Source organism: Patulibacter americanus DSM 16676, assembly GCF_000420025.1.
Classification (GTDB): domain Bacteria; phylum Actinomycetota; class Thermoleophilia; order Solirubrobacterales; family Solirubrobacteraceae; genus Patulibacter; species Patulibacter americanus.
In genome coordinates this window covers 283,818-341,488 of record NZ_ATUD01000002.1, presented here as the reverse complement: position 1 = coordinate 341,488, position 57,671 = coordinate 283,818, and the positions used below count along the sequence as shown (strand labels likewise).

At 74.2% G+C, this 57,671-nt stretch carries 37 protein-coding genes and 1 tRNA gene (2 of these 38 cut by a window edge); 19 read left to right on the top strand and 19 right to left on the bottom strand.

The annotated features are described in order from the left end of the window. The 3 genes in view from F593_RS22770 to F593_RS0105760 are tightly spaced (at most 54 nt apart) and all read right to left on the bottom strand, a layout consistent with a single transcriptional unit that may run on beyond the window. Nucleotides 1-672, bottom strand: partial view of a PstA family ABC transporter permease gene (locus F593_RS22770; RefSeq protein ID WP_022927807.1) — the 5' portion only. Its footprint begins 318 nt before the window's first position; the window shows 672 of its 990 coding nt (coding positions 1-672); the start codon lies at nucleotides 670-672; its stop codon lies off the left edge, out of view. Then, nucleotides 669-1,625 carry a phosphate ABC transporter permease subunit PstC gene (pstC, locus tag F593_RS0105765; RefSeq protein ID WP_245540780.1) on the bottom strand — a complete coding sequence of 319 codons (957 nt, stop codon included), beginning with the start codon at nucleotides 1,623-1,625 and terminating at the stop codon, nucleotides 669-671. The genes F593_RS22770 and pstC overlap by 4 nt, the downstream gene beginning before the upstream one ends. 54 nt (nucleotides 1,626-1,679) lie before the next feature. Further along, the gene (locus tag F593_RS0105760; RefSeq protein ID WP_022927805.1) at nucleotides 1,680-2,516 is read right to left on the bottom strand and encodes a phosphate ABC transporter substrate-binding protein; all 837 of its coding nucleotides are present in this window, start codon (nucleotides 2,514-2,516) and stop codon (nucleotides 1,680-1,682) included. Nucleotides 2,517-2,791: 275 nt separating this feature from the next. Between F593_RS0105760 and F593_RS0105755 the strand changes: the two genes are divergently transcribed. Together F593_RS0105755 and F593_RS0105750 are read left to right on the top strand one after the other, a co-directional pair. Then, complete coding sequence (locus F593_RS0105755; protein WP_022927804.1) at nucleotides 2,792-4,192, top strand: hypothetical protein; 1,401 nt, start codon at nucleotides 2,792-2,794, stop codon at nucleotides 4,190-4,192. Between the two features lie 72 nt (nucleotides 4,193-4,264). Then, nucleotides 4,265-4,732 carry a hypothetical protein gene (locus F593_RS0105750; RefSeq protein WP_157251606.1) on the top strand — a complete coding sequence of 156 codons (468 nt, stop codon included), beginning with the start codon at nucleotides 4,265-4,267 and terminating at the stop codon, nucleotides 4,730-4,732. 56 nt (nucleotides 4,733-4,788) lie between these two features. On the opposite strand, the gene F593_RS27875 is transcribed toward F593_RS0105750, so the two are convergent. The 9 genes from F593_RS27875 to F593_RS0105705 all read right to left on the bottom strand — a co-directional run bounded on the left by F593_RS27875 (nucleotide 4,789) and on the right by F593_RS0105705 (nucleotide 25,852). After that, a complete protein-coding gene (locus F593_RS27875; RefSeq protein WP_022927802.1) occupies nucleotides 4,789-8,016 on the bottom strand; it encodes a lytic murein transglycosylase in 3,228 nt (1,075 codons plus the stop codon). 2 nt (nucleotides 8,017-8,018) lie between these two features. Further along, entirely contained in the window at nucleotides 8,019-8,816 is a 798-nt protein-coding gene (locus tag F593_RS0105740; protein WP_022927801.1) for a hypothetical protein, read from the bottom strand. After that, nucleotides 8,813-13,321 (bottom strand): hypothetical protein, encoded by a 4,509-nt coding sequence (locus F593_RS27870; RefSeq protein ID WP_157251604.1) that lies wholly within the window; start codon nucleotides 13,319-13,321, stop codon nucleotides 8,813-8,815. Before F593_RS27870 ends, F593_RS0105740 begins: the two co-directional genes overlap by 4 nt. Next, nucleotides 13,318-15,036, bottom strand: coding sequence for a hypothetical protein (locus F593_RS0105730; RefSeq protein ID WP_157251602.1), 1,719 nt, complete (start codon nucleotides 15,034-15,036; stop codon nucleotides 13,318-13,320). Before F593_RS0105730 ends, F593_RS27870 begins: the two co-directional genes overlap by 4 nt. Further along, nucleotides 15,033-17,192, bottom strand: coding sequence for a hypothetical protein (locus tag F593_RS0105725; protein WP_022927798.1), 2,160 nt, complete (start codon nucleotides 17,190-17,192; stop codon nucleotides 15,033-15,035). The genes F593_RS0105730 and F593_RS0105725 overlap by 4 nt, the downstream gene beginning before the upstream one ends. 224 nt (nucleotides 17,193-17,416) lie before the next feature. Beyond that, on the bottom strand, nucleotides 17,417-19,390 hold the full coding sequence (locus F593_RS30550) for a substrate-binding domain-containing protein (RefSeq protein ID WP_022927797.1): 1,974 nt from the start codon (nucleotides 19,388-19,390) through the stop codon (nucleotides 17,417-17,419). Between the two features lie 322 nt (nucleotides 19,391-19,712). Then, on the bottom strand, nucleotides 19,713-23,111 hold the full coding sequence (locus F593_RS0105715) for a hypothetical protein (RefSeq protein WP_022927796.1): 3,399 nt from the start codon (nucleotides 23,109-23,111) through the stop codon (nucleotides 19,713-19,715). 381 nt (nucleotides 23,112-23,492) lie between these two features. Beyond that, nucleotides 23,493-24,881, bottom strand: coding sequence for a substrate-binding domain-containing protein (locus F593_RS0105710; RefSeq protein WP_022927795.1), 1,389 nt, complete (start codon nucleotides 24,879-24,881; stop codon nucleotides 23,493-23,495). Between the two features lie 311 nt (nucleotides 24,882-25,192). After that, nucleotides 25,193-25,852 carry a hypothetical protein gene (locus F593_RS0105705; RefSeq protein ID WP_022927794.1) on the bottom strand — a complete coding sequence of 220 codons (660 nt, stop codon included), beginning with the start codon at nucleotides 25,850-25,852 and terminating at the stop codon, nucleotides 25,193-25,195. Nucleotides 25,853-26,173: 321 nt separating this feature from the next. Here F593_RS0105705 and F593_RS0105700 point away from each other — a divergent pair, with 321 nt between their 5' ends. The 7 genes from F593_RS0105700 to F593_RS27860 all read left to right on the top strand — a co-directional run bounded on the left by F593_RS0105700 (nucleotide 26,174) and on the right by F593_RS27860 (nucleotide 34,286). Then, nucleotides 26,174-28,174: a hypothetical protein gene (locus F593_RS0105700; protein ID WP_022927793.1), complete on the top strand. Its 2,001-nt coding sequence runs from the start codon at nucleotides 26,174-26,176 to the stop codon at nucleotides 28,172-28,174. A gap of 7 nt (nucleotides 28,175-28,181) precedes the next feature. Continuing rightward, on the top strand, nucleotides 28,182-28,856 hold the full coding sequence (locus F593_RS0105695; RefSeq protein WP_022927792.1) for a hypothetical protein: 675 nt from the start codon (nucleotides 28,182-28,184) through the stop codon (nucleotides 28,854-28,856). A 212-nt stretch (nucleotides 28,857-29,068) separates the two neighbouring features. Continuing rightward, entirely contained in the window at nucleotides 29,069-31,096 is a 2,028-nt protein-coding gene (gene ftsH / locus F593_RS22755; protein ID WP_022927791.1) for an ATP-dependent zinc metalloprotease FtsH, read from the top strand. Between the two features lie 49 nt (nucleotides 31,097-31,145). Further along, nucleotides 31,146-32,273 (top strand): type 2 periplasmic-binding domain-containing protein, encoded by a 1,128-nt coding sequence (locus F593_RS0105685; RefSeq protein ID WP_022927790.1) that lies wholly within the window; start codon nucleotides 31,146-31,148, stop codon nucleotides 32,271-32,273. Nucleotides 32,274-32,275: 2 nt separating this feature from the next. Then, nucleotides 32,276-32,836 (top strand): RNA polymerase sigma factor, encoded by a 561-nt coding sequence (locus tag F593_RS27865; protein WP_022927789.1) that lies wholly within the window; start codon nucleotides 32,276-32,278, stop codon nucleotides 32,834-32,836. 23 nt (nucleotides 32,837-32,859) lie between these two features. Continuing rightward, complete coding sequence (locus tag F593_RS22745) at nucleotides 32,860-33,669, top strand: hypothetical protein (RefSeq protein ID WP_022927788.1); 810 nt, start codon at nucleotides 32,860-32,862, stop codon at nucleotides 33,667-33,669. 233 nt (nucleotides 33,670-33,902) lie between these two features. Continuing rightward, on the top strand, nucleotides 33,903-34,286 hold the full coding sequence (locus F593_RS27860) for a MarR family transcriptional regulator (protein ID WP_022927787.1): 384 nt from the start codon (nucleotides 33,903-33,905) through the stop codon (nucleotides 34,284-34,286). 43 nt (nucleotides 34,287-34,329) lie between these two features. On the opposite strand, the gene F593_RS27855 is transcribed toward F593_RS27860, so the two are convergent. Together F593_RS27855 and F593_RS27850 are read right to left on the bottom strand one after the other, a co-directional pair. Beyond that, nucleotides 34,330-36,804 carry a ComEC/Rec2 family competence protein gene (locus tag F593_RS27855; RefSeq protein ID WP_022927786.1) on the bottom strand — a complete coding sequence of 825 codons (2,475 nt, stop codon included), beginning with the start codon at nucleotides 36,802-36,804 and terminating at the stop codon, nucleotides 34,330-34,332. Next, nucleotides 36,801-37,550 carry a ComEA family DNA-binding protein gene (locus tag F593_RS27850; RefSeq protein WP_022927785.1) on the bottom strand — a complete coding sequence of 250 codons (750 nt, stop codon included), beginning with the start codon at nucleotides 37,548-37,550 and terminating at the stop codon, nucleotides 36,801-36,803. Before F593_RS27850 ends, F593_RS27855 begins: the two co-directional genes overlap by 4 nt. Before the next feature lie 123 nt (nucleotides 37,551-37,673). On the opposite strand from F593_RS27850, the gene ilvD reads away from it, so the two are divergent. Continuing rightward, the gene (gene ilvD, locus F593_RS22730) at nucleotides 37,674-39,578 is read left to right on the top strand and encodes a dihydroxy-acid dehydratase (protein WP_051160440.1); all 1,905 of its coding nucleotides are present in this window, start codon (nucleotides 37,674-37,676) and stop codon (nucleotides 39,576-39,578) included. Between the two features lie 105 nt (nucleotides 39,579-39,683). Here the strand turns inward: ilvD and F593_RS31055 are convergent, their stop codons facing one another. The 3 genes from F593_RS31055 to F593_RS30270 all read right to left on the bottom strand — a co-directional run bounded on the left by F593_RS31055 (nucleotide 39,684) and on the right by F593_RS30270 (nucleotide 45,394). Continuing rightward, entirely contained in the window at nucleotides 39,684-41,552 is a 1,869-nt protein-coding gene (locus tag F593_RS31055; protein WP_022927783.1) for a purple acid phosphatase family protein, read from the bottom strand. A gap of 273 nt (nucleotides 41,553-41,825) precedes the next feature. Continuing rightward, nucleotides 41,826-44,396, bottom strand: coding sequence for a leucine--tRNA ligase (gene leuS, locus F593_RS0105645; RefSeq protein WP_022927782.1), 2,571 nt, complete (start codon nucleotides 44,394-44,396; stop codon nucleotides 41,826-41,828). A gap of 53 nt (nucleotides 44,397-44,449) precedes the next feature. Continuing rightward, nucleotides 44,450-45,394 carry a hypothetical protein gene (locus F593_RS30270; protein ID WP_022927781.1) on the bottom strand — a complete coding sequence of 315 codons (945 nt, stop codon included), beginning with the start codon at nucleotides 45,392-45,394 and terminating at the stop codon, nucleotides 44,450-44,452. Nucleotides 45,395-45,452: 58 nt separating this feature from the next. Here F593_RS30270 and F593_RS0105635 point away from each other — a divergent pair, with 58 nt between their 5' ends. The 7 genes from F593_RS0105635 (at nucleotide 45,453) to F593_RS0105605 (ending at nucleotide 52,910) form a co-directional block, all read left to right on the top strand. Continuing rightward, nucleotides 45,453-46,655 (top strand): AI-2E family transporter, encoded by a 1,203-nt coding sequence (locus tag F593_RS0105635; RefSeq protein ID WP_022927780.1) that lies wholly within the window; start codon nucleotides 45,453-45,455, stop codon nucleotides 46,653-46,655. 95 nt (nucleotides 46,656-46,750) lie between these two features. Then, entirely contained in the window at nucleotides 46,751-47,983 is a 1,233-nt protein-coding gene (locus F593_RS0105630) for an MFS transporter (RefSeq protein ID WP_022927779.1), read from the top strand. A gap of 50 nt (nucleotides 47,984-48,033) precedes the next feature. Then, entirely contained in the window at nucleotides 48,034-49,008 is a 975-nt protein-coding gene (gene pip / locus F593_RS0105625; protein ID WP_022927778.1) for a prolyl aminopeptidase, read from the top strand. 112 nt (nucleotides 49,009-49,120) lie between these two features. Then, entirely contained in the window at nucleotides 49,121-49,951 is an 831-nt protein-coding gene (locus F593_RS0105620; protein WP_022927777.1) for a hypothetical protein, read from the top strand. Nucleotides 49,952-49,962: 11 nt separating this feature from the next. After that, on the top strand, nucleotides 49,963-51,243 hold the full coding sequence (locus F593_RS27395; protein ID WP_022927776.1) for an MFS transporter: 1,281 nt from the start codon (nucleotides 49,963-49,965) through the stop codon (nucleotides 51,241-51,243). Between the two features lie 113 nt (nucleotides 51,244-51,356). Next, the gene (locus F593_RS27845) at nucleotides 51,357-52,784 is read left to right on the top strand and encodes a coiled-coil domain-containing protein (RefSeq protein ID WP_022927775.1); all 1,428 of its coding nucleotides are present in this window, start codon (nucleotides 51,357-51,359) and stop codon (nucleotides 52,782-52,784) included. Nucleotides 52,785-52,837: 53 nt separating this feature from the next. Beyond that, nucleotides 52,838-52,910: transfer RNA gene (locus tag F593_RS0105605), tRNA-Ala, on the top strand. A 322-nt stretch (nucleotides 52,911-53,232) separates the two neighbouring features. On the opposite strand, the gene F593_RS0105600 is transcribed toward F593_RS0105605, so the two are convergent. Further along, a complete protein-coding gene (locus tag F593_RS0105600) occupies nucleotides 53,233-54,147 on the bottom strand; it encodes a hypothetical protein (protein WP_157251598.1) in 915 nt (304 codons plus the stop codon). A 4-nt stretch (nucleotides 54,148-54,151) separates the two neighbouring features. After that, on the bottom strand, nucleotides 54,152-55,225 hold the full coding sequence (locus tag F593_RS0105595) for a DUF262 domain-containing protein (RefSeq protein WP_022927773.1): 1,074 nt from the start codon (nucleotides 55,223-55,225) through the stop codon (nucleotides 54,152-54,154). An 895-nt stretch (nucleotides 55,226-56,120) separates the two neighbouring features. Here F593_RS0105595 and F593_RS0105590 point away from each other — a divergent pair. Both F593_RS0105590 and F593_RS27840 read left to right on the top strand, forming a co-directional pair. Further along, nucleotides 56,121-56,708 carry a class I SAM-dependent methyltransferase gene (locus F593_RS0105590; RefSeq protein WP_022927772.1) on the top strand — a complete coding sequence of 196 codons (588 nt, stop codon included), beginning with the start codon at nucleotides 56,121-56,123 and terminating at the stop codon, nucleotides 56,706-56,708. A gap of 15 nt (nucleotides 56,709-56,723) precedes the next feature. Beyond that, nucleotides 56,724-57,671 carry the 5' portion of a ParB/RepB/Spo0J family partition protein gene (locus tag F593_RS27840; protein WP_022927771.1) on the top strand. Its footprint extends 243 nt past the window's final position, so 948 of the gene's 1,191 nt are visible here — the first part of the coding sequence; its start codon is at nucleotides 56,724-56,726; its stop codon lies beyond the right edge, outside the window.

Here is a 57,671-nt window from a genome sequence, read left to right as displayed (position 1 = left end):
CAGCAGGACGCGGCGGATCGTGGCCCATTTCGTCTTGCCCAGGCCGTAGCTCGCCTCGCGCACGTGGCGGGGCACGGACTGCAGCGCCTCGCGGGTCGTCGCGAAGATCGACGGCAGGGCGATGAGCGACATGACCGAGCCGGCCGCGATGAAGCTGCGGCCGAACACCCCGCCGCCGTCGGCGGCGGAGAAGGACGCCCAGGAGAAGATCGGGAGCTGGAAGATCGCCAGGCCGAAGATCGCGATGGCGATGGACGGGGCGCCGGCGATGACCTCGATGCCCGACTCGACCACGCGGGCGAGCCAGCGCGGCCGGGAGTACTCCACGATCCACAGCGCCGCGCCGACCGCGAGGGGCAGCGCGATGGCGGTGGCGATCGCGATGATCATCAGCGTGCCGAGGATCGGGTCGAGGATCCCGCCCGTCTCGGACTGGTCCGCGCCCGGCTGCGGGCGCGTGATCAGCAGATCGAGGCTGACGTACTGGAGGCCCTTGATCCCCATGTAGAGCAGCAGCGAGGCGGCGACGAGCAGCAGGAGCGCGCCGACCGTCCACGCCGCCACGACGCCGAGCAGGTCGAGCGGCCGCCAGAGGCGCAGCTCGCCGAGCAGGCGTTGACGACGGCCCGGGGGCGTCGCCCGGGGGCCGCCGGTGGTCGGGGCGGTGCTCATCGCGCCGTCCCCAGGCGCAGCGAGCGCTTGATGAGGGAGCCGCCGACGGAGAGCATCAGCGAGGAGACCAGGAGCACGAGCGCCATGGCGTAGATGCTCGCCTTGAGCGCCGGGGCCTGGATGCCCTCGGCCTGCTCGGCGATCGTCGCGGCGAGCGGGCGCAGCGGCTCGAAGAGGAACAGCACCCCGTCCCACGGCTGGGGCGCGAAGCCCTTCGAGCCGGAGACCATCGAGAGCATGATCGCCTCGCCCAGCGCGCGGGCGCTGGCGAGCACCGCGGCGGCGACGATCGCGGGCCGGATGGCGCGGATCGACACGGACATGACCGCACGCCAGCGCGTCACACCGAGGGCGAGCGCGCCCTCGCGCCAGCCGCGCGGCACGGCGCTGAGGGCGTCGACGGTGAGGGCGATCATGATCGGGGTGATCATCAGCGTGAGGATCAGGACCGAGACGAGCACGCCCGGGCCGTTCAGGGTGATCACGTAGGCGACGGACTCCCGCTGGTTCTCCGAGATCAGGTGGTCGTTGACGAAGGGGACGAGCACGAGGATCCCCACGAGGCCGTACACGACGGAGGGGACGGCGGCCAGCAGCCGGACGACCGGGACGATGATCGCCCGTACGCGCGGAGGGGCGAGCTCGACGATGAAGATGGCGGCCAGGACCGCGACGACGACGCCGATGAGCACGGCGAGGACCGTCGTCAGCGCGGTCGCGTAGATCAGGGGCCAGGCGCGGACGCGGTAGTCCGCCGCCGTCGGGTCGCCGCCGGCGTTGACCATGTCGCCGAGCTCCGCGTCGATGTCGCCACCGGAGCCGAACCACTTGAGGCCGTTGTACTGGAACGACGGCCAGGCCGAGATCGCGATGAACACGACCATGGCCACGATGATGAGCACCACGGCGACGGCCGCCGCGCCGAGCATGAGCTCGGCGCGGCGGTCCGTCATCGGGCGGCGGATTCGACTCAGCACGGTGGCCGGCGGTCGCGCGGGAACCGGGACCTAGGAGAGCGGGACGGCCTTCTCGTTGACGATGATCTTGCGGGCGGCGGAGCTCCTGACGATCCAGCTGATGAAGCGCGCGGTCTCGCCCTTCGCGTCGTCCTTCGTGACCATCCAGAAGTTACGCGTGCCCTTGTAGGAGCCGGACTTCGCGTTGGCGGTGGTGCACGCGACGCCCTGGTAGCTGGCGGCGCTGACGCCGGCCGTGAACTCGATCGACACGAAGCCGATGGCGTTCGGGTCGCGCTTGACGGCGGCCTGGATCAGGCCGTTGGAGGCCTGGCGGGCGGCCGTCGAGGACAGCGAGGCGCCGCCCATGAACAGGTTCTCGAACGCGTCGAGCGTACCCGAGGCCTCGTTACGGGCCTGGAGGCTGATCGTGCCGGTCTGCTGCGCGCCGGGGACGTCGGACCAGGAGCGGATCTTGCCGGAGAAGATGTCGGCGACCTGCTTCTGCGTCAGGCCGTTGGCGAGCTTGTTGCCCGGGTTCGTGATCAGGCAGACCGCGTCCTTGGCGACCTTGTAGAACTTCAGGCCCTTCGGGTCGCTGCCGTTGCGCGGGTCCCGCGAGGAGTTGCCGATCGTGACGCGGCCCTTGGCGACGTCGGTGATGCCCTTGTCCGAGCCGCCCTGGGCGACGCGGAAGCTGACGTTGGAGTTCAGCGTGGAGTACTTCTTCGTCAGGGCCTGAGCGAGCGGGGCCACGGACGTCGAGCCGCTCATCGTGATGGTGGTCTTCTTCGCGGCCGACGCCGGGGCGGCGGCGACGAACGGGGCGGTGCAGGCGAGCGCGAGGGCGGTCGCCGTGGCCGCGCGGGCGGGAACGGGAAGGCGCATGGTGAGGATCTCCAGGGTTGGGGTCAGACGCCGAAGCGTCGAGCGAGCGCACGCCGAAAGGCGGGAGCGCAGCGGCACGGGATCATGCGGGCTCGTGGGCCCTCGACTGTGAACATCTGGTGGCATCCGTGTAAACGGGTTCGTTCACACGGCGGTCACGGAGCAAACCGCCCCTCGGGGCTATCGCGGTGAGACCCTGCCGTCAACGGATGGTCGACACCGCGATGACCCCCCGTTCACAAGTGGCCGTTGACGGCCTGCCATCCTGCGCGCTCGTGTCCGACGTGCGCCCAGGCGACCCCGCCCCCGAAGATCCCGCCGGCGACTGCCGCTCCTGCGGAGCGCTCGTCGTCGTCGGGCAGCGGTACTGCCTGGACTGCGGCGGCCTGATCGGCGCCCGCCGGCTCGATCCCCTCGAGACCTTCCGGGCCCGGGCCGCCGCCGCGCAGCCCGCGCCCGTCCCGGTCGCCGCCAGCCCACCGCGCGCCGTGCCGTTCGCCGCCGCCGCGACGGCCGTGCTCGTCGCGGGCGTGAGCGGGATGCTCGTCGCCGGCGGCGACGGTGGTGCCCGCGCCGCCGTGATCGCCCGCGCCCCGGCCGCCGCGCCCGCGGCACCCGTGGTCGTCAAGGCCCCGAAGAAGCCCACCGCCGACGCGGACGCCGGCGACGACGCGGACGCCCCCGCGGCCGAGCCGGAGGCCGAGACCGCCGCGGTCGAGGAGACGCCGCTCGAGGAGACGCCCGTCGAGGACGTACCGGTGGAGGACACGCCGGTCGACGACGCCCCCGCGGAGGAGGAGCCGGAGGAGGAGCTCCCCGAGGACGAGCCGATCACCCCGCACGTCTGGATGCTCGCGCTCGACGGGCCCCAGGCCCAGGAGGCGGTGAAGCGCATCGCCGACCAGGGCGTGACGCTCACCGGGGTCAAGCCGCTGGGCCCGGAGACCGGACAGAACGTGACGGGTTTGATGACCGGCGTGCGCCCGGTGCCGGCCGGCGCCACGCCGCCCGAGGTCACCCCGTCCCTGCCCGAGATCCTCACGACCGCCGGGGCGTCCTGGCGCGCCTACGTCGACGTCCAGCCCAGCAAGGGTGCGGCGCTCCCCGGCGCCTGCAGCGTCCCGCCCGTCGGCGACGCCGCCGCGGCGGCGCTCGCGGGCCGGCTCCCGTTCGGCCGCATCGCCGGCCTGGCCGAGGGCGACGCGTGCGGCGACGGCATCAAGAGCCTCGAGACGCTGGGCAACGACGTCTCCGCCGGCGACTCCATCCCGGAGCTCTCCTACGCCGCGCTCGGCGGCTGCGCCCCGCCCGAGCGCACGGCCGTCGCGCTGCCCGACCAGGTCTCGGACGCCGTCACGGCGATCACGTCCAGCACGGAGTACCAGGAGAACGGCCTCATCGTGGTCACGGCTGTCGGCGCCGCCGACCCGTGCCCCGCCACGCCGCCGGACCCCGCGGTCCCCGCGCCCGTCCCGCCCCTGGCGGCCGACGGTACGCTGGCCCCGACGCCGACCGTCGTGCTGCGGTCGGACACGAAGCCCGGCTCCGAGCTGGACACCCCGGCCGACCTGCTGGCCCTCACCCGCCTGGCCGCGTCGACCCTGAGCGTCGACCCGCCCGGCGCCGCCGGCGCCGACGACGTGCCGGCCCTCGAGCTCCCGGCCGCGGACGGCTGAGCCATTCCCCGGCCGGCCGCCTCGCTCGCCCCGCGCCTGCGGCGCGTGTTGCGCGGCGGCCCGCGGGGCGTGATGAGCAACCGTTCCCCGCGCATCGTGCGCGGCGGCCGGCGGCAGGCCGCGGCGCGGCTGCGCGCCGCCCGCGCGCTCGCCGACCAGGTCCACGCGGAGCAGCTCACGCGCCACGGCACGGCGATGCTCAGCCACGTCGAGCGCGTGGCCGCCGCCGTACCGGCGTGGGCCCGCGTGCTGGCCTGGGTGCACGACGTGCCGGAGCACTCCGCCCTCGATGTGGAGACCGTGGCCACGCGGGTGGCGTTGACCCCGGACGAGCGGGCGGCGCTCGAGCTCCTGACGCGTCCGCGCGAGGAGTCCCTCGAGGCCCATGTCGGGCGCCTGCTCGCGGCACCCGGCCCCGCCCGCACGCTGGCGATCGCCGTCCACCGCGCCGACCTGCGCGACCACCTCGCCGCGGTCCCGCGGCACCGCGAGCCGGTCTACCGCGCGGCGCTCGCGCGGCTGGACGCGGCCGCGGCCTGAGGCACTGGGCGGGCGGGGCGTGCGACCGCGGACAGCGGTCGGGCGCCCCGCCCGCTCTACCGCTCGCCGCGCTTCGCCTTGCGGGCGGCCTTCGACGGCGTCGTCGGCACCTTCGGGTTGTCGATCTCGGCCAGGCGGCCGACGAGCTGCTCCCACTGGGCGGGCTTGAGGATCGCGCTGACCTGACGGCCGAGCTTCGCGTCGCCCGACGAGGCGTCCCGGGGGAACCCGACGTGGATGTGGTCGGCGTGGTCGCCCATGGCCATCGTGTTGTCCGCGCCGGGGAAGGTCATCAGCGAGATGATCTGGTTCGGGCGGGCGGTGCCCTGCAGGCGCAGCAGCATGCGGATGGTCGTGGCGGTGATCGACCCGGCGCCCTGCGTGCCGGCCGTGATCGTGACGCCGTTGACGGCCGCGATGTCCATCGCCGCGCCGTAGGAGTGCGCGGAGACGTTGCCCGAGGCACTCAGGATGCTGTGTCCCGTCTTCAGCGACGTGATCGTGAGCCGCAGGCCGTTGGCGGTCAGGAACTCCATCGCCGCCAGCACGCGGCGGTCGATCTGACCGGCGCGGATGTCACCCCGGCCGGCCTCGTAGATCTGCAGCTTCGGATCCGCGAGCACCCGGGCCTGCAGGCGCTCCTTGCTCAGGAGCAGCAGGCGGCCGACGTCGGGCTCGTCCGCCCGCTCGGCGACGAGCTCGCTGCGGTCGTCGTGCCCGAAGACGGACGCGTCGTCGAGCAGGCGCCAGCCCGCGACGATCGGCCGCGGGTCGATGCGCGGGGCACCCTCCCCCGCCGGCCGGATCGCGAACCGCATGTCGTCGCCACCCATCCGCCCGAGGACGGTGCCCGCCATGACACGGCTGCCGACCTTCAGCGTCCGCAGGCGGACGTCGGAGCGGCGCAGGTCGCCGGCGCGCACGAGGTACGTGCTGATCCGGTCGACCCGCTCCTCCGGCTCGGCCTCGGGCTCCGACGGCGACGCCGGGGCGGCGGGCTCCGGGACCGGGACGGGCGGCATCTCCGGCGCGAGGATCTGCCACAACGGGACGGTCGAGAAGCGCGTGGCGGCGCCCAGCAGCCCGGTCGGCGGCGCGAGCGTCGTGGGCTCGGCGGGCGGGGCCGTCGGGAGGCCCCCGGGGAGCCCCGGGGACAGCGCCGGGAACGGCGGGAGCGCGTCGGTCACGGTCGGCGGCACGGCGCCGGCGCCCGTGGCGGGCACGCCGTCCGTCGTCGTCGGAGGAACCGCAGCGACCGGGTCGCCCGGGGCCGGGACGGCCTCGGTGGCCGTCGTGCCCGGGGTAGGCCCGCCGGGGGCCGGGGCGGCGTCGGGCGCGGGAGTCGTGCCCGGGACCGGGGCCGCGCCCGGAGCCGGGGCGCCCGGGAGCGGTGCGGCCGGCGCAGGCGTGGTCGCGCCCGGGACCGGCGTCGTGGTGCCTGGGGCGGGCGTCGTCGACGGCAGCGCCGGGAAGGCCGGGGCCGCCGGGGCCGCCGGGGCGCCCAGACCGCGGTCGTCGGCGGTGCCGCTGCCGCGACCGGCGTTGCCGCCCGCGTTCTCGGCGGCGGTGCGGGGACGGGACGGCCCGACGCTCGCCGCCGCGCGGCCGGCCGTAGCCGGGGCGGCGACCGCGTCGGCCGCCTTCCCGGCGGCGCGGCGGCGCGGCTGCTCGCCGGCCGTCGCCGGGGTGGTCGGGACGGGGTCGGCGGTGGGCGCCGTGTCCTCGGCGCCCGGGGTGCCGGCGGTCACGTCCGGGGCGGCGGCGTCCTCGCGCGCGTCGGCGTGCGGCTCTTCCGCGTGCTCCTCCCCCGCGTGCGCCTCGTCCTCGTGGTCGTGGTCGTGCTTCTCGTCCTTCTCGGCGCGCTTGCGCGGGACGAGGTGCTTCTCGGCCAGCGTGCCGAGGCCGGAGTACGTGTAGGAGTTGCCGTAGGCGTCGCGGATCTCGACGAAGCGGCCCAGCCGCTCCCCCTCGCCGATGCGCGTGATCGTGCCGTCCTGGACGGCCACGACCGCCGCGTCCTCCGGCGCCGAGACCGGCGCCCACGTGGAGGAGCCGCCGCGGCGCACGACGACGGCGTCGGCCTTCGTGCGGTCGGCCTTTGCGGTCCGGGTCTCGGCCTTCGCGTCGTCGCCCTTCGCGCGATCGGCCTTCGCCGTGCGGGTCTCGGCCCGGTCGTCTTCGGCCTTGGCGTCGTCCCGCTTGACGTCCGCCTGGTCGTCAGCGTCCGTCTTCGCGGAGCCGCCGTCCGTCGCGTCGTCCTCGTCCTTCGCGGCGTCGCGCTGCGCGTCGGCCTTCGCGTCCTCGTCCTCCGGCACGTAGACCGGGAGCTGGGCGAGCGTCAGGCCCGTCAGGGAGGAGACGACGTCGGCGGGCAGCGAGGCGATCGCGCGGGCGCGCTTCAGGACGTCGTTCACGTACCAGTCGGCGTGGTTGTAGGCGAAGACCGCGCGGCGGACGTCGCTCATGCCGCCCGCGGCCTTGAGGTAGCGGGCGGCCGCGAAGATCGCGTCGACCGGGTTGTACGGGTCCTTCTCACCGTCGCCGTTGGCGTCGACGCCGTAGCTCGCCCACGTGGGCGGCATGAACTGCATCCAGCCCTGGGCGCCGGCGCTCGAGACGTTGAGGTTGCGACCGTAGTCCGTCTCGATCTCGTTGATCGCGGCGAGGATCTCCCAGCGGATGCCGTACTGCATACCGGCGGCCTGGTAGATCGGCAGCAGGAACGGCGGGATCCGGAACTGCGCGACGGAGAGCGCGGACAGGCCCGTCGCGGGGGCGGCCAGGATGTCGGCCGGGGTGCGGGCGTCGTCCTTCTTCGCGTCGTCCTCCTCCTTCGCGTCCTTCCCGCCCTTCTCGCCCTTGGCGTCCTTGCGGGCCCTGCGGGCCTTGGCCTCGCGGCGCTCGCGGGCGCGGCGTTCCTTCGCGGTCTCGCGACCCTCGGGCCGCGCCGTGGAGAGCTTGGGGCCGTCCGGGTCGGTGAGGTCCGGCTCGAACGCCGGCGGAGGCGTCGCGCCCAGGCCGGGGGTCGGGGCGGGAACGGCCGGCTGCGTCGTGGTCGACGCGGGCGGCGCGGGCGCGGTGCCCGCCGGCGGGGCCGGGGCGTCCGACGTGGGGGTCGGGGCCGGCGCGGCGTCCGTCGTCGTGGCGGGTGCCGCTGGCGCGGTCGCCCCGGTCGTGGTCGCCGACGAGGGCACCGCTGCGGGCGTGTCGTCCTGGCCCAGGGCCAGGGACGGCGGGATGGCGAGGACGGCCAGGACCGCCAGCACGGGGATCTGCGGACGCACGATCAGTCCTCCGGGGCGTTCTCGCCCTGCTTCTTCGCGAACGCGCAACGGAACCGCTCCGGGCTCGACACGGGCTTGGAGCCGGCGAACCCGCCGGCGTTCTTGTTGTCGAACACCGTCACGTACTGCAGGGAGTCCGGGGCCGGGTCGGCCGGCTGCGGGATGGGCGCGGCCTCGCCGGAGCCCGGGTCGCCCGTGGCGCCCGCGGTCGATCCCGCGCTGCCCGCGGCGCTCGAGCCGGCCGTCGTCGTGACGAGCGTCGAGCTCATCTCGCGGCGGTCGCCCAGGCCGTCCTCGGGCAGGATGTCCGTGGAGGCGGTCGTCGAGTTGTCGTCGAGCGTGCTCGAGAGCTTGACCTCGTCGGCGGCGCCGATCAGCTCCTCGGCCGACGGCAGCCAGCCGCCGAGCTCCACGCACTTCTGGGTGGCGTAGAAGTAGTCGTTCTTCCCGTTGTCCTCCGTCGGCACGGCCTGGACCGAGCTGAGGATGCACCACGAGCCCAGGTCGACCGTGTCGGCCGGGCAGACCGTCGTGATCTGCGTCGCGGTCAGGTCACCGAGCCGCACCGCGGTGCGGGCCTTGTTGACCGTCGGGATCGCCTTGGCCGGGAACTTCTTGTTCTTGCCGAGCCGCAGGATCCCGTACTTCTGCGGGCTGGTGCTCGCGGTCTGCGGGTACTTCGGCTTCGGCGCCGGCTTGGCGGCGCCCACGCCGGACATCGCGAACAGCAGCGCGAGCAGGGACACCACCAACGCGGCCGCGGCGATGATCGTCGGGGAGGGGAGCTGGCGGGTCCTCATCGGGGCCTCCGGTGCCGGGCGGTGACCCGGGAGTCGTGGTCCCGGGTGGTCGCCCGGGCGTAGTCGTAGGGGTACTGGCGGCGGCGACGGGTGCCGACCGCGGTGCCGCCGCCGATGGCGGCGATCAGGACGAGTCCGATCACGGCGGCGGCCTGGCCGGTGCCGTGACCGCCGTCCTGCGAGGCGACGGCGTCGTAGCGGGCGTAGGCCTTGGACGACTCCTCCGCGACCTCCTCGTCGCGCTGGCGCTCGGCCTGCGTGACGGGCTGCGAGACGGGCACGTTGATGCTCGCCCCGCTCGTGCCGGGCGGCGGTGCGGGCGACGCAGCCGCAGGTGGAGGCGGTACCGCCAGCGCCCCGGGGACGAGCGGAGCGATGAACGCCGGGCCGGGCAGGGGCAGCGGCCGCGCCGGGGTCGGCGCGGGTCGCGGCGTCGGCGGCGGCGTGACGGCCGCCGGGGTGACGGGCGGCGCCGGGGCGGGCAGCACCGGCGGCGGCGGCACGACGGCGGCCGGGATCGGCACGTCGACGGCCGGACTGCCGTTCGGCGGCGCCGAGCCGGGCGGCGGCGGCGCGGCGGGTGCCCCGGCGCTCGCCGACGGCTGCGTGAACCGCGAGGGGTTCAGCGGCACCGTGCCGCAGGGGCGCAGCACGCTGCCGTCGCGGACCGTGAGCGTCGTCTTGTACGTCAACCCGCCGGACGAGATCGAGATCGTCGTGGTGCCGGCGTTGAACGGGCAGACGAGCCCGGACGTGGGGTCGGCCACCGGCTTATCCGTCGCCGGGTCGACGAACGGCTTGCGCGGGTTCGTCGACGACGGGTCGACGCGCACGAAGTTCGCGATGTCCGGGTCGCTCGAGGTGAACGTCACCTCGGGGTCGATCCGGGTGGCGGCACAGGCGGCGCGCGTGACGGGGGCGCAGATCGGGCTGGGCAGGCTGACGTAGGCGTCAGCGCCGTCACCGTCGCCCGCGCCCTCCGCCGTCCACCGGCTGCCGGAGCGCGGGCGGCGCCCGAGACCCTCGAACAGCGCGGGCTGACTGCGGTTGAGGACGCGGCCGTCGACCGCGTCGATCGCCAGGTCGTCGAGGACGGGGATCAGGCGCACGGCGGCCGGCGCGCGGTTCGTCGTGGCGTTGCGGGCCGCGAGGTCGAGCTCGAGGAGCAGGAGCCCCGGCACGCCGCGGCCCTCGGGGTCGGCGAGCGGGCGGTACCCCAGGGTGCCGCTCGAGAAGGTCGGGATGGTCGACCCGGAGCCGAACGGGATCGCGCTGCGGCGCTGGGACCCGTCGCCGTCGTAGACGTAGGCCGAGGCCCCGCCGTCGCGCAGCAGGGCGGCCACGCGACCCGCGTCGCTCGCGGCGCCGGTGTCGCTGCTGTCCAGGCTGCGGCTACCGGACACGACGACCGCGATCCCGCGGGTCTTCGCGTCCGCGAGCACGGCCGTCAGCCACGCGGCCTGGTCCTGGGCGGGGTTGCCCGCGGCGTTGCGAGCGGCGAGCGACCCGCCGGCGTTGTCGATGACCACCAGGCGGACCGGCCCGTCACCCGTGGTGACGTCGACCGCGTAGTGGGTGCGCGCCCGGCCGGGGGCCGGCGCCTCGCCGATGGTGACCGGCGTGGTGCCGCCGGCGGCCGGGCTCTGCCCGAAGGGCGCGGCCGCGCCGGCGAGGGCCGCCTCGAAGGACGCGGAGCCGCCGCCCGACAGGTCGCCGGGGGCGACGGCGGGGAACGTCGGCAACGCGTTGCCGGCCAGCAGCGCGCCATAGCGCCCGTGCTCGGCTGCGCTCGCCGCGCCGGGGGCCACGCGGCCGCCCGTGTAGACGAAGGCTCGCGGGCCACGGGCCTCGGCGCCGAGCTGGTTGGCGAGCTGGGCCGCGCGCGACAGCGTCCGGTCCGGAGCGGTGTCGATCGGGGCCAGGTCGGCGCAGGCGCTCGCGCAGGCCGCGTGCCCGCCGACGAGCAGTCGGGCGCGCCCGGCGGGCATCGCCGGCGCCGCCAGGGCGACGTTCGAGGAGCCCTGCGGTCCCGCCGGGTCGTAGCGGCTCACGGACGCGGTCTGGGCCTCGACGACCTCCTCGTCCAGCCGCGCGTTGCCGTGGCCGGTCAGGTCGGGGGCACCGTTCCAGCCGCCCACGGCCCAGCCACGGCCGGTGGCGTCCGCCACGATCGCCAGGTTCGGGTCGGACTTGCGAGCCTGCTCCGACGTCGGCGAGCTGAGCTTCGTGCGCTCCTCGTCGCGCCAGCCGGCCGCGGTCTCGCGCAGCAGGTAGCCCTCGGCGGGCAGGCTGAACGCGTCGCGGCGGGGCGACGGCAGCGCCGGGTCGGCCGCCGGGATCGTCGTGTCCCTGGTGGTCGGCCAGATCTGGTTGCTCACCGAGACCAGGGCGCGCACGCGCTCGCCCTCGCGGAACGCCGCCACGGCGATCGCCGAGCCGGTGAGCGGCTGGTCGCTGAAGCGCCACGGGCCGCCGGCCCGGTCGCGCTCCATCACGAGGCCCTTGTCGTCGCCGGTGGTCCCGACGGCGACGGCGCCACCGTCGGGGAGCCCCGCGACGGCGAGGACCCGCCCGCCCGAGCGCTTCATCAGCGCGGCGACGCCCTCGTCGGTCTTCCAGCCGGACCCGTCCTCGACGAGCACGCCGGAGGAGCCGGCCGCGGCCAGGGCCTGACTTCCGGCGAAGGCCACGCCGTAGAGGTCGGCCTTCCCGCCACCCGGGCCGGCCGTCGCGGCGTCGGCGGGCAGCTCCATCGGCTCCCAGCTCTTGCCGTACCGCAGGAGGACGCCGTCGCGGCCGACGGCGAACCCGCGCTCGGGATCGCCGGGCTGGAACGCGATGCCCGTGAGGTGGCCGACGAAGTCGTACGGCGCGGCGGGATCGGACTCCCACAGGCCGGTCACGCGGCGCCAACGCCACATCGTGCCTTCGTCGCCGACCGCGTAGGCCGTGTCGGCCGTCGGCCAGGCGACGCCGCGCAGGTTGTCGCGGGCGACGCCACCGGGCTCGAGCCGGACCTCGCTGTCCCAGCCCTGGCCAGGGGTGTAGCGCAGGACGTTGCCCGCGAGCCCGACGGCGAGCGCCGGAGTGCCGATGTCGCCGGGCGTGCCGGGGGCCGAGGCCACCGCGGTCAGGGGCCGGCGGACGGGCACGGACCACGCCGCGAGCGGCGAGGCGGGGCGCGACGTCGTGATGTGGACGTCGCCGATCCAGCCCTCGGTCAGGCTCGAGAAGGCGATCCCGCCGTTGCCCGCACCGAACGAGGCGGAGACGGACCAGCCCCGGCCGTCGAAGGTCGCGTAGCGCGCGCCGAGGCCGATGACGCGCGTGCCGTCGCCGGGGCCCGCGAACGCCTGGGAGCGGGTGCTCCGGCTCACGTCGAACCCGAGAGTGTCGTCGCACAGGCCGCCGTCGCACCAGGTGCGGGTGCCCGAGGCTGTGCGGTGCAGGATGACGCTGCGGACCGTGCCGTTCTGGCGGAACGTCGCGTCGATCCACACGCCGCCGGCGGTGGAGGTCAGCGCACGGCCGCCCGGGAGTCCGGCCACCTCGGTGATGCCGTCGGCCGGCGTGGCGTCCGCGGCGAACCGGGGGGCGCCGAGATCACGCAGGCGCCAGCGTACGTCGGGGCCCTCCCCCGTGCGCTCGAACAGCACCAGGCCGCGCCCCGCGTCGGCGTGGGCGCGGGCGAGCAGCCACGCGCTCCCGCCCTCGCTCGCGGCGGCCGAGACGAGGGTCAGGCCGGAGCGCGAGTCGTCGAGCGTGTCCGCGTCGTCGCAGCCCGCGGGCGTGGTGTTGGCGGCGTCGTCGGCGACGCAGAGCTGCTCGCGGGACCACGCGTTGCCGTCCCACCGGGCGATGCCGTCCTCGAGGGGCCGCCCGGCGATGCCCGCGAAGACCTCGGTGCGGCCGTCGGCGAGGGCGCGGCCGGCGAAGACCGTCGGCGAGAGGCTCTCGTCGGGGGTGCTGCCGGAGCCCGGGCGCAGGACGTCGGTGCCGGGGCGCGACAGCACCCGCGTGGGGCCGACCGCGTCGCGGGCGAGCAGGACGGCGCGCTGGCCCTCCGGCCGGCGCCGGTCGTTGCCGGCGAGCACGAGCCCGCCGCGGGCGGTGACGCGCCCGTCGGTGAGGTCGCCCGGGTACGGGGCGCCCTGCTCGTCCTGCGGGGACTGGACGGTGCGCCAGCCCTCGTCGGGGCGGTAGCGGACGATTCCCGTCGGGGTCTCGGGGAGCTCGGCGCCGTCGACGGTCTTGGGCTGCGGGACCGTGGCGTCGGCGTCCGTGAAGCCCCAGGCCTCGTTCGGGGCGCCGCCCTGCGCGGCGCCGCCGAGCAGCGTGGCGTGGGAGGCCGGGCCGATCTGCGACTCGATGCCGACGGGGCCTGACGCGGACTGCGCCCGGACGGCGTCCGGAGCGTCGAGGAGGAGGGCCGCGGCGGGCGCACCCGCGAGCAGCGCGACGAGCGCCGCACCCAGGCGGCGCCGGCGACGGATGCGGGGGCTCACGACGCGGGCCCCGTGCCGGCGACGTCGCCCGAGCCGGCGGTGCACTCCGGCGTCGTCAGCTCCTTCAGCGAGAACTTGATGTTCTTCGGGAAGCTCTTGCGGCGCACCGACACCGTCAGCTTGCGCGTGCCGGCCTTCAGCGCGCGCGGCTTGACCCGGGCCACCGTGCGCTTGCCGCGCTTGAACGTCACCCCGACCCGGGCGCGACGGGCGAGACGGAACCGGATGATGAGCGTGACCTTCGCGTTGGCCTGGCGGCGCTGCAGCTTCGTCAGCTTGCCCGTGGTGGCCTTGACCCGCGTGACGAGCGCCGGGGGTGCCGCGCACTCGATGGCGGCCTCCGCGTCGGCCTCGGTCGGCAGCTCGACGGGCGGGGCGAGCAGGCGGGAGTCGTCCGCTGGCGGATCGTCGGCGATGGCCTGTGCCGCCGCTTCGTTCGGCCGGATGGAGATCGTGCCCTGGAACGCGGGGTCCGTGTCCCGGGCGGAGGTCGCGCCGGTCGAGCGGCGGTAGAGATAGCCCTTCGCGGTCGCGGCCCAGCAGTCGTTCGCCGTGCACGCGACGGCCGTCGCGGCGCCCCGGGCGGCGGGGCCGGTCCGGCGGTCGAGCTCGACGGTGCGTACCGCGCCATCGGCGGCGATATGGGCGACGGACGGAGCGGACGAGTCGCCCGAGATGAACCCGCCGCCGACCTCGGAGTCGGTGAGCGTGGCCCAGGCCTCGCCGGCGCCCGGCACGGCGGCGACGGACCCGAACCAGCGGTCCGTCGGCAGCGTGCCGGAGAGCGGCACCTCCTGCCACGGGCCGTCGCCGTCCTTGCGCACCGCGACCGGCGTGCGCTGGACGACCCCGTTGGCCGCGGCGGGCCCGGAGCCCGCGCCGCCGCCGACGGCCCAGGCCGTCCTCCCGTCCGTGTCCATGGAGCGCAGGTCGGTGCCGTCGGCCGGCACGCCCTCGACCGGGGTCGGGACGAAGGGGTCGTTGACGAAGGAGAACCCGTCGATGCGGTGCAGCAGCGCGGGGACGTCCTCGGGGCTGCGGAGGAACGGCGGCTGGGCGCCGACGCCGGCGCCGATCCCGGCGAAGGTGCTCTCGAGCACGGCGCCGCCGTGCGTGATCAGGTCGGAGACGCCGCGGCCCTGGCCGTTGACGACGGGGCGCAGCTCGGTGCCGTCCCAGTGCAGGTGGAACGCCCCCGGCTGGGTGCCGTCGGCGCCGAGCGAGCCGACGCCTCCGAACCAGCAGTCGTTCGCGGAGCGGCAGGTCGCCGCGTTCACGGGCACCGACGGACCGAACGCGGGCACGTTGTAGAAGCTGTACGAGCCGACGACGGCGCCATCCTTGAAGTGGCAGAGGCCGGTGCCGCTCGCGGCGGAGCCCGCGCTCGGGACGGTGATCGTCCAGAACTCCGTCGGTCCCGCCCAGGCGATGCGGGAGTTCTGCCCGCCACCGCAGACGGTCGAGAGCTGGTGCCACGACTCGCCGTCCCAGCTGTAGAGCCCGGCGGGGACGCTGTTGTTGCCCGCGACCGTCATGAGCCCGCGGTTCGGCGCCCAGAAGGAGAGGTCGCCGACGAACCCGGCCGGCACGGACAGGGTGCCGCCGGCGGGAGCGGGGAGCCTGACCTCGTCCCACTCCGCCGCACCGGCGACGCCGCCACCGGCGGCGACCGCGAGGGCCGCGCTGGCCACGAGGGTGGTGAACAGACGCCTCATCGGGTCCTCCGGGTGGCCGCGGAGGCCTTCGTGGTCTTGCGCTGCTTCTTCGGGGTCGCCGCGGTCACGTACGCGCGGCGGAGCGCGTAGGACCTCGTGGCGGACGTCGGCGCTGCGCCCTGCGGGCGGAACGTCACGGCCAGCTTCACGGCGAGGCGGTGCGGCGAGCGACGCAGGGCCGCCCGCGCCTTCGCGCCGACCTTGACCTTGACCTGGACGGTGCCGGCGCGCTTGGGGCGCTGGGTCGTGGTGCCCACCGTGACGGTCGTGGAGCGCTTGCGCCCGCGAACCTTGCGGGTCGCGGTGCCACGCGCAGTGGCCGTGAGCCGCCCGCCCGTCGGTAGCCGCACCGCGAGGGTCGCGGTGCCGGTGCGCTTCGAGACGACGACGCGGCCGAGGGTGACGAAGTACCGCGACGGGAGCGCCCGGGGAGCCGTCGTGTCGACCGGCGGCGCAGGCAGCACCGGCGGCACCGCATGCTCGCCACCCCCGCCGGCGCCGCCCTGGCTCACGGTGCGGGCGACCAGCACGTCCTCGACGCCGTTGGCGTCGCCGACGAAGAGGTTGCCGTCCGGGGCGGGGAAGGCGACGGCCGAGCCGTCGGCCGACGGGAACGCGGCGGACGGCGGGGTCGTCGTCTGCGACTCAGTGGCGTAGTCGCTCCCGTTGGGAGCGCGCGTGACGAGCTCCACGGTGCGCGCGTCGAGGTCGACGGAGAAGACGTTGAACGGCAGGAGGCTCGCGGTCGGGAAGCTGCCCACGGCCTGCAGCCCGTCGAAGCGGTTGTCGCGCGAGACGAACGTCGCGTGGCGACCGTCGGCCGCGAGGCGGCCGTTCTGCGCGGCCTGGCGTCCGTTCGTCACCGGGTTGGACCACGCGACGGTCACGGCCGTCCGCCGCGGCAGGCCGGCCCGCATGTCGGCGAGGTAGGCCGTGGACGGCCGGAACGCCGGGACGTCGTACGGACGCCGGTACGCGGACGAGCTGAACAGCACGCGTCCGCCGGTGCCACTGATCCCCTGGAGCCGCAGGGCGCTCGAGTTGCTGGTCGTGTCGCCCGCGCTGCGCTGGTCGAACCCCTCGCTGGTGACGAACGGCCCGTAACACGGCCCGGTCGCCGTATCGCTCGGCGAGTAGGACTGCGGATCGCACCCGGGGTCGTCCGGGTCCGCGGCGCCGGCGACACGACGGCTGGGTGCCGTGATGCGATCGAGGTCGCGCCACAGGAGCGCGGGTGGCGACCCGATGGCACCCTCGCGAGGAAGCGTGGGCGTCTGGAGCTCGGCGTTCCCCGCCATCCAGACGACCTTCCCGCCGTCGGCGCTGATGGCGACATCGGGGGCCTGGACGCCCGGTCCCGGGGCGGGCTGCGGCGCCGGGGTGCCCGCGGCCGAGGAATCGGTCTTCGCCCGGCTGATCAGACGCGTCGTACGGGCGTCGAGGTCACGGACCCACACCTGCTGCGCCGGGGTGGTGGCGGCGACCGCGGCCGGCAGGGTCGACACGCCGCGGGACACGAACACCGCGCGGCGCCCGTCGGCGCTGAGGGCGTAGCCGGCCACGCCGGGCTCGCTGCCTACGGCCGGATCCGCGTAGTCGGCGCCGACGATCCCGCCGTCCTGGGCCGAGACGAGCTCGTAGGACGCGGCGGCCGAGACCGGACTCGTCATGTCGCGCAGGTACACGTCGGGGCTCGCGGAACCCCGGTCGTCCGCGCCCGCGAGCCGGGCGGTCGTGCCGAAGAGGACGTAGCGCCCGTCGTGGCTGATGCCCGAGGGCGCGCTGCGCGTGCCCGTGCCCCGCGGCGTCCCGTCCTCGCGCCGCACCCGCTGCGGCGGGGCGACGAGGAGGATCTCGCCGGTCACGAGGTCCTTGCGGACGATGCCGCCGACGTAGCGCTCGTCCTCGTCCGGCGGGTCGCCGAGCAGCACGGAGGCCTGCGTCTCGAACACGACGTAGCGGCCGTCACCGGAGAGCAGCGCCGAGGCGCTGCGGTCGTCGCCGAGCAGGAAGCCCGTGGCGGACGCCGGGGTGGCGCCGGGCTTCCAGGCGGCGGAGGCCGGCGTGGCGGCGACCGTCGCGACGGCGCCGGCGGCGAGCACGGCGGAGAAGAGGGCGACGCCGGAGCGGCGCGGGCTCGGCACGGAGGCCGTCACCGGTAGACGCAGGGAACGGAGGGCAGGTTGACGGAACACCGGCCGGGGACTGTACGGGCGGCACTCGACCCACTCGTGAACTTCATGGGAACCCGACGAAAACACATCGTGAACGACTCGTGAACGCCGGAGCGGACGCGCCGAACCGCACGGGAAACGGCCACAGAACGGCGAGGGCCGGCCCCTGAGGACCGGCCCGGACGCCGCTGCGGATCTAGCGCGGTTCAGCGCTTGATCTTGACCTTGACGGTCTTGGTGACCGTCGTCTTCTTGCCGGTCTTCGCCGTGAACGTCACCTTGAAGGTGACCTTCTCGGTGCGACCGGGCGTCAGCGCGCGCTTGCCGGCGCCCGACGGGGTGACGACGAGCAGGAGCTTGCCGCCCTTCTTGACCGTCAGCGTGCCCTTGCCGATGGTCAGGCGCTTCTTGCCCTTGCGGGTGGTCGCGGTGACCGAGAGCTTGCCGGCGGCCGACGGGGAGACCGTCAGCGCGATCCGGCGGCCCTTGACGCCTACGGCCTTGGACAGCGTGACCTTCGCCGCCGGAGCGGGCGCCGGAGCCGGAGCGGGCTTCGGGGCCGGTGCGGGCGCCGGAGCCGGCTTCGGGGCCGGAGCCGGTGCGGGGACCGGGGTCGGGTTGTTGCCGCCGCCGGTGTTGCCACCGCCGTTGCCGCCGGTGTCGCCGCCGCCGGTGTCACCGCCGCCCGGGGGCGTCACGACGACCGGGTTGCCGTTCCACGTCAGCGAGCTCTGCGCCGCCTGGGCGACCTCGAGCATGCTGCCCTTCGCGGCGCCGCCCGTCTTCTCGTCGACGGTCGGGAGCCCCTGGTAGCCGTTGGCCGCAAGCGCCACCTGGCCGCCGTTGGCGTTCAGGACGTAGCCCAGGTAGTCCTTGACAGCGCGGGCCTGGCCCTGCGTGTAGGGCTTCTTGTCGGCGGCGATGCCGACGTTCGCCTTCAACATGTCCTGCCACACGAGCTCGTACGTGAGCGCGCAGAGCGGGTAGTCCGTCTCGGACGCGCTGGCGTTGACGTTGGCCCAGCTCTCCGTCACGGCGGGCAGCGTGGGGCTGGTGCCGTTCTGGTAGCTCGTGTTGCGGCAGTTGGAGCCGGTGTTCGACGTGCCGGCGGTGTCGCCGAGCGCCGGGCTACGGAACTCGTTCTTGCGGTTCGCCACGCTGACCCAGAAGGTCGTGTCGGACTCGTCGACCTGGCCCGCCTTCGGGTTGTCCACGGGCGGGTTGGAGCCCGGGATCTTGGCCGGCTCCACGTTGCTGTCGAACCCGCGGGCGCGGGCGGCGGCGAGGTCGGCGTAGCCGATGCCACCGCCGGCGAGCCCGTTCAGCGTGTCGAGCAGCGGACCGGCGCCGTTGGAGGTCGGCTTGACGACCTGCGTGGCACCGGTGTCGTTCGGCCACTGCTGGTTCGTCAGCGCGCTCGTGAAGTCCGACGTGTCGATGTCGCGCAGGTAGTTCTTGAACGCGAACGTGGTGCCCGAGGAATCGAGGCGCACGACGCGCTTGACCGGCGCCGTGTCGCAGCCCGCACCGGTGATGCCCGGCAGGATCTGGCCCCACTGGGTGTAGTTCGCGTTCGCGGCGAAGGCGCCCTCGAGGACGGCGCGTGTCATCCGGCGGGCCGAGCCGGGAACGGTGCAGCCGGCCGGGAGCTTGACGACGGTCGCGACGGAGCTCTGGGCGACCGGCACGGTGAGGAGCACGGCGTCGTCGGTCGTGGACGCGGTCGAGGGGCCCTGGTTGGCCTTCTCGAGCTGGCCGGTGCTCGGCGGCTCGTCGGCTGCGGCGAACTGGAAGTCCGTGTTGCGCACGCCGGCGACGCCGGCGCTCGTCGACGCGCCCATCGCGTTGCGGCCGTCGCCCGAGCCGCGGGGCTCGTACGTGACCTTCATGCCGGAGCTGGAGCCGACGCGGAAGTCGACGCAGCCGCCGTTGGCGAACGTGGCGCGGCCGAAGCCGTTGTCCTCGGCGGCCGCCGGGTCGGGCTGAAGCATCTGGGCGCCCCAGGCCAGGTGGGCCTGGCGCTGGAAGGAGGCGCCGATGCCCGCGATGGACGACGTGCCCTCGCACTGCGTGTCGTGGGCGGCGTCAAAGGCGGCGTTGGCGCCGCCCGGAAGGATGGCGAGCGCGCAGACGGCGCCCGCCGCGGCCGCGCTTACGCGCAGACCGGTGGTGGTCCTCATCGTGTTGGTGCTCCTGAGAGAGGTGGACCCGGGCGACGGCGCCGCCGGGACACGCGCACTCTCGTTGTCACGGAGCCCGCACCGGTGAACATCGCGTAGCCAGGACGTGACCGTTACGTCACACCTGTTCACGCGATCGTCACCGTGTCGACGGACGTTGTAGTCCGTACGGGCGGGACGCGGGTGCCGCGGCGCGGCGCGCGCGACGGGCAGACTGGCCCGTCTGGTGCCCCGCTGGCGCGGCTCTCCGCGCACCACCCCGCCGCCGTCGCGCACGTCCCGAGCTCGTGCGCCGCCCACGGGCGGCGCACGAGACCTGCGGTCACCGCTTGATCTTGACCTTCAGCGTCTTGGTGACCGTCACCTTGACGCCGTCCTCCCCCGTGAACGTCACCTTGAACGTGACCTTCGCGGTGCGTCCGGCCTTCAGGGCCTTCTTGCCCTGGGACGACGGCTTGACCGTGATCTTGAGCGCGCCGGCCTTCGTCGCCGTCGCGCGGCCCGAGCCAACCGTCACGCGCTTGCGGCCCTTGCCGGTCGTCGCCGAGACCGTCACGCGGCCCGCGGCGGAGGGCGCCACCGTCAGCGTGATCTTCCGGCCCTTCCCGCCGACCGCCTTGGCGGAGACCGAGACCTTCGGCTTCGCGACCTGCGCCGGCGGCTTCGGGCCCGGGCCCGGCGGGGGCGTGGGCCTTGTCGGGACGGGTGTCGGGTTCGTCGGCGTGGTCGGCGTCGGCGGCTGGTTGCCCCCCGGATTGCCGGGGCCGCCCGGGTTGCCGGGGCCGCCGGGGTTCCCCGGGTTGCCCGGGTCGATCACCGGCGGCGCGGGCACCCGGACCGTCGCGCTGCGGGCGGGCTCCGAGGCACCGGCCTCGTTCACGCCCCGGACCTGGCAGCGCAACGCCTTCCCGGCGTCCGCATCCGTCACGCGGTAGGCCGCGCCCGTCGCACCCTCGACCACCGCGCCGTCGCGCAGCCATGCGTACCGGTAGGACGTCGGCACCGGGTTCCACTGACCCTCCGTGCACGTCAGCGTCTGCCCCACCTGAGGCGTACCCGTGACCCCGGGGGCGCCGTCGTTGACGGGCACACCTTGGACGATCGCCACCGACTCGCTGTCGGTGCTCGTCGGCCCGACCGCGTTCTCCGCCGTCTCGCGGCACGCGACCTGCTTCGAGATGTCCGCCTCGCGAACCGTGTAGGTCACGCCCGTCTGGCCGGCGATCGGCGCACCGTCACGCAACCACGCGTAGCTGCGGGTGACCGAGCCGCCTTCGTAGGACCCCGCGCGACACGTCAGCGTGCTGCCCTCCGCCCGCCTGCCGAGCACGGTCGGCTTCGCCGTCGACACGGGTGCCTTCGTCACGACGCCGAAGCCGAGGAACCCCGCCTGCGGGACGCCGTCGAAACCGCCCGCGATCACCCCCGGCACGAGCACCAGATCTCCGGCCGCCCGGACCTCCGTCGAGACGGGGCTGACGGCGCGGAACGGCGGGTTGACATCTGCGGCGACGTTGCCCGGATTCCAGCCCGTCACGGTACCCGCGGGCGTGACCGAGGCCAGGCCGGAAGGACGCGGCCGCCCCTGCGCTGTGGTGAAGCCGTTGCTCCAGGCTCCGATCAGGTAGACCGTGCCGTCGGCCGTCGTCGAGACCGTTCCGACGTTGCCGTCGAGCGCCGGATCCCAGCTCGTGGCCGCGCCCGTCGTGGGATCCAATGCCGCCGCTCCGCGGCGCGTCTGCCCACCGATCACGCCGTTGAACTGTCCGCCGACGTAGACGACGTCGGCGGCCAGAGCTAGGTCGTGGATCGTGGCGGGCGACTGCGGCGCCCAGGCGGTCGGCACATCCGTCTGCCCCGCGAACGCCGCGAGGCGCAGGCGGTCCACCACCGGTGCGCCGATCTTCGTGAACGTGCCGCCGACGTAGATCGTGCCGTCCTCCGCCAGCTCGATCGCGTTGACCGTCCCGGTCGTCGGCGCCGGACGCCATGCCGTGGGCGCACCGGTGGTCGCCGCGGTCGCTGCGAGCCGCGGACGATCCACCCCGCCCAGCGTCGTGAAAGAGCCGCCCAGGTAGACGGCGTTGCCGTCCTGCGACACCGCCATGTCGACCACGGCCGCGCTCGGCGCAGGGTCCCACGGACGGACGGCGTCGGCGCCGGAACCCGTGCCGGCGGTTGCCACCGCGCCGACCTTCAGCCGCGGCACGCCGTTGAGCGCCGTCATCGCCGAGCCCGCCACGTACATCGTGGAGCCGTCCGGGGAGAGCTCGAGGTCGTTGATGTTGCCGCCGCCCGTCACCTCGGGCGCCCATTCCAGGATCTCGTCGCGCACGACATCGATCGCCGCGAGGCCCTTACGGGCCTGGGTGTTCGCCGCCGTGAACGCCCCCGCGGCCCAGACCCGACCGTCGGACACCGCCAGCGAGCTCGCGCCGCCGCACACGTCAGGTGAGCCGAGGCGCGGGTCCCACGCGGTGCGCTGGCCGGTGGAGCGTGAGTACGCCGCGGGACAGACTTCATACTCGGGGGACATCGCGAGACTGCCCCCTGCGTACACCGCGTCGTCGGTCACCGTCAGCGCGCTCCCGGCCCCAGCCTTCGCGGGCGGGTTCCACGCTGCCGCTGCCCCGGTCGCAGGATTCAGCTCCGCCAGTCCGCTCCGCGACGGCTGCGTCGCCTGCGACCCGATCTTCGTGAACGCGCCCGAGACGTACAGCGTCCCTGATCGTGCAGCGATCGCGGCGATCGACCCGTCCGGATTCGCCTCGAGGTTCCGTACCGCGCCAACGCCGGCGAGGTCGACGGCCCTGACCGTCCCGAGGTACGTGTTCGACCCCGGTGACGGCGCGGCGTTGTACGCGAGGAACACGGTCGACCCGTCGACTGCCACCAGCTCGGCGTCGTTCGGCGTCAAACCGGCCGGCGCCCACGGACGCGGCGCGCCCGTGTCACCCGACACCAGCGCCAGACCCGACCGGGGCTGCCCACCCACGCTGGAGAACGTCGGGTCGCCGCCGTTGACGTTCGGGATGTTCCCGACGAGCAGCACGTCGGACCCCGCGGCGTACAGCCGCGCAACCCGGCCGGCGTTCAACGCCGGCGCCCAGTCGGTCAGCGCGCCGCCGGCATCCACCGCCGCCAGACCCGCACGCGGCTGACCATCGACCTTCGTGAACGCCCCCGAGACGTACACCGTGCCGTCTGCCGAGACGGCCACGTCGCGAACGGCGGCCGGCTCGCCGGCATCGTTCGTGAACCGCAAGGCCAACGACATGTCCGCAGACCCCGACGCGTCCAGGTGCGTCCAGTTGCTCGGCAGCGGCGCTCCCGCGATCGATGGCGCCGATCCGCCCTGGTTGAAGGCCCCGACTCCGACGACGTACACCCCCGCGTCACGGTCGGCCACGACGCGGTCGGCGGTGGCGTAGTTCGCGGTCGCGCCGGCGACCACCTCGGGCACCTCGCGGTCCAGCACGCCCGTCGTCGGGTCGACCGCGGCGACGCCGGCCGCCCGGACTCCCACGGCCAGGGGCCCGCCCAGGTAGAGGGTGTCGCCTAGCTGTTCGGTGGCGTGGACCTCACTCCCCGCGACGATCCGCGAACCCGGGAGGATCCCCGAGTCCGTCGCGGCCTGCGCGACACCGGCGGTTCCGCCGAGTGCGGCTGCGGCCAGCGCGCCGACGACGGTGGAGCGGAGCAGGCGCCTCGAGCGGCGCACGGATGAGCGGGGATCTGGGGGTGACACTGACATCGAGGATCCGATCGGTTCGGGACGGGAGCGGCACGCGGGGCGCCGACACGGCATGCCGGGGACACGCTAGGACTCTCGCCGCTCGAGAACGTGAACGACTTGCAACCGACGACGTGTCGGTTGACGTCGATTGACGCCTGAGTGTTATGACCCACAGCCCCGGTGACGATTCGGTGAAGGCGTACGCACGCCTCGGACGCACGACGGCCGGAGCGAAGCGCTCCGGCCGTCGATGTCCCTGATGATCGGTCGCGGCCTCGGGCCCGCCCAAGCGGAGCAACCCTGGGTCGCGTCGGTTTGCGACCTACGGTCCGGCCGCGATGCGGCCGGACCGCGGGCGCAAGCGCCCTAGTAGTTCAGGGCGTTAACGCCGGTCTGCGCGATCGCGCGAACGCCGCCCGGGAGCGGGGCATAGCCGGCCGCGGCGAGCTGGGACTGACCGCCGGCCGCGTTGATGGCGAAGCCGAGGTAGTCCTTGACCGCGCGGGCCTGGTCCTGTGTGATCGCCGGCTGACCCGCCGGGCGGTTCACGTTCGCCAGCGACGCCTGCTGCCAGGCGAGGGAGTAGGTCAGCGCGCAGATCGCGTAGCCGGTGGCGGTCGTCACCGCGTCGACGTTCGACCAGCTTCCCGTGGTCGTCGGAAGCGGCGACGTCGCGGGGAGGGTGGGGTCGGCGTAGGAGACCGTCGTGCAGTTGGAGCCCCGAGCCGTGCCCGTGGCGGAGGAGCTGTTGTTGACGGCCGGGGTGGCGTAGGTGCCGTTGGCGCGCTGGACGTAGGTCCAGAACGTCGCGTCGCTGTCACCGCTCCAGTCGAACGTCTTGTCGCGCGACGTCGCCAGGTCGGCGTACGCGATGCCGCCCTCGGCCGTCCGCGCGTTCAGCGCGTCCAGCTGCGGACCGGCACCGTTCGCTCCGCCGCGAACGACCGTCGTGGCGCCGGCGTCGTTGGGCCACTGCTGGTTCGTGAGACCGGCGCTGGGGCCGAAGCTCGCCGAATCGATCGACGCCAGGTACTTCTTGAACGCGAACGTCGTGCCGGAGCTGTCCGCGCGCACCACGCGCTTGACCGGCGCGTCGGCGCAGTCGCCGCCGGCCGTCGTGCCCGTGATCGCCGGCAGGACCGCGCCCCAGGTCGTGTAGCCGGACTTCGCCGCGAAGACGCCGGCCAGCGCCGTCCGGCTGATCTGACGATCCTCGGCGGCCTCCAGGACCTCGCAGCCCGCCGGCAGCCGCACGTCGACCGCGACCGAGGACTGCGCGACCGGGATCGTGTGCAGCGTGGCGTTGTCGGTCGTCGCCGTCGTCGGACCCGCGTTGGCGGCCGCGAGCTGCGCCGTGTTGTGCGGCTCGTCGGCGCCGCCGAAGGCGAAGTTCGTGTTGCGGACGCCGCCCGTGGCGCCGAACGCGTTGCGGCCGTCGCCGGAGCCGCGGGGCTCGTACGTGACCGAGCGGCTGCCGCCCACGGCGAACGCGGCGCACCCGCCGTTGGCGGCGGTCGCGTAGCCGAAGCCGGTGGGGTTCGGGCCGCCCTCGTTCGGGAGGAGGAGCCTGGCGCCCCAGGCCAGCTGCGCGTCGCGCTGGAACGATGCGCCGATGCCGGCGATCGAGCCTGCGTTCTCGCACTGGGTGTCGTGCGCGGCGTCGAACGCGGCGCTCGCGCTGCCCGGGATGAGGGCGAGCGCGGCGGCCGCGCCGGCCACCGCGATGCCCGTACGGATCATGGAGTTGTGAGACATGAGTTCACCTTGGGATGGGGGACTGGCTCGCCGCCCGGGGGCGGCGGCGGCCTCGTCGAGCCGCTGTACGCATGGTCGCCCCGGGATGCACCCCAATCGTGAACAGTCTGCTACTTATCACGTACATATGACGTTAACGCCATGAGGCGCCCGGCCTGCCCTTCCGGTGAAGATCCGGGGAACGATCGAGCCCGCACTCGGGGGGGGCCGCGGGAAACGACCGCGCCCGCACACGGGGGGGCCGCGGGGAACGATCGAGGCCCGCACTCGGGCGGGCCTCGGGTCCTACGCTGCCGCGGTGCGGCGGGGGACTACAGGGCGCTGCACTGCCCCAGCTTCGAGCTGGCCAGGTTGGAGCCCCCAATGGGGTCGGGGGCGTTGCCCTGGCAGTCCAGCGCGCCACGCACGATGTTGCGACGCACCTCGATGGCCGCCTGGTTGCCGGTCAGCAGCAGGCCCCCGGCCACGACGTTGCGCGCGACGACGCCGTCGACGAACGCGGTGTCGACCTTGAGCGTGCCGCCGATGACGTTGCCGTAGCGCGAGGACTCCAGGCTCCCGAGGCGCAGCTCACCCTGGGGCGCGCTGACCGTGACGTCGCCGCGGACGACGCTCTGCGAGACGACCACGCCCTGGTCGGACTCCGTCGCCACGACGTCCCCACCGACGGCGGCCGTCGTCGCGACGAGCCGGTGGCCCGTGGTCGTGACGTCGCCGGACACGGCCGTGCGGTCCAGGGTGATCGTCCCCGAGCCGAGCCGGCCCGTGACGGTCCCCTCGACCACGACGTTCGTCAGCGTGCAGCTCTTGTCGTAGCGCACCGTGACGTCGCCGACGGTGACGCCGGAGAGCGTGCCGTCGCACACGACCGGGGCGGGGGCCGTCTGGGCTGAGGCGCTGGATGCGCCGGCCAGGGCGAGGGTGGCGGCGGCCGCGACGGCGGTGGCCAGGGAACGGCGGGTGACGGACATGGGTGCTCCGGGGAGACGACGGGCCCGCCCGGTCGGACGGCGTCCCGCGCCGCGGTGGGCGGCACGACCACACAACCGGACCACCGCCCTTCCAAACGTCAACATTCTGCAATCAGCGCGACAACGTATGCGCAAACTTCACGCCGAGTCCTCCGCCTGAGGCCGCCGCGGCACGCGTCATGTCGACGACTCGTGACCGACGCGTGACCAGACGATGAACGCCGGCACCAACCGCCCCGCCGGTTGACGCCGCTGTGACCATGTGGTGAAACCGGCCTCGACGTTCGGGAACGGCCTCTCCCCTCCGCTACGGTCCCCGCGATGTCGCTGCGCCCAGGCCCCGCGTTCCTCGTGGCCCTCGCGGCCGCGACCGCCCTCACCCTCCCGTCCTCCGCCTCCGCGCACGTGGACGCCGCCGTCACCGTGGCCGGGCCCGACCCGGCGATCATCGACGTCGGTGGGGTCGCGATGGCGCCCGACGGGACCGGGGGCGTCGTGTTCCGCCGCTCCGAGGGGGGCATCCCCCACGTCTACGCGGCGCGGTACGACGGCGAGCGCTGGCACGCCCCGCAACGCGTCGACGCGGGCCAGCGCTTCACGTCGACGTGGCCGCGGATCGGCGCGGCCGACGGCGGCCGGCTCGTGGTGACGTGGGTGCAGGAGGGTCCGCCGAGCCAGGACTCCATGTACTCCGCGGCCCTCCCCCGCGGGTCCGCGCAGTTCCTCGCACCGACGCTCGTCGACTTCACCATCGGCGACTCCCGCGCCGCGTTCCCCGACCTGGCGATGGCCCCCAACGGCGACGCGCTCCTCGTCTACCACCGGGTCACGCGCTTCGGCGATCCCCTGCTGGGCCTGAACTACGTCGGCACCCAGATCAAGCTCTCGCGGTTCAACGGCTCGCGTTGGAGCGGGCTCGGCGTGCCCGCCAACCGCGTGCCCACGACGCCGGTCCGCCTACCCACCGCCGCGGCAGGCCCCAAGGTCGCCATCGGCGCCGACGGCTCCGCCGCCGTCGCCTGGCAGGAGCCCGACGAGACCCTGCAGGACCGCGTGTGGACGCGCCGGATCTTCGGCCAGCGCCTCGGGGTCGTGCTCCCCGCCAGCCCCACGACCGCCGACGGCAAGCCCGCCCGCGGGGCCGCCGACGGAGTCGACGTGGCGGTGTCCGACAACGGGCGCGTCGTCGTCGCCGTGCGCCAGCAGCCCGACCCGACGGATCGCGGCCAGCCGGCGCGGATCTACCTCAACCAGCTCGACGAGCCCGAGAGCGGTGCCGGCACGAGCTTCGGCGGCGCGCAGGTCGCCCAGGCCCCGCCCGCCGGCATCACGGGCACGCCTCGCGTGGCGATCGGCGGGCGCTTCGGCGTGCTGCTCGCGTGGTCCGGCGCCGGGGGCGCCACGGTCGCCCAGGGCACGGGCGCGACCACGCCGAACCTCGTCGGCTTCGGCGGCGTGCCGGAGGCGCCCGGCCCCGTGACGGCCCAGGGCGTCGACGGTCGCGGCACCGTCGCCCACGCGTCGGCCGAGGGCGGCGGCCAGGTCGTCGTCCGCGAGCTCTCCGGCGCCCAGGTCACCCGCATGCAGGCGGTCTCGGGCGCGGCCGGCGGCCCGGTCGACGGCCTCGACATCGGCGACGCCGGCAACGGCAACGCCCTCGTCGCCTTCTCCCAGGGTGCGCAGGCGGTCCGGCAGATCGCAGTAGCGCGGGTCAACGCGCCCCCGGTCTCGTTCCTCGTCGAGGCGCCGCCGGAGTGGACGAACGTCCGCCGCCCGCTGATCACGTGGCAGGCGCCGCCGAACGACCCGCGGCCGCGCCACTACACCGTGCGGATCGACGGCGAGGTCGTCGCCCGCAAGGTCTACTCCCGGCGCCTGCAGCTCGAGCCGGGCGCCCTGCGCGACGGGCAGCACACCGTCCAGGTGAGCGCCGCAAGCCGCACGGGCGGCGGCGAGACCGTCTCGCCCGAGGCCACGTTCGGCACCGATCGCCGCCCGCCGCTCGTCTCCGTCACCCGCAAGGGCCGCCGCGTCCGCGTGCGGATCACGGACCCGGGCGGCAAGGGCAAGGCCTCCGGGCCCGCCGAGGGCGGCACGACGATCGACTGGGGCGACGACGACACGTCCGACGCCGTGAACCGCAGCGCCAGCCACGTGTACCGCAAGGCCGCCACCGTCTCGATCCTCGTCCGCGCCCAGGACGTGGCGGGCAACGTCACGAACGTCCGCCAGTCCGTGCGCGTGCCGGGCCCCGCGAAGACGTCGAAGGCGCCCAAGAAGAAGAAGCGCGCGCCGTCCCCGAAGTCCTCCTCCACCCGCTGAGTCCGCCATGCCGCTGCGCCGCCCCTCCCTCGCCCTCGTCCTCGGGGTCCTCGCGCTGCTGGTCGCGGCGGTCGCCGTCACGTTCGTCGCCACGGGCACCAGCCTCGCCGGCTCGAAGGTGAGCGCCACCACGAAGCCCCAGCCGCGCAAGGTCCTGCGCCTCGACGCGAAGGCCAAGTTCCCGGCCGCGGCGATCCCCACGGTCGACCAGGCCAAGGTCGCCCTGCGGATCGGCAAGCTCCGGGCCCAGAACGCCGTGCTCGGGTGCCCGTCCGACGCCGCCGACCTGGGCACGTGGTGCATGGACCGGGGCGTCCGCGGCGTCGCCACCCACGCCGCCGCCGCCCGCGCCTGCGTGCGCCTGGGCGGCCGGCTGCCCACCGCGGGGCAGCTCGTGGGCGCCGCCGCGAAGCTCCGCCTCTCGAGCCGCGGCGACGACCGCCCCTCGAAGGCCCTCGTCGATCCGTCCGGTCGCCACCTGCGCGAGCTGAGCTCCACGGTCGTCACCACGACCACCGGGAGCGCCGCCTCGGGGTCCTTCAAGAACCCCACGCCGAGCACGCTGCAGTACGTCACCGTCTTCGACAACGGCGACGTCGGCGGGTTCGCCGGTGGCGTCGCCGTCGGCACCGCGGAGCGCTTCCGCTGCGCCTACCGGGAGCGTCAGCCGACCGCCCGGTGAACCAGTTGTGAACGTCGGCTGTGTCAATGTCGTGAACTTGCATCTGTTCACGGTTTGCGGCTGACGAGGTCGAATATGGTGCCCGCGGCTCGCTGTGGTGCGTGCGTCCCGTCCCCCGGCCCCCGGTTCGCCTCGCGCGACCGGGGCGCCGAGAGCGACCGCCGCGCACCTCATCGACACCCCCTCCGTCCGAACGACTGCAGCGAGACTCCGTGAGCAACCCACGCCTGGCCGCCCAGAACCGCAAGCGCTCCCCTCTACGGGACGCAGGGACCGTCGTCGTCGACGTCCTCCGCGCGATCTGGAAGTGGCTGATCCGGGACAAGATGGCCTTGTTCCTCCTGGTGGCCGCCATCGCGGTGACCATCACCTTCTTCAGCCTGCTGGGGTCGCTCAAGCCGGGCGGTGAGGGGCAGCAGATCTCCTACAGCAACGTGCTGAGCCTGTCCCGCGCCGAGCGCATCCGGTCCGCCGAGCTGCTGGACCGCGACCACCAGGTCGTCGCCCGCCTCGACAACGGCAGCCTCGTCTACGCGGACTACCCGTCCTCGGACACGGCGACGAACGACCTGCTGCTGCGCCTGCACCGCTCCGGCGCGCTGGCGACGATCAACCCGCAGTCCGACAAGCCGACGCGCACGGTGATCGTCCAGTTCCTCCTGCCGATCCTGCTGCTCGTCACGCTGTTCGCGTTCTTCACGCGCCAGGCGGGGGACGCGAGCTCCGGCATCGCCGGGTTCTCGTCCTTCCGGGGCAAGGGCAAGAAGAAGAAGAAGGGCGCGTCGCAGATCACCTTCGCCTCCGTCGCCGGCGCCGGCGAGGCGCTCGCCGAGCTGCGCGAGATCGGCGACTTCCTCGACGACCCGCAGAAGTACCTCTCCCAGGGTGCCGCGGCACCGAAGGGCGTCCTGCTCGTCGGTCCTCCCGGCACCGGCAAGACGCTGCTGGCCCGCGCCACGGCCGGCGAGGCCGACGCGGCGTTCTTCTCCGCCTCGGGCGCCGAGTTCGTCGAGTCGCTCGTCGGCGTCGGCGCGGCCCGTGTCCGCGACCTCTTCGCGAAGGCCCGCAAGGCCGCCCCGTCCATCATCTTCATCGACGAGATCGACGCCGCCGGCCGCAAGCGTGGCGCCGGCGTCGGCCAGGGCAACGACGAGCGCGAGCAGACGCTGAACCAGATGCTCGTCGAGATGGACGGCTTCGGCGGCGACGCCGGCGTCGTGGTCATGGGCGCCACGAACCGCCCGGACATCCTCGACCCCGCGCTCCTGCGTCCGGGCCGGTTCGACCGCCAGGTCGTCATCGACGTGCCCGACGTCCACGGCCGCCTCGAGATCCTCAACCTGCACGCCCGCGGTCGCCAGTTCGACGAGGACGTCGACCTGCAGCAGATCGCCAAGCTCTGCCCCGGGTTCTCCGGCGCCGAGCTGGCCAACCTCGTCAACGAGGCCGCGCTGCTGACGGTCCGCGAGCAGCGCGACACGATCGATCAGAAGACGCTCGAGGAGGCCATCGACCGCGTCGTCGCCGGCCCCGCCAAGCGCCACGTGCTGTCCGAGGACGAGCAGTGGACGATCGCCGTCCACGAGGCCTCCCACGCCGTCGTCACCCGCGCCGTCGGCCAGACGGTCTCGGCCCAGAAGCTGTCGATCGTCGCCCGCGGCCGCCAGCTCGGCACCGCCGCGTCGATGATGACCGACAAGGACGCCGTGATGCACGGGCGCCGCGACCTCGAGCGCCAGCTCGCCGCCATCATGGCCGGCACCGCGGGCGAGCTCATCGAGTTCGGCGAGGAGTCCACCGGCCTGAGCGACGACCTCCACGCGGCGACGAAGCTCTCGCGCTCCATGGTCACGTCCTTCGGCATGTCGCGCCGCCTGGGCCACGTCACCGTCGGCGAGGCCGGCGGCGAGGTGTTCCTCGGCAACGCGCTGCAGGACCTCGGATCGACCGGCCCGGAGACGCTGAACCTCATCGACGGCGAGGTCGCCCGCCTCGTCGGCGAGGCCGAGGCGCGCGCCACGGTCGTGCTGCGCGCGAACTGGGAGACCGTCCATGAGACGGCCCGCGCCCTCGTCGAGTTCGAGACGCTCTCCGGCCACGCCCTCGACGCCCTGCTGGCGGCGGTGAAGGAGACCCCGATCGAGACCATCGCCCTGCCGACGGCCGCCGCGGGCACCCTCGGCGCCGGCGTCGACCGCGCGCACCACGACGCCGAGCAGAACTCCGGCGACCGCGCCTGATCCGGACCGGCGGCGCGGGCGGCGGGCGACAGGCGGGGCAGGCGGCACCGTGTCGTCCGCTCCGGCCTGGCAGCGCCTGGCGTGGCCCGCGCTCCTGACGGTCGTCGTCGTCTTCGTCCTGAGCGACTTCCTCCGTCACCCCTTCCGCCCGTTCCAGCCCTCCGCCGACGCGGCGAGCCGGCCGAGCGGCCTGCGGCTCTCCGTCACCGGGACGGAGGCCGCGGACCCGGTGGGCGCCATGACCCAGGCGCTGGCCGCGGCGCTCAACGCGCCGGCCGGCCGGGCGACGGGCAGTGCGGCGACGGGCGGCGACACGCCCGGTGGTGGCCGGGCCGAGGGGTCCCACGAGGCCGACCGGGAGGACGAGGACGAGGACCGCGCCGACGCGACGCGGACCGTGGCCGAGCGCCTGCCGGGCGCCACCACGACGGCGGTCGAGTCGGTGCTCGGCGTCGGCGAGGGCAGCCGCAGGCGGCTGCTCGTCCTCACGCCGCAGACGCTCGTCCAGCTCCAGCAGGACCGCGGCGAGACGATCGTCCCCGGCGTCGCGCTGCGGGCCGAGCGGGCGTGGCACCAGCTCGAGGACGCGCGGGCCGTCGCCCTCGTCGCCGCCGACCCGCTGACCCTCGAGGTCGCCCCCGGCTCGCCGCTGCGGACGGTCGCCCAGCTCGCCCGCGTGATGCGCGCGGCCCCCGAGCGCCGTGTGTTCGGCGTCGGGCTCGACTCCTGGTCCCGCGCCGCGCTGGCCCGGCTCGTGCAGGACGCGCGGGTCGAGGGCACCGTCTCCTACCGCACCTTCGTCTCCGCGCGCGACGCGTCGCGCGCGGTCGCGGGTCGCGACGCCGACGTCGTCGTCGGCACGCGCGGATCCGCCGAGGGCGTCGACCCCGTGGACCGGCTGCGGCGGCTCTCCGGCGCGTGGCCGGGGGGCCAGGCCCCGACGCGGTGGATCGCCCTCGTGGCGCCCGGCAGCACCCCGGCCCACGAGCTGCGGCGGCTGCGCGCGCGGCTGCGACGCGTCGTCACGGGGCCGTCGTGGGCGCGGACGCTCCGGACGCAGGGCCTCGTGCGCCCGCGCCCCGGCATGGGCCTCGACGCGTTCCTCGCGCGCGAGCGGGTCCGGTCGGGCACCCTCAGCGCCACGCTCGCCGACGTCGACCTCAGCGTCCGGCCCTGAGCATGCCCGATCCGACCCTCCTGCTCGACGCCGACGGGATCACCCACCTCTACCGCCGCAACGCGGAGACGCTGCTGATCTTCTTCCAGCGGCGCGTGCACGACCCGGAGCGGGCGGTCGACCTCGTCGCCGACACGTTCGAGCTCGTCATCGCCCGCCGCGAGCAGTTCCGCGGAAAGGACGAGTCCGAGCTGAGCGGCTGGCTGTGGCGGATCGCCCAGTCCGTCCTGACGGGCGCCCAGGCGCGCGAGCACCGGGAGGAGGAGCACGAGCGCACGTCCACCCGACAGCGCCGCGCGCTCACCGACCAGGAGCTCGAGCGCGTCGAGGAGCTCGCGGGAACCCTGACGCTCCGCACCGCCGTGACCCAGCACCTCGGCGACCTGCCGGTGGAGACCCGCGCCGCCGTGCAGCTGCACGTCGTCGACGGCCTGAGCTACGCCGCGGTGGGCCGCCGGCTGGGGATCCGCCAGGACGCGGCCCGCGCCCGCGTCCACCGCGCACTGCGCACCCTTCGCGACCGCCTCGGTCCCGCCCTCGACGACTGGCGGGGCGGCCGATGAGCCCAAGACGACCCGAAGCACCGATGCACTACGACCCGCAGCTCCCGATCCTCGCCGAGCTGGAGGACCACATCCGGGGCCTGGCGCTCGCGGCCGAGGCCGCACCCGCGGGGGCGGTGACCGGATCGTCGGCGGGTGCGCCGCCCCCGTCGACCGCCGAGGCGCCACGGGCCCGGCGACGGCCGTTCTCGGGTCCTCGTGAGCGGACGGCCTCCGAGACCCTCCAACGGCCGGTCTCCCGGCCGCGCGGGCGGTCGACCTCCGGCGCCGGTGGGACGACCGGCCGACTGCTGCGCCGCGGCGCCGTGCTGGCCCTGCTGGGCTGCACGGTGGGCGCAACCGCCACGGCGCTGAATCTGGCGTCCGATCATGGGGGCGACGCGTCGCCCGGCGTCGTGGCCTCCGGCGCCGTCGGCGGTGCCTCCTGGCGGCTCGAGGTCACCCGCAGCGAGGGGCGCCTCTGTCCCGCGCTCGTGGTCTCGGGCTCCTCCGCCCCCGGCGCGGCCTTGTCCACGGACTGCGTCGCCGCGCCGACGGGGACGGACGTGGTGCCCACCACCACGCTGACCGCCGAGCGTGTGGTCGTCGGCGGCCTGGCAGGCCCCGGCGTGCGGGCGGTGCGCGTGACCGTGGGCGAGCGCCGGCGCACCGTGCGCACCGTCGCCCTGGACGAGCCGGACGGTCCCCGCTCGTTCGCGGTGGTGCTCCGCCGCCCCCGCGGCGGCGCGGAGGTCGTGCCGCGGGTGCGGCCGCTCGACGCGCAGCGCCGGAGCGCGGGACGCGCCGTGCGCGACTGCTCCGCGGCCCCGCGGGCGACGAGCTGCGGCCGGTGACCTCGCCACCCGCCGCGCGTCCGGGCACCGAGAAGGTCGCGGTTGCAGGACGTCTTGGTGGGTCCGCACCCCCCGATGCGCGGGCGGGAAGCCCCATGACGGAGGCCGTGGGCACCGCGCGATGTCATGATGACGTGAACGACCGTCACGCGGACGCGACGAAGTTCTCAGTCTCCCCCGTGCCGGCGGTCGTCCCGTTCCCCGACGATTCCTCCGGACCAGCGCGCTCCCCCATGGCTCCGCACACGAACTCCGACCATCCCGCCGTCCTCGACGAGGTGGTCCAGACGGTCAAGGCCCGGCTCGAGGAGCTGCAGCCCTACCTCGACGAGGCCGAGAAGCTCCGCGCGATCCTCGCCGCGAGCGAAGGGCGTGACGCCGCGCCCAAGCCGGCCCCGAACGTCCGCCGCCGCCAGGGCGCGAACAAGAGCGCCATCCTTGCCGTCATCGCCGAGCAGCCCGGGGTCACCGCCGCCGACATCGCCCGCATCAGCGGCATGAAGCGCACGGTGGTGGCCTCGACCGTCAGCCGCCTCAAGCGGGTCGGCGAGCTCGAGCCCCACGGCCGCGGGGTCCGCCTGCCGGACGCCCCGAACGGCAACGGCGCCGCCGCCTGAGACCGCGGGGGCGCTGGGCGTCCCCCCGCCTCGGCGCCCCGCCTCACCTCCCTTGCCCCGTCGTCCGGACGAGCAGGGCGCCTGGTCTCCGCGCGGCGCGGTCGGCCGTCCCCTCGGCGGGACCCGGGTCCGCCGCGGTGACGGTGACGCTGCCGTCGCGGTCGGTGCGCCGCAGCGGCACGCCGGCGGCCCGGACCGCGTCGGTCGTCTCGGGCGCGGGGTGGCCGTAGGTGTTGCCCGCGCCGACCTGTGCCACGGCCATCCGCGGGCTCACGGCCTCGAGCAGCCGCGGCACGTCCGGGTCCGCGCTGCCGTGGTGCGGGAGCACCAGCAGGTCCACCGGCCCGCCGGCCGCCCGGCGCAGCGGGGCGCCCTCTCGGTCGCTCGGCAGCAGGACGCGGACCCCGCCGACGGTGGCGCGCAGGACCGCGGCCTGGTCGTTCGGATCCTCGCCCGCGGGCGCGGGCCCCGTCCGGGGTGGCGGCCAGCGCAGCTCGGCCCGCAGCGCGCCGGCGGTCACCCACAGACCCGTCCGGGCGGGGACGACGCGCCCACCCGCGGCCGTCACGAGCTGGGCGGCCACCGCCGTTCCCGGGTCGTCGTGGCCGCTGCGTCCGTCGACGAGCAGCGCGGGCCGCAGGCGGGCCGCCACCGCGGGCGCACCACCCGTGTGGTCGGCGGCTGCGTGGGAGAGGACGAGCGCGTCGAGCCGCCGCACCCCGTGCTCCGCGAGCCGGTCGAGGATGCGCCCGTCGGCCGGCCCGGCGTCGACCAGGATCGTCCTCCCGCCCTGACGCAGGAGCGTGGCGCTGCCCTGCCCGACCGCGAGCACCACGACGCCGTCCGGGCCGACCGGGACCGGTGCAGTGGCCGCTCGCGCCCCGACCGCGATCGCCCCCGCCGCGGCCGCGGCACCGCACACGGCGACGGCCCGCCCCCGCGGCCCCCGGCGTGCGCGCAGCACCCGGAGCACGCGCCGACCGCCGGGCGCGCGGAGCAGGCGGCGGCGTCCGAGATCCTGCGCGTGCACGAGCCACGGCGGGCGTCGCACCACCACGAGGACGGCGAGCAGGGCCAGCACGGGCGCCAGCGCCGTCGCGGGCGCGGGGCGCACGACCGCCCATTCCGGTGACGCGGCCCACACCGCCACCCCCGTCGTCCAGTCCAGGAGGGGTCCGGTCGCCGCGACGAGCCAGCCGCTGACGGGGGCGCCCTCGGGCCCGAGCACCCCGGCGACCATCCCGATCCACGTCAGCGGCGCGACGACGGGTTCGACCACGATGTTGGCCGGCAGGCTGGTGAGGGAGACGTCGCCGACGCCCGCGGCCAGCACCGGCGCGGTCGCGAGCCCGGCGCCGAGCGGCACCGCGGCCGCCGCGCCGAGCCACCCCGGCCAGCCCACGCGCTTGGCGGCGGCCGTCAGCGGGTCGACGAGCACGAGCAGCCCCAGCACCGCGGCGAAGCTCAGCTGCCACCCCAGCTGCCCGGGCGAGGACGGGTCGGCGAGCACCGTGGCGATCGCCGCGAGCAGCAGCGCCCACCAGCGGTCGGCCGGGCGCCCGAGCCCGAGCGCGAGCAGCGTGAGGATGCCGGTGACCCCCGCGCGGCGGATGGACGGCCCGGCCCCGGCGAGCGGCACGTAGACGGCCACCGCGGCGATCGCCCACGCGATCCGCCACGGACGCCGGATGCCGGCGAGCGCCCCCAGCCCGATCACGAGCGCCGCGACGAGCGCCACGTTCTGCCCGCTCGCCGCCACCAGGTGCGAGAGCCCGGAGCGCCGGAACGTCTCCTCCTGCTCGTCCGTGAACGCGTGGTCCTGACCGAGGACCATGCCGCGCAGGAGCGCCGTGCGCGGTCCGCTCTCACCGGGTCCCGTGGCGCCGCCGGCGTCCGCGGACGACGCCTCGCCCCGACCGGCGCTGGTGCCACCCGCGTCCGCCCCCGACGCCTCGCCCCGGAACGCGAGCGTGGCCTCCGCCCGCTCGCGCACCCGGTCGATCCACCCCCGCCAGCCGCCGCGACGACCCGCGTCGCCGACGACGACCGCGTCGAGCGTCAGGGCGATCCCCCGGGCCCGCGCGCCGACCGCACCCTCGGCCACCGGGCGCACGCTGCCGCGCACCCGCACGAGCCGTCCGGTGACGAGCGCCGGTGCGGCCGCCGCCACCGGAGTGCGCAGCTCCACCGTGGCGCCCCGCAGGCGCACCGTCGTCCGCCAGCGCCCGTCGAGCGCCCGCTCGGCGGGTTCGAGTACCTCGACCGGCTCGTCGGGGCCCACCGCCGGGCCCGACGCGAGCGGCACCCGCGCCGTCTCCTGCGCCTGGGCCGCACGCCAGGCGCCGCCGACGGAGGCCAGCAGCGCGACGGCCACCGCCACCGACGCCCAGCCCGGACGCGGCTGCGTCGCCCACGCCAGCGCGCACAGCACCACGACGGCCACGGGCCAGCGCGGCCCGACGACCAGGCCGACGGCGGCGATCAGGGCGACGTGGTGCTGCGGCCACCGGGCGCTCATCCGCCGAGCTGCTCCCGCAGCGCCTCGAGCTTCTTCGGACCGATCCCGGGGACCTCGTCGAGGTCGTCCACGCCGCCGAGCCCGCCGCGCTCCTCGCGCAGCTTCAGGATCTTCTCCGCCGTCGCCTCGCCCACGCCGTCGAGCGTCTGCAGCTCCTCGAGGCTCGCGGTGTTCAGGTCGACGGGCGCGCCGGCCGCGCCGCCGGCCGCCGCGCCACCGCTCCCTCCGGGCGCCGCCGTCCCGCCGCCGCCCGGTGCCGGAGCGGGCGCCCGCTCCGGGACGAGCACCTGTTGACCGTCGCGCACGGGTGCGGCGAGGTTGAGACCCTGCCGGTCCGCGCCCGGCTTCGCCCCTCCCGCCTTGCGCACGGCCTCGAAGACGCGCGCCCCCTCGTCCAGCTCGTACACCCCCGGCCGCCGTACCGCCCCGGTGACGTGGACCGTGACGGTGCCCGAGCCGCCGCCCACCGTCGCCGACACGCCCGACCCCGACCCGCCGCCCGCCGAGGCGCCGCCGGAGTCGCCGCCCGCCCCGGACCCCGCGGACCACGACCCGCCCCCGCCCCCCGAGCCACCCGAGCGACCGGCCCCCGGGCCGCTCCCCGAGCCGCCGAAGGACGCCGCCTTCCCACCGGCCCCGGCCCCGCTCCCCGACGGCACGGACAGGGCCACGCGCGCCGCGAGCGCACCCAGCGCAGCGGCGGCGAGCACCCCGAGGACGAGGCGCACCCAGGGACGGTCGAGCACCCCGACGACGCTACGAGTCGCGGCGTTGCGCGGGACCCCGTCTTCGCGCCGGTCCCGTGCCGATCCGACGCAGGGACGCGCGTTCCCGGGCGGCTCCGGGAGCGGCGCGGCTACCCTTCCGTCATGCCGCCTCTCCGTTCACGGACCGTCACCCACGGGCGCAACATGGCCGGTGCCCGCTCGCTCATGCGGGCGTCCGGGGTCGACGCCGCGGACATCGGCCGCAAGCCGATCGTCGCGGTCGCGAACTCGTACACGCAGTTCGTCCCGGGGCACACGCACCTGGCGCCCGTCGGCACGATCGTGTCCGAGGCCGTGAAGGCCGCGGGCGGCATCGCGCGCGAGTTCAACACGATCGCGGTCGACGACGGCATCGCCATGGGTCACGGCGGGATGCTCTACTCGCTGCCCTCGCGCGACCTCATCGCCGACAGCGTCGAGTACATGGTGCAGGCCCACTGCGCCGACGCGCTGGTCTGCATCTCGAACTGCGACAAGATCACCCCGGGGATGCTGAACGCCGCGCTGCGGCTGAACATCCCGACGGTCTTCGTCTCCGGCGGGCCGATGGAGGGCGGCTCGGCCACCCTCGTCGACGGCACCGTGCGCAAGCGGCTGAACCTCGTCACCGCGATCGCCGAGGCCGTCGCCGACGAGGTCTCGGACGAGGACATCGCGATCATCGAGGAGGCCGCCTGCCCCACCTGCGGCTCGTGCTCGGGCATGTTCACGGCCAACTCGATGAACTGCCTGACGGAGGCCCTGGGCCTCTCCCTCCCGGGCAACGGCTCGACGCTGGCGACCCATACGGCCCGCAAGGCGCTGTACGAGGACGCCGGCCGCACGGTCGTCGAGCTCTGCACGCGCTTCTACGACGGCGACGACGCGTCCGTCCTCCCCCGGGCCGTCGCGACGCGGCAGGCGTTCGAGAACGCGATGGCGCTCGACATCGCGATGGGCGGCTCGACCAACACGGTCCTGCACCTGCTCGCCGCCGCGCAGGAAGCCGAGCTGGACTTCACGCAGCGCGACATCGACGAGCTGTCCAAGCGCGTCCCGTGCCTGTGCAAGGTGGCTCCGAACGGCACGTACCTCATGGAGGACGTGCACCGCGCGGGCGGCATCCCGGCGATCCTCGGCGAGCTGCACCGCGGCGGGCTGCTCCACGAGGACGTCCACACGGTGCACTCCCCGGACCTGACCCAGTGGCTGGCGGAGTGGGACGTCCGCGGGCCGAAGCCGAGCGAGCGCGCCGTCGACCTCTTCCACGCCGCCCCGGGCTGCAAGCGCTCCGCCCTGGCGTTCTCGCAGTCCGAGCGCTGGGAGTCGCTCGACACCGACGCCGCCGACGGCTGCATCCACGACGTGGAGCACGCCTACTCGGCCGACGGCGGCCTGGCGATCCTCTACGGCAACCTCGCGCAGGACGGCTGCGTCGTGAAGACCGCGGGCGTCGACGAGTCGATCCTGCGGTTCTCCGGCCCGGCGGTCGTCGTCGAGTCGCAGGAGGACGCCGTGGACGCGATCCTCGGCGACCGCGTGAAGGAGGGCGACGTCGTCGTCATCCGCTACGAGGGCCCCCGCGGCGGCCCGGGGATGCAGGAGATGCTCTACCCGACCTCGTACCTCAAGGGCCGCGGCCTCGGCGCCGCGTGCGCGCTGATCACCGACGGCCGCTTCTCCGGCGGCACGTCCGGCCTCTCCATCGGCCACGTCTCGCCCGAGGCGGCCTCCGGCGGGACGATCGCGCTGGTGGAGACCGGCGACACGATCGCCATCGACATCCCGGGCCGCACGATCACGCTCGAGGTGCCCGAGGACGAGCTCGCCGAGCGTCGCGAGCGGCTCGAGGCGTCCGGCGGCTACGTCCCCGTGGCGCGCGACCGCGTCGTCTCCCCCGCCCTGCGCGCCTACGCGGCGATGGCGACCTCGGCCGACACGGGCGCGGTGCGCGACGTCGATGCGGTGGAGCGGGCGGTCGCCGCCGCCGAGACGCGGCGGGTCGACACAGGGGTCGCCGGGGACTGAGTCCCCGGCCTTCGCGGTCGCGCGCGGGCCGCGCGGGCCGGCCGAGCGCAAACCCCGCCGCCCCACCGCGCATCGCGGCGGGGCGGCGGCCCGGCGACCGCCCGCCTACCGGCGGCGCAGCGTCACGGCGCGCGTCGACGTGCGGGTGCGCCCGCCGTCGTCGCGGAAGCTCAGGCGCAGCCGGACGGCCAGCCGGCCGGTGCGACGCAGCCGCCGCTGAGCGGCCGCTGTGGGGCGCAGACGGAGCGCCACCGTGCCGGCCCGGTCGCGGGCGCGCCCCACGCGCCTGGTCGTCGTGAACGCCCGGGCCCCGCGGGCCTTCGACGTCACGACGAGCCGCCCGCCCGCAGGCACCCGCACCTGCACCGAGCCGTCGCGGCGCACGGGCCGAACGGCGAGCCACCGCACAGCAGCCCGACGCGGCGTCGCGGCGCCCGGCCTGCCGCCCGGCACCGTCAGCGTCGGGAGGGGCGACGGCCCACCGACAGGTCCGCCGCCGCCGACCGTGCCGCCCGGGCCGTCGCCCGCGCCCGGAGGGTCCGGGCTGCCGGCGGTCCCGGAGCCGTCCCCGTCCCCCGGTGCGGGCGTGCCGGATCCGTCTCCGTCCTCCGGCGCCGGCGTCTCGGTCCCGTCCTCCCCGTCCGCGCCCTCGGCCACGCGCTTGCCGCCGTTGGCGGTCTTCGTGACGGTGAAGGCATCGACGACGTCCCCGAGCTGGCCGGGGGCGTCGGCCTCGGGGCCCTTCGCGGCGGCGTAGGAGCGGTACACCAGCCGATTCTTCTCGACGCGGATGTGCTGGAACGTGGAGGTCTGGTCGTAGCCGACGACGCGGGTGGCGTCGTTCGCCGTCCAGTCGTTCGCGTCGTCCGGCGCCAGGTCGTAGTACTTCGGCCCGGCGTTCGCGACCACGTACACCGGGCCCGTCGTGACCCCGGGCGTGCCGGTCCGGTCCGCGTTGACGTACCCGCGGCCGTAGGTGTGGTCGTGGCCCTGGAGCACCAGGTCGACGTTCTCCTCCTGGTAGATCGAGCGCCAGTTCAGGCGGACGCCGGAGCTGTCCCGGCCGTCCGAGTTGGAGAACACCGGCTGGTGGGCCACCACCACGGCCCAGCGGTGCGGGTTGTCGCGCAGCGCGTTGCGGACGAAGGCCTGCTGACCGGTGAGGAACGGCACCTTGTCGTTCGCGTTGACCGAGACGAAGCGCACGCCCCCGTGATCCGCGTAGAACGACGACATCGGGCCCGCGGTGCCGCCCGCCGGGAAGTGCGCCCCGTACTGCCGGGTGAGCTGGTCGCCCGAGTACTCGTGGTTGCCGGGCGTCGTCACGGACGGCCGCGTGTCGCTCAGACCGTCCGTCGCGGCGAACCACTCGGACCACTGGTGGTCCTGGTCCGCGTTGTTGATGAGGTCGCCCGCGTGCACCGCGAGCGCAGCGTCGGGAACGGTCGCCTGCGCCTGCCGCACGACGGGGGCGAACTTCGCGAGGACGTCGTTCTGCGCGTCGCCGAAGTAGAGGAAGGACCACGGTCGCGGGTCGTCGTCGCGGGCGGTGCGGAACCGGCGCCACGTGCTCCAGCGCTCGCCGTCGCCGTCGCCGACGCGGTAGCGGTACTCCGTGTCGGCCCGGAGCCCGGTGAGCACCGCGGTGTGGTGGCGCGAGGTGTAGGTCCACGTGCCGAAGCCGACGGTGGTCCGGCTGTCGGCGTCCGCCGTCGTCGTCGGCCCGTCCCCCACCGGCACGGCCTCGGCCCGGCCGCTCTTCACCGCCTCGTCGGTCCGCCAGGTGATCGCCTGGCGGTGCTGCGGTGTCGTGGTCAGGCCGAGGGCGATGCGGTCCGGTGTCGCGGACGGCGTCGGGTCGAGCGCCTGCGCGGCGGCGCCGGTGGCCCCGACGGCGAGGCCACACGAGGCGGCGAGCACCGCGGCGAGGAGGCGGGGAACGGCACGGGCGGGTGACGCGGAGCGGCGGGGCATGGCGACCTCGGGCGGGGACGAGACGTCGCGGTCCGGCCACGACGGCCGGGGGCACGCGGCTCACGAGGACGTCGCCTGCAGGCGACGTCCTCCCCGCCGCGCGGCGACGCTACCGACGGTAGTTCGCGGTCCCGCGGCCCCTTGTGACGATCCCGTGTCCCGACGATGCGATGCGGCAATCGCCGGTCTACGTCCGGACGCAGGGCCGTCCGGACGCCGGCCTGCGTCACGACGAGGTGCCGCGGCGGGCCGCCCCGCCGCGCGCCCGTCGCTCTACCGCACCACCACGTTGACGAGCTTCCCCGGGACCACGATCGTCTTCACGATCGTCTTGCCCTCGAGGAACGGCTGCAGCTTCTCGCGGCCCATCGCCAGCTCCTGCAGCTCGTCCTTCGACGCGCCGGTCGGGGCCATCACGCGGTCGCGGACCTTGCCCTGGACCTGGATCACGAGCTCGAACTCGTCGCGCTGGAGGAAGCGCTGCTCGGCCGTCGGCCACTCCTGCTCCCACACCCGCACGCCCGTCAGGCGCTCGTAGGCGTCGGAGGACAGGTGCGGCGCGAAGGGCTGCAGCAGCGAGCTGGCGGTCGCCGCCGCGAAGCGGATCGCCGCCCAGGCGCGGTCGGCGTCCTCGCCCGTCACCGTCGCCGGGCCGCCGTCGCCGCCGGCCACGGCGTTGCGCCGCGACGAGATCGCGTTGGTCAGCTCCATCACCGCGGCGATCGCCGTGTTGAAGGCGAAGCGGCCGTCGAGGTCCTGGCTGACCTTGTCGATCGCCCAGTGCGTCTTGCGGATCAGCTCGAGGTCGTCGCCCTCGGGCTCGAAGTCGATGCCCCGGCCGACCGCGGCGTCGGGGCTGCCGTGCTCGGCGGCCTCGGCCGACAGGCGCCACAGGCGCGAGAGGAACCGGTGGACGCCCTCGACGCCCTCGTCGGACCAGTCGGCGTCCTGGTCGGGCGGCCCGAGGAAGCAGACGTAGGTCCGCGCGGTGTCGACCCCGAAGCGCTCGATGATCGCGCGCGGCGCGACCACGTTGCCCTTCGACTTGGACATCTTCGCGCCGTCCTTCGTGATCATCCCCTGCGTGAACAGGTTCTGGAACGGCTCGTTGACGTTCAGGACGCCCATGTCGGTGAGCGCCTTGCAGAAGAACCGCGAGTACAGCAGGTGCAGGATCGCGTGCTCGACCCCGCCGATGTACTGGTCGACCGGCATCCACGCGTTCGTCATCGCGGGGTCGAACGGCGCCTGGGCGTTCAGCGCGTCGGTGTAGCGCAGGAAGTACCAGGACGAGTCGACGAAGGTGTCGAGCGTGTCGGTCTCGCGCTTCGCCGGGCCGCCGCAGGTCGGGCAGGTCGTGTTGACCCACTCCTCGGCCGCCGCCAGGGGCGACTTGCCCTTGGGCTTGTAGTCCTCGACGTCGGGCAGGACGACCGGCAGCTGGTCCTCGGGCACCGGGACGATCCCGTGCTCCGGGCAGTGGACGACCGGGATCGGGCAGCCCCAGTAGCGCTGGCGCGAGACGAGCCAGTCGCGCAGCCGGAAGTTGATCGACGCCTCGCCCTTGCCCTGCTCGGCCAGCCAGGCGTTCATCCCCTCGAGCGCCTCGCGGTTGTGGCGCCCGTCGAAGTCGGGATGCGAGTTCACGACCGGCCCGTCGCCGACGTAGGGCAGCGCCTGCTCCGAGAGCTCCCACGCCGCCTCGTCGCCCAGGTGGTCGTCGGGCGCGCCGACGTTGGCGCCGGCGATGACCCGCTTGACGGGCAGACCGTAGGCCTGCGCGAAGTCGAAGTCGCGCTGGTCGTGCCCGGGGACGGCCATGATCGCGCCGGTCCCGTAGTCCATGAGGACGTAGTCGGCCACGTAGATCGGCAGGCGGTCGCCGTTGACGGGGTTGATGACGTGCCGGCCCAGCGCGACGCCCGTCTTCGGCTTGTCGGCCGCGCCGCGCTCGCCGCGCTCGGCGGTCAGCGCCTTCTGCACGTAGGCCTTGACCTCGGCCTCCTGCGGCGTCCCGGCGACGAGCGCGTCGACGTCGGGGTGCTCCGGGGCCATGACGAAGAACGTCGCGCCGAACAGCGTGTCCGGGCGGGTCGTGAAGACCTCGTAGTCCGTGCCCGTCTCCTCGCAGCGGAACGCGACGCGCGCGCCGGCCGAGCGGCCGATCCAGTTGCGCTGCATCGTCTTGACGTGGGAGGGCCACTCGATCGTGTCGAGATCGTCCAGCAGCCGCTGCGCGTAGTCCGTGATCTTGAAGAACCACTGGTCGAGCTGACGGATCTCGACGAGCGCGCCCGAGCGGTCGCCGCGACCGTCGATGACCTGCTCGTTGGCCAGGACCGTCTCGTCGACCGGGTCCCAGTTGACCGCGGCGCTTCGCCGCTCGACCAGGCCGGCCGCGAAGAACTTCAGGAACAGCCACTGCGTCCAGCGGTAGTACTCCGGCCGGTGCGTGGCGAGCTCGCGGGACCAGTCGATCGAGACGCCCCAGCGGCGGAACTGCTCCTGGAACGACGCGATCGACCCCTCCGTCGCGTCGCGCGGGTGCTGGCCGGTCTTGATCGCGTTGTTCTCCGCCGGCAGCCCGAACGCGTCGTAGCCCAGCGGGTGGACGACGGTCTTGCCCTGGCGGCGCTTGAAGTGCGCCACGGCGTCGCCGATGGCGTAGTTCTTCAGGTGCCCCACGTGCGGCTCGCCGCTGGGGTAGGGCAGCATCTCGAGCACGTAGACGGGGTCGACCGCTGGGTCCTGGAGGACCGCGTTGTCGACCTCCCACGTCTTCTCGTCCGCCCACACCTGCTGCCAGCGGGGCTCGATCTCCTGTGGGTCGTAACGGTGCTCCATCGCGACCACCCATTGTACGTGGGGGTGCGTGCGGGGCCGGGCCCCGGGGGGCGCTACGGGGCGGCGGGCCTGTCGGCCGCCGATGCGTGGCCGATGGCGACGGGGTCCATCGAGAGCTGCCACCCGTCTTCCCGACGCCACCCGCACTCGAGTGCGCCGTCGCGCAACCGCACAAACGGGGACGCCCCGCCGGGCCCGCAGCGCTTCGTAGCGGGCGGGTCCGGGAACGGCCGACCGCCGAGGGCGGCGACCGCGTCGGGGAGCTCCTCCTCGAACAGGAACCAGAGCTGTTCGCCGGCCTCCTCCCACGAGTCGACCTCGGCCAACACCCCGAGGTCCACCGCACGGCGCGTCCGCGGCGCGGTCCCGGACCACAGCTGCAGGTACAGATCCTTGTCCGAGGCGACGCGGACACCGTCCGGCACGACCGCGTCGAGCCACCGCCCGAGGCGATGGACGAGCGCGCGCCCCTGCCGGGGGTCGAAGGGCGCGTCCACCCGAAGGAGGTCCAGCACCGAGCGCGGTTCCGGAGACGGTGCCGGCGTCGGCGCGCCCTGGACCCGTGGGGCCTCGTCTCCCCCGGACATCGTCGCGACCGGCGGCTCGTCGTCCGCGCGCCGCCATCGCAACGAACGGCCCTCCGCGGCGCGCAGCAGCTCTTGGCCGTACGCGTTCCGCCGCCCCGCGCCCGCCAGCGTCGCCACCGGCGCGGCCGACCCCAGCCGGACCACCGGCCGGTCCGCCCACGGCTCGCGCAGCGCGAAGGTCAGGGTGCCCACGACCAAGAACGCGGCGTCGCTCTCGTCGTGCTCCCCGGGCTCAGTGGCCCGGATCACCCGCCGGTAGAGCGCGACCCCGATCGGCCCGCCGTCGTCGTCCTCCGCCAGCGTCGCCTCGGCGACGAACGTCTCCGGCAGCAGGAAGAACAGCCGCAGCTCGCGGTCCCCCGGCACGTCGAACGCCTCGACGGCGATCTCCTCACGCACGAGTTCGCCCATCGGCGGATCATCGCGCAGCTCGGAAGGGTCCGAGCGCGGCGTCCAGAAGGACGGGGACGTGACTCCTCAGACCGGCCCGGCCCAGCGGATCGCCCTCGATCGCCTGAGCCTCGCGGCGCTCCGCTTCCTGATCATCGGCGTGGCCGGCTACGGCGTGCTGCTGGTGTGGTCGCGCCTGCAGTTCATCCTGCTGCCGTTCTTCGTCGCCGTACTCCTTACCGCGCTGCTGGCGCCGGTGGCGACGGTGCTGCACGGCCGCATCCGGCTGCCGCGGGTCGCCGCCGCGCTCGTCACGGTGCTCCTGCTCCTGGCGCTGCTCGTGGGGATGCTCGCGTTCGTCGCCCCCGACATCGCGTCGCAGGCGGAGGACATCGCCGGGCAGGTCGAGCGGGGGATCACGCAGATCCCCGCGGCGCTCAGCGACCTGGGCCTGAAGGACGCCGACATCCAGAAGTACTCGCGCGACATCACCGCGAAGCTGCAGGACTCCATCGGCCAGATCGGCGGCGTGCTGAGCTCCGGCGTCGTCACCGCCGCCGCGGGCGTGGCGAACGCCGCGGCGGGCGTCGTCCTGGCGGTCATGCTCGTGATCTACCTGCTGATCGACGGCCTGGGGTTCTGGCGCGGGTTCCTGCGCTTCGCCCCCGCCGACCGCCGCACCGCGTGGCACGAGGGCGGTCTGCGCGCGTGGGGTGCCGTGTCGAGCTACGTGCGCAGCCAGGTCATCGTCGCCGCCATCGACGGCATCGGCGTCGCGGTGGGCCTGACGATCATCGGCGTGCCGCTGGCCGTGCCGCTCGGGATCCTGACGTTCATCCTCGCGTTCATCCCGTTCGTCGGCGCGATCGTCGCGGGCCTGGCGGCCGTGCTCGTGGCCCTCTCGACGAACGGGGTCAACGGGGCGATCGGCGCCATCGTCGTCGTCCTCATCGTCCAGCAGGTCGAGAGCAACGTGCTGCAGCCGATCCTCATCGGCCGCTCCGTGAGCCTCCACCCGATCACGGTGTTGCTCGGCGTCGGCGCGGGCACCGCCCTGATCGGCCTGACGGGCGCGTTCCTCGCCGCCCCCGTGATCGCCTCGGTCTCGGCCGCCGCGGGCTGGCTCGACGGCGACGAGACCCTCGACGGCCCGGACCCGGCCGAACTCGCGCCGACGGAGAAGGAGGCGAAGGCCTCGGGCGAGGCGGACGAGGCGGCGGCCGCCGGCGCCGACGCGACCGGCACGTCGGACGCGGGCGCCACGCGCCAACAGCCCGACTGAGGCCGGCGCGACGGACGCGTGCTCGCGAACGGGGGCCCGCCACATGGCGGACCACGCCGCACGCGGACAGCGCACACGGCATCATCTCCCGCCGCGTGATCCCCGCCGTCCCCCGTGTCCTCCGCGAGGAGCCCCAGTTCCGTCTGCTCTTCCTGGGCCAGGCGCTGTCGGTCATCGGCGACCGCGCGACGATGATCGCCCTCCCCTTCGCGGTGCTGTCGATCGGCGGATCCGCCACCGAGGTCGGCATCGTCGCCGGCGCGATGACGGTGCCGTTCCTGCTCTTCGCGCTGGTCGGCGGGGTATGGGCCGACCGCCTGTCCCGCCACCGGCTCATGCTCGGCTCAGACGTCGTGCGGATGCTGGTCCAGGCCGTCGCGGCGGTCCTGCTCCTCACGGACACGGCGGAGGTCTGGCATCTCGCGGTCCTCATGGCGATCTTCGGGACCGCCGACGCGTTCTTCCAGCCCGCGATGGTCGGGCTGATGCCGAGCATCGTGCGGCCCGAGCTGCTGCAGGACGCCAACGCGCTGCGCGGCCTGACGATGTCGACCGCCCACATCGCCGGCCCGGCGCTGGGCGGTGCGCTCGTGGCCCTGGCCGGCGCGGGCTTCGCGTTCGCCATCGACGCCCTGACGTTCGCGGTCAGCTCCGTCGCCCTCGCCCTCATGCGTCCGCCGGCGACCACGCGGGTCCGGGAGGCCACGAAGAGCATGTGGGCCGACGTCCGGGGCGGGATCCACGAGGCGTGGAGCCGCGGCTGGGTGCGCGGGTTCCTGCTGCTGCTCGCCGTCTACCACGTGGTCGTGCTGCCGGCGATCTTCGTCCTCGGCCCCGTCCTCGCCGAGCGCGAGTACGGCGGGGCGGCGTCCTGGGCGATCGTGAGCATCGGGTTCGGCGTCGGCGCGATCGTCGGCGACCTCATCGTCCTGCGGATCCGCCCCAGCCGCCCGCTGCTGGTGGCCGCCATCGCCTTCGTTGTCGCGTCGTGCCAGGCGATCATCATCGGCTCGGGCCTGCCGATCCCGGCGATCGCGGCGCTCGAGGCCGTGACCGGCATCGCCGTGACGATCGGCTTCACGCTGTGGGAGACGACCCTGCAGCGCGAGATCCCCGAGCACACCCTCTCCCGCGTCTCGTCCATCGACTGGCTCGCCTCGGCGGGCTTGATGCCGATCGGCCTGGCGGTCGCGGGTCCCATCGCCGACGCCATCGGCATCCACACGCTGCTGGCGATCGAGACGGCGATCGCCGTTCCGGTGGCGCTGGCGGTCGTGGCGTCGCCGTCGGTGCGCGGGGTCCGGGCGGCGAGGGACTCGACCGCATAGCTCGCCGCGTTCGCGCCCGAAGCGCGTCTCGCTTCTGGTTGCATCTCACCATGCCGCAACCGCGAACGGACCACGTGGACGCGGCGGCGGCTCCGCACGACGAGGGCTATCTGGACGTCGGCGACGGCCACCTCATCTACTGGGAGGTGCACGGCGTGCGGGGCGGCAAGCCAGCCGTGGTGCTGCACGGCGGCCCCGGGTCCGGGGCCTCGCCCGGGTGGCGCGACCTCTTCGACCTGACCACCTACCGGGTCGTGACGTTCGACCAGCGCGGAAGCGGCCGCAGTCGGCCGCACGCGAGCACCCCGGCCGTGGACCTTTCGACGAACACCACACACCATCTCGTGAAGGACATCGAGCGTCTGCGCCAGCATCTCGGTGTGGAGCGGTGGCTGGTGCTCGGCGGGTCCTGGGGTTCGACGCTGGCGCTCGCCTACGCCGAGGCCCATCCCGAGTCGGTCTCCCAGATGGTGCTGTCCTCGGTCGTCACGACAACGCACCGCGAGGTCCGGTGGGTCACACGCGACGTCGGTCGGTTCTTTCCGGACGAATGGGCGCGGTTCCGTGACGGCGTGACGCCCCCGGAGCGCGATGGGGACCTGACGGCCGCGTACCACCGTCTGCTCATGAGTCCGAACCCGAACGTCCACGAGCCGGCAGCCCGCCGATGGTGCCGCTGGGAGGACGCCCATGTGAGAACGCATCAGGACGACCCCCCGGATCCCCGCTACGAAGACCCTGCCTTTCGCCTCTGCTTCGCTCGGCTGGTGACCCACTATTGGACGCACGCCGCGTGGCTTGCGGACGAGGCACTGCTCCGAGGAGCGAACCGTCTGGCGGATATCCCGGCCGTGCTCATCCATGGGCGCCGCGACGTCAGCTCACCACTCGACGTGCCGTGGCAGCTGGCACAGGCATGGGAGGGCAGCGAGCTCGTCGTTGTGGAGCACGAAGGACATCGCGGTGGTGCTGCAACGGCCGCGGCGCTCGTATCGGCGACCCAGCGGTTCGCCGCGCTTGGCTGAAGTTCCCGCCCCCGGCCTGATCCGATTGCCGGACGGCCTGGCTCGGCGGCGCGCCGCGCCGACGAGACGCCGAGAGCGGTCGGCGCCCCGCGGCTCGACTACCGTGCGCGCCATGCCCGAGACCGTGCGAGTGGCCGTGGCGATCGCGACGCCGGACGGCGTCTGGGTCGTCCCCCGGCAGGGCGAGGACGGTGAGTTCGCCCCCTCGCTGCTCGTCGGCTACGCCGACCCGACGCGGGACATGGAGGAGCGAGAGCGGGTCGCGCTGCACCTCGTCCACACGCGGTTCCACCCGTGGGTGACGGACTCCGACCTGCACCCGGTCGCGTACTTCCCGGTCGCGGAGGGCGACGTCGACGAGGTCGCCGTGTTCTGCGCGTTCTCGGACGTGGCCGAGCCGCCGATCGACCCCACGCTCGAGTGCATCGACGCGGGGGAGATGCCGCGCCTCGCCCTCGGCATGCGCGACCCCGCGGTTACCATCGCGCTGCTGTACGCCGAACTCCACGGCCGTCGGGGCGAGCCCGACACGCCGTTCAGCCCTCATGTCGATCCGCCGGCGCCCGACCAGAGCCTGGCGCTGCTCCACGAGGAGCCGACCGCCGACGGCGCACGGTGGAGCGCGACGTTCTCGTGCGAAGTCACCGGCGAGGGGAAGTCGATGCGAGGCCCTCAGAAGGTGCACGCCGACGAGGCGCTCGCGTGGGGCCGGGAGCACGCCGACGTCGTGCTGCTGTCGACCGGCGAGCGGGTCGGCCAGCCGTACAACGCGGGGACCCAGCTCGACGACGACCCCGAGACGGGCGAGCCGTGGCCGCCGGTTCCCGACCTCTCGGGGCTGGCGCCGAGGCCCATCCGCCCCGAGCACGTCACGTACCTCGTGCCGCTGAACCCGCTGGAGCCGGGCACGCCCGAGGGACCCGGGCTCGACACCACGCGGTAGCGTCCGCACCCGTGCGGCGCGGCGTGGCGATCGACCTCTCGCCGCTGCGTGCCTCGCCCGACCTGCGGCTGCTGCTGGCGAGCCGGACCGTCACCGCGCTCGGCAGCCGGATCACCCTGGTGGCGGCGCTGTTCCAGGTCAAGGCGCTGACCGGCTCGGTGCTCGCCGTCGGGCTGCTCGGCGTGGCGGAGGTGATCCCGATCGTGCTGCTCAGCCTCTTCGGCGGCGCGCTCGCCGATCGCATGGACCGCCGCACGTTGGCGGTCGGCTGCGAGCTCGGGTTGGCCGTCGCCGCGGTGGGGCTCGTCGTCAACGCCGCGTTGCCCGACCCCGCGCTCTGGCCAATCTTCGTCTGCGCCTCGGTCATCGCGGGGCTCTTCGCACTGCAGCGGCCGTCCCTCGACGCCGCCGTCCCGCGGGTCGTCGCGCCGGAGCACCTGACGGCCGCCGCCGTCCTGTTGACGGTCGCCGCCGACGTCGCCTCGATCGTCGGCCTCTCCCTCGGCGGCATCCTCGCCGCGGGACCCGGCGTCACCGTTGCCTACGCGCTCGACGCCGCGACGTTCGTGGTCTCCGCCGCCCTGCTGTGGCGGTTGCGGCCGATCCCGACGCGGTCAACGGCGCGCGGGCGGATCGTCCGCGAGATCGCCGGCGGCGCCCGCTACGCCTGGCGTCACCCGGAGCTGCGCGGGTCATACCTCGCCGACCTGGCGGCGATGGGTTTCGCGTTCCCCTACGCCCTGCTGCCGTTCCTGGCTGACGACCTGGGCGCCCCATGGGCCGGCGGGTTTCTACTGGCGACGATCGCGGCGGGCGGCCTGCTCGCCTCGGTCACCAGCGGCTGGACGGGCCGGGTGCGTCGCCACGGCCGCGTCGTCCTGCTCGCCGCCGCCACGTGGGGCGTCGCGCTGGGGCTGCTGGGCGTGATCGACAGCCTGGCCCTCGCCTTCGTCCTGCTCGCCGTGGCCGGCGCCGCGGACGTCGTCAGCGCCGTCTTCCGCGACGCCCTCTGGAACCTCACGATCGACGACGACTACCGCGGCCGCCTGGCGGGCGTCGAGGTCCTGAGCTATGCGGGCGGCCCACCGCTCGGCCAGGCCCGCGCCGGGGTGACGGCCGACCTCGCCGGCCTGCACGCCGCGTTCTGGACCGGAGGGATCCTGACGGCGGCATCGATCGCGGCGATCTGGGTGACACACCGGCGACTCGTGGAGTTCGACGCGGACGAGCTCGACGCGGGGAAGTTCGAGGCGGGCAAGCACGCCGCGATCTCGAGAACCCAGCCGGGTTAAGACGCGTTCGTCCGCACGACGGCCAGACCCGGTAGTCCCAAAGGCCTACCCGCCGGTCGCCCCCTGCCGCCGACGGTCGACGCCCCACACGCGGACCTGGAATCCTGCGCCGGATGGCCGGAACCCCGCGATCGCCCGACGCGCGCCCAGAGGGTCCCCCCGCCCCCGGCGCCGGGGCGTCCGCGACGGCTCCCGAGGCCGGCGACCGCGTCGCCCGGATCGTCGCCGCGGCCGAGGAGGCCGCCGCCCGCCTGGGTCGAGAAGCCGAGGAGCGCGCCACCGCCCGGATCACCGCGGCCGAGCGCCGGGCCGACGAGCGCATCGCGGAGGCCGAGCGCGCCGCCCACCTGCGCATCGAGGCCGCGGAGTCCGAGGCCCATGACCTGCTGCGCGACGCCCGCCGCGACGCCGAGCGGCTCGTCCAGCAGGGCCGCGCGCTGATCGAGCAGGACGGCGAGATCGCCGCCCGCGAGGCCCAGGCCGAGGCCGACCGCGTGCTGCGCGAGGCCGACGAGCAGGCCGAGCGCGTGGCGCGCGACGCCGAGGAGCGGGCGACCCGCCTCCAGCGCGAGGCCGACGTCCGCGCGGCCCAGGTGCGGCGGGAGGCCGAGGAGGAAGCCGCCCGGGGGCAGCGGGCGGCCGAAGCCGAGGCGGAGCAGGCGAGGCGTGAGGCCGAGGCGGAGGCCCAGCGAGCGCGACGCGAGGCCGAGCACGCGCGAGGCGCGGCCGAGGCGGAGGCCGAACGCCTGCGGCGGGAGGCCGAGCGCGCGCTGGCCGACGCCGAGGCCGAGGCGGAACGAGCCCGGGTCGCGGCCGAGGCGGAAGCCGAACGGGCACGAGCGGAGGCCGAGCGCCTCGCCCGCGAGGCCGAGGAGTGGGCCGCGCAGGCCGAGCAGGAGGCGCGTGCCGAGGCCGCCCGGCTGGGCCAGGACGCGACCGCGACGCTCGAGAGCGCCCGCCGACGGGCCGAGGCCGCGGCGGAGGAGGCGACGCGCCGGGCGACGGAGCAGGCCGCCGAGCTGCTGCGCCGCGCCGAGGCGGACGCGGAGGCGCGGGTGCAGGCCGCGCAGGCCGAGGCCGCCGCACAGGTGCAGGCGGCCGAGGAACGGGCGCAGGCCGTCCACCAGCGGGCGACGAACGCGGCCCAGGGCATCACGGCTGACGCCCAGCAGACGCGCGAGGAGGCCGAGCGCCTGGCCGCCGCGACGGAGCAGGAGGTCCAGCGCCGCTCGAGCACCCAACTGGCCAAGGCCCGCGAGACCGCCGCGCTGGTCCTCCGCGAGGGCGAGACGCTGGCGGGCGACCTGCGCGAGCTCGGCCGCTCCCTGGACGTCAACGCGAAGATCCTTCTCGACGATGTCCGCGCCACCCACGCCGCGCTGATCGGCGCACTGGACCGCGTCACCCCGAACGCCGGCGGCCGCCCGCCCCGCACCGCCCCGCGTGACCCCCGCCGCCCCGAGGGCGCCCGCACCACCCGCCGCGGCCCCGGCGAGTCCGGTGACCCCCTCGAGCCCCCGGAGTTCCTCCGCGGCCGCTGACCCCGACCGCACGACGCGCCCCCACGACGCCGTGCTACTTTGATCGTCGTCCTGGGGCTATAGCTCAGCTGGAAGAGCGCCTGCATGGCATGCAGGAGGTCGACGGTTCGAGCCCGTCTAGCTCCACCTCAGGCGCAGGACCGAAGGCCCCGCACCGCGGGGCCTTCGTCATTCCGGGACGCAGGCACGCCTCTACGTTAAGGCGACAGAACACCCGCCGCGCCTACACCGCATCAAGAGGTTCCGGCCTGTGCACCGTGATGATGAGGCCATGGGCGTCGAAGGCCCCGATCACCGCAGCCCAGCCCCTTGGTGGTATGCGCTCGGTCGATAGTGGTCTCAACAAGGGGACGCTCATGGACGCCGGAATCCGAGCGTCTGGGGAGCTCAAGACCATGCTCGCCACCCAGCGTTCTAGGCTGACCACGCCCTAGCCACCACCGTCCGATTAACCGATGGCCGGCACCGCCCATCGTGTGAGATCGCCAGTCGCAGACTGTGCAATCACCGCCTCGCGGTCGGTACAGCGCCCCGCAGCCGCGCTGAACAACGCACTCGCGTCCCGGTCCGTCCGGTAGGCGCGCCTCGCACCTTCCAGCATCTCTGCGGAGTCGCGACCGCGGTCAACGACTCTCCGGAACTGCAGCGACGTTCCGTCGATCGCGTCCGTGTTCTTGAAGAACGCTTGGCTGCCTGTCCTGAGCTGAGCTGCAGCGATCGACGCCAACACGTCGAAACACGCCGCGGCCGCCGTAACCCGCTCGGGAACGGACCGCAACCAGAGGGCGGTGACCCCGTGCCGGGCCTCGTGGGCGCATTTATGGCGTTCCCTGGCTAGATCGTCAATGGCCACCCTGAGGTCGAGACTTCCGTACCCCATCCTGGTGGCAATGGCGTTGGCTGTGACCCATGGATCCTTGACGTGAAAGGCCCTTAGTATCTGGTGGTAATCGTCCGATGCCATGTTGCTTCCAGACCACATCCACGTCAGCGGCGACAGCTCGAGCGTTCGATCAACCGCAGAAAGCGAGGCCCCCAGACTGCGTGCGAATGCACGGAGGGTTGCCGGCTCGCGCCCCATACGACGCACTCGGCCGCTAGCCACGGAAATGGTATTCTTAATGGCTCGAACTTGGAGTGCGTCCGGAAGGTCTACGAACTGCGAGCTACCGGAATTAACATGACTGGCGATTTCTCCCATTCGTCCGGCGATGAATGTCTCAAGAAGGTTGAACCCCGAGACGGTCAGCCCCCTTCTTAGAAGATCGCCCACCGCATCTCCGGCGCGGACTACTGGGTCGTCAACCGCGGTCTTGAATGCTTCGACGGCGACGAGAAGATCATCCCTAGTGGTAGATGCCATGGCGCTAGGACGCCACCCGTGATAGCGCCTCAATCATGCTGTTCGTGCGGTCCCGAAGCCGTTGTGGTGTGTTCGTAGCCCGCCGGACGTTCTCGTCAAAATCCGGATCAGCGAATAGTGCGTCTGTCGCTTGGACAACCTCCGCAGCCTTAGAGCGGAGGGCCTTTCGCTGCTTCGGACTGAGGGCGACGAGCCCGATCATCTCGGCGTCGAAGAGCCCAGCTAGGGCTTGATCGCGACCAGGCCGCTTGAACGCACGGTCACCCCAGATTGCTTGCGCGTCAGCCATCGCATCCTCAAACCTCCGCCGCAGTGGTTCTAGCTCACTCGCCGCTGCGAACCTCCGTTCTGCCATGAATCTGTCGAGCTCATCCCGGAGCCCGCCACTGAAGGTCCGCCAGGTCTCACTCAGCATGAAGAACCGGAGCACAAACTCCACGTCCATCATCTGCCGATATGCCTGCGAGTTCGGCGGCTCGACCTTGAACTGCTTCCTGAGAAACACGTTCTCGCCGAGGCTGACGATCAGGTCGTTGAGGGGGCCTCGGTACGCGACATTGCGGATCTCCTGTGCGTTGAGAACCTCACCGCCGGTATTCAGGCGAAGAAACACTTCATGCTTGAGTGCCTCGTCAGACTGACGCAGCAGAGTCGTCACACGGAGACTCTTCATGCCAAGCGGATTCCGTACCCCATCCGGCAGATCCGAGTAGCGATACCCGTTGAGCACTGGGAAACGCGACAACCCACGAAGCTGCAATTCGTCACTAAAAAATGCCGAGATCGACGTTAGCCGCTGCTTTCCGTCGATCACGGCGTAGCTGCCCATCCGTGCAGCGTCTTCAGCCAGGTACACGGGAGGCACGGGGATATTGCTGAGCAGGGACTCGATTAGGAGTGACTGACGATGCGTATCCCAGCGATCGCGCCGTTGGAAGCTCGGCGCAACGTCGATCGCCCCTGAGGCAACCAGTGACGCGAGGGTCAGCAGCCCTTGGTCCGCAACCTCAAGGACCGCCGCCTCCTGCGCCTCTCGAAACCTCATCACGATCGCGTCGTCGAAGTCGCCTGTGGTCATCGGATCTCCCAGTTGAGTGACGGTAGTATTCGTCAGGGGCAAGGACGTATTGTTCACGACGGGCGGACACCTTGGTGACCGCCCCGTACTGGTCTCTTTTGCCGGTGCTCGAACGATTCCTCCTTGAGCTCCCCCTCACCCGTTCGCTGCGGGACCGGTCGGCCCCAGCCGCAAACTGGGAACCGGGTCCCAGCCCCAGACGCCCAAGTGAGGCGGGGGTCCCTATCCGTTTTGCGTAGTGACCCGCACCAACACAGAGCTGGGGGATACTGCCGCCTCCCAATCTGCCAGCGGCCGAAATCGTACCTTCACCCCATCGGGGTCGGTGCGGAATCATTTACGACTGACGCGTTCTGCCACAGAGTGGCGGCGACTAGCCGTGACTCGGGATCAGTAACCGTCAACCACGTCCTCGACACGGCCCTGTTGCGAACCGAGCAGAGGACGACCTCGACGTCGGGGGGTCCGCGGTCGGTCGAAGCGGACTGCGAGCTGGGCGTCGGGAGCCTCGGAACGGCGCCTGAGTCAAACGTCCGGCTCCGCCCTAACGGTTGGCGGGCGGCTCGAAGCGAGACCCTTCACTTAACGCGAGCTTTGTCGAGTCGCTCGATCTCGGAACCCATTTTCCGCATGTCGCGTGAGATTTTCGACGGGCTCCGACGCCGAGCGAACGGGCATCCGTGGTCGCGGCGGTGACCTCGTAGACCGTGCAACACTGCCGTCTCGGCGCACGGCCCGGGAATACACCACAACCGCGCAGCAGGCCACCACCCAGGACCAAGGTACCGTCGCCCGGGCGCAGCACGACTTGATCGGGATCGAGATCCTGGGGCCGCTGCTCTCGGCCGGGGCTACCTGCGGTAGATCTCCGGAGCCTTACCCGCCTCTCGGGCTCGTGTCGGTTTGCGAAGAGACTGTCCTCGGCGGACGCCGTCGGGTCGTCGAGCTGGGCTCGGGCACGAGCACCGTGCTGCTCGCGCACCCGCTCCGGGAGCAGGGACGTGGCTGCGCGCTCGATGCCGTCGAGCACCACGCGGGCTGGAGGGACCGGGTCAACGAGATGCTGGCGGACGAGCACCTCGCGTCCTCCGCCCGCGAGACCCTCGTCCCGCTCGCCTCGCACCCGCACGGCCGTGACGGCCTGCCGGGGTACGCCCAGGGCGCGCTCGCCGACGTGCTCGAAGGCACGCCGGTCAAGGCCCTGATCTTCAACGGTCCGCCCGCGTTCGAGCCGGGCGACGCCCTCGCGCGCTACCCCGCGCCGCCGGCGTACCTGCCGAAGCTCGCACCCGACTCAGTGGTCGTCCTCGACGACGTGATCTGCGCCGGCGAGGCCGACATCGTGGACCGCTGGGAGGCGCTGTCGGCGTTCTACTTCGACCGCCGGGCCCACGAGGACATCGCGTTTCGGCCGGGTGCCGGCTTCGGGCTGAGCGGGCCCGCCCCTCCGCCCCCCCACCGCTCTAAGGTGCCCCGTCGATGACCAGGACGGTGCCCCATGTCGGTTGACGATTTCCAGAGCGGTGAGGAGGCGGTCGCGCAGCTCAACGCCGAGCGGGCGGAGAAGGAGCGCGAGCGCCTCGCGGCCGAACTGGCCGCCGAGCCGGAGTACGACACGGCGAAGAAGGACCACGTCCGGCAGGTCGTGAGCGTCGACAAGATCGCCGCCGATCGCAACATCCGGCCGGACCTGCCCGAGATCCACGATCTCGCGCTGTCCATCCGCCAGCGTGGGCTGCTCACCCCGCCGCTCGTCCGCCGCAAGCCCGGCGGCGACGGGGAGTTCCTGCTCGTCGCCGGCCACCGGCGGCACGCGGCGATTCAAGCCCTTGGGTGGGAGATGACGCCGGTCGACGAGATCGTCGACATCGACGAGGACGAGGCGTTCGAGATCCAGCTGCTCGAGAACGTGCAGCGGGTGCAGCTCGAGCCGATGCAGGCCGCTCGCGGGCTGCGGCTGTTGATGAAGCGCCGCGATGGGGCGAGCGCCGCCCAGGTCGCCCGCTCCATCGGCCTCTCCCCCACGTGGGTGCGCCGGCACCTCAAGCTGCTCGAGCTGCCCGACGAGGTGCAGGCGCGGGTGGCCGACGGCGACCTGTCGCTGACGATCGCCGACCTGCTGCGCCGGCAGACCGACAAGGGCACGATCACCAGCAAGCAGGCGATCGACCTGGCCGGGCAGGTGGCGAAGGGCGACATGACGCCCGCCGAGATCAAGGCGACGTTCGGCGAGAGCTCCGGGCCGAAGGCGCCCGCGCCGGTCAAGGGCGTGTTCCGCCCCGGCGACGGACCCGAGCCCCGCGGCGGCGACAACTGGTACGACGAGGGCTCGACCGGCGGCGACGCGCCCTCGCGCGAGTACGTCGTGCCCGACCACCGGCCGGTGCGCAACGAGGACGGTTCGGAGGGCGGGGACGCCGTCCCGGCCGCCTGGGACACGAGCGCG

Coding starts and splice junctions, on each gene's coding strand:
- pstC (WP_245540780.1), bottom strand. CDS start 1,625: ATGACGGACCGCCGCGCCGAGCTCATGCTCGGCGCGGCGGCCGTCGCC.
- F593_RS0105760 (WP_022927805.1), bottom strand. CDS start 2,516: ATGCGCCTTCCCGTTCCCGCCCGCGCGGCCACGGCGACCGCCCTCGCG.
- F593_RS0105750 (WP_157251606.1), top strand. CDS start 4,265: ATGAGCAACCGTTCCCCGCGCATCGTGCGCGGCGGCCGGCGGCAGGCC.
- F593_RS0105740 (WP_022927801.1), bottom strand. CDS start 8,816: ATGAGGACCCGCCAGCTCCCCTCCCCGACGATCATCGCCGCGGCCGCG.
- F593_RS0105730 (WP_157251602.1), bottom strand. CDS start 15,036: ATGAGGCGTCTGTTCACCACCCTCGTGGCCAGCGCGGCCCTCGCGGTC.
- F593_RS30550 (WP_022927797.1), bottom strand. CDS start 19,390: ATGAGGACCACCACCGGTCTGCGCGTAAGCGCGGCCGCGGCGGGCGCC.
- F593_RS0105710 (WP_022927795.1), bottom strand. CDS start 24,881: ATGTCTCACAACTCCATGATCCGTACGGGCATCGCGGTGGCCGGCGCG.
- F593_RS0105705 (WP_022927794.1), bottom strand. CDS start 25,852: ATGTCCGTCACCCGCCGTTCCCTGGCCACCGCCGTCGCGGCCGCCGCC.
- F593_RS0105700 (WP_022927793.1), top strand. CDS start 26,174: ATGTCGCTGCGCCCAGGCCCCGCGTTCCTCGTGGCCCTCGCGGCCGCG.
- F593_RS0105695 (WP_022927792.1), top strand. CDS start 28,182: ATGCCGCTGCGCCGCCCCTCCCTCGCCCTCGTCCTCGGGGTCCTCGCG.
- F593_RS27865 (WP_022927789.1), top strand. CDS start 32,276: ATGCCCGATCCGACCCTCCTGCTCGACGCCGACGGGATCACCCACCTC.
- F593_RS22745 (WP_022927788.1), top strand. CDS start 32,860: ATGCACTACGACCCGCAGCTCCCGATCCTCGCCGAGCTGGAGGACCAC.
- F593_RS27860 (WP_022927787.1), top strand. CDS start 33,903: ATGGCTCCGCACACGAACTCCGACCATCCCGCCGTCCTCGACGAGGTG.
- F593_RS27855 (WP_022927786.1), bottom strand. CDS start 36,804: ATGAGCGCCCGGTGGCCGCAGCACCACGTCGCCCTGATCGCCGCCGTC.
- ilvD (WP_051160440.1), top strand. CDS start 37,674: ATGCCGCCTCTCCGTTCACGGACCGTCACCCACGGGCGCAACATGGCC.
- F593_RS31055 (WP_022927783.1), bottom strand. CDS start 41,552: ATGCCCCGCCGCTCCGCGTCACCCGCCCGTGCCGTTCCCCGCCTCCTC.
- leuS (WP_022927782.1), bottom strand. CDS start 44,396: ATGGAGCACCGTTACGACCCACAGGAGATCGAGCCCCGCTGGCAGCAG.
- F593_RS30270 (WP_022927781.1), bottom strand. CDS start 45,394: ATGGGCGAACTCGTGCGTGAGGAGATCGCCGTCGAGGCGTTCGACGTG.
- pip (WP_022927778.1), top strand. CDS start 48,034: ATGCCGCAACCGCGAACGGACCACGTGGACGCGGCGGCGGCTCCGCAC.
- F593_RS0105620 (WP_022927777.1), top strand. CDS start 49,121: ATGCCCGAGACCGTGCGAGTGGCCGTGGCGATCGCGACGCCGGACGGC.
- F593_RS27845 (WP_022927775.1), top strand. CDS start 51,357: ATGGCCGGAACCCCGCGATCGCCCGACGCGCGCCCAGAGGGTCCCCCC.
- F593_RS0105600 (WP_157251598.1), bottom strand. CDS start 54,147: ATGGCATCTACCACTAGGGATGATCTTCTCGTCGCCGTCGAAGCATTC.
- F593_RS0105595 (WP_022927773.1), bottom strand. CDS start 55,225: ATGACCACAGGCGACTTCGACGACGCGATCGTGATGAGGTTTCGAGAG.